This is a genomic window from Bacillus sp. TH50 (genome assembly GCF_016650565.1).
GTDB classification, from domain to species: domain Bacteria; phylum Bacillota; class Bacilli; order Bacillales; family Bacillaceae_G; genus Bacillus_A; species Bacillus_A mycoides.
In genome coordinates this window covers 3,027,501-3,085,171 of record NZ_JAEKFM010000003.1, presented here as the reverse complement: position 1 = coordinate 3,085,171, position 57,671 = coordinate 3,027,501, and the positions used below count along the sequence as shown (strand labels likewise).

Annotated in this window: 50 protein-coding genes, 11 tRNA genes and 7 rRNA genes (2 of these 68 cut by a window edge); 1 reads left to right on the top strand and 67 read right to left on the bottom strand. The window is 38.6% G+C overall.

From position 1 onward, the window contains the following. The 56 genes from JFU23_RS16055 to metG form a co-directional block, all read right to left on the bottom strand. Positions 1–292, bottom strand: a 23S ribosomal RNA gene (locus tag JFU23_RS16055) (it extends 2,630 nt beyond the left edge of the window). Between the two features lie 146 nt (positions 293–438). Next, positions 439–1,990 (bottom strand): 16S ribosomal RNA (locus tag JFU23_RS16050). Between the two features lie 77 nt (positions 1,991–2,067). Further along, positions 2,068–2,143: transfer RNA gene (locus JFU23_RS16045), tRNA-Ala, on the bottom strand. Between the two features lie 9 nt (positions 2,144–2,152). Continuing rightward, positions 2,153–2,226 (bottom strand) — tRNA-Pro (locus tag JFU23_RS16040). Between the two features lie 8 nt (positions 2,227–2,234). Continuing rightward, positions 2,235–2,308, bottom strand: a tRNA-Arg gene (locus tag JFU23_RS16035). A gap of 3 nt (positions 2,309–2,311) precedes the next feature. Continuing rightward, positions 2,312–2,400, bottom strand: a tRNA-Leu gene (locus tag JFU23_RS16030). Between the two features lie 16 nt (positions 2,401–2,416). Next, positions 2,417–2,491 (bottom strand) — tRNA-Gly (locus JFU23_RS16025). 29 nt (positions 2,492–2,520) lie between these two features. Then, positions 2,521–2,601, bottom strand: a tRNA-Leu gene (locus JFU23_RS16020). Positions 2,602–2,615: 14 nt separating this feature from the next. Then, positions 2,616–2,691, bottom strand: a tRNA-Lys gene (locus JFU23_RS16015). 13 nt (positions 2,692–2,704) lie between these two features. Beyond that, a tRNA-Thr gene (locus JFU23_RS16010) sits at positions 2,705–2,780 on the bottom strand. Positions 2,781–2,784: 4 nt separating this feature from the next. Beyond that, a tRNA-Val gene (locus tag JFU23_RS16005) sits at positions 2,785–2,860 on the bottom strand. A gap of 5 nt (positions 2,861–2,865) precedes the next feature. Further along, positions 2,866–2,981: ribosomal RNA gene (gene rrf / locus JFU23_RS16000) — 5S ribosomal RNA — on the bottom strand. 101 nt (positions 2,982–3,082) lie between these two features. After that, positions 3,083–6,004 (bottom strand): 23S ribosomal RNA (locus tag JFU23_RS15995). 146 nt (positions 6,005–6,150) lie between these two features. Continuing rightward, positions 6,151–7,702, bottom strand: a 16S ribosomal RNA gene (locus tag JFU23_RS15990). The 16S, 23S and 5S rRNA genes sit together here with 9 tRNA genes alongside, the layout of an rRNA operon. A 401-nt stretch (positions 7,703–8,103) precedes the next feature. Further along, entirely contained in the window at positions 8,104–9,603 is a 1,500-nt protein-coding gene (gene lysS, locus JFU23_RS15985) for a lysine--tRNA ligase (protein WP_002009709.1), read from the bottom strand. A 160-nt stretch (positions 9,604–9,763) separates the two neighbouring features. Continuing rightward, on the bottom strand, positions 9,764–10,762 hold the full coding sequence (gene dusB / locus JFU23_RS15980; RefSeq protein WP_002009708.1) for a tRNA dihydrouridine synthase DusB: 999 nt from the start codon (positions 10,760–10,762) through the stop codon (positions 9,764–9,766). A gap of 23 nt (positions 10,763–10,785) precedes the next feature. Next, positions 10,786–10,989: a helix-turn-helix domain-containing protein gene (locus tag JFU23_RS15975; protein ID WP_002009706.1), complete on the bottom strand. Its 204-nt coding sequence runs from the start codon at positions 10,987–10,989 to the stop codon at positions 10,786–10,788. Continuing rightward, on the bottom strand, positions 10,941–11,456 hold the full coding sequence (gene folK, locus JFU23_RS15970; RefSeq protein ID WP_002138868.1) for a 2-amino-4-hydroxy-6-hydroxymethyldihydropteridine diphosphokinase: 516 nt from the start codon (positions 11,454–11,456) through the stop codon (positions 10,941–10,943). The genes JFU23_RS15975 and folK overlap by 49 nt, the downstream gene beginning before the upstream one ends. Beyond that, on the bottom strand, positions 11,453–11,815 hold the full coding sequence (folB, locus tag JFU23_RS15965; protein ID WP_000358063.1) for a dihydroneopterin aldolase: 363 nt from the start codon (positions 11,813–11,815) through the stop codon (positions 11,453–11,455). Before folB ends, folK begins: the two co-directional genes overlap by 4 nt. Further along, a complete protein-coding gene (folP, locus tag JFU23_RS15960) occupies positions 11,816–12,676 on the bottom strand; it encodes a dihydropteroate synthase (protein WP_201032246.1) in 861 nt (286 codons plus the stop codon). Further along, on the bottom strand, positions 12,651–13,523 hold the full coding sequence (pabC, locus tag JFU23_RS15955) for an aminodeoxychorismate lyase (protein ID WP_002091560.1): 873 nt from the start codon (positions 13,521–13,523) through the stop codon (positions 12,651–12,653). Before pabC ends, folP begins: the two co-directional genes overlap by 26 nt. Further along, positions 13,517–14,104 carry an aminodeoxychorismate/anthranilate synthase component II gene (gene pabA / locus JFU23_RS15950; protein WP_002029312.1) on the bottom strand — a complete coding sequence of 196 codons (588 nt, stop codon included), beginning with the start codon at positions 14,102–14,104 and terminating at the stop codon, positions 13,517–13,519. The genes pabC and pabA overlap by 7 nt, the downstream gene beginning before the upstream one ends. 5 nt (positions 14,105–14,109) lie before the next feature. Further along, positions 14,110–15,507 carry an aminodeoxychorismate synthase, component I gene (gene pabB, locus JFU23_RS15945; RefSeq protein WP_201032245.1) on the bottom strand — a complete coding sequence of 466 codons (1,398 nt, stop codon included), beginning with the start codon at positions 15,505–15,507 and terminating at the stop codon, positions 14,110–14,112. Between the two features lie 223 nt (positions 15,508–15,730). Continuing rightward, entirely contained in the window at positions 15,731–16,654 is a 924-nt protein-coding gene (gene cysK, locus JFU23_RS15940) for a cysteine synthase A (protein ID WP_002130221.1), read from the bottom strand. A 117-nt stretch (positions 16,655–16,771) separates the two neighbouring features. Next, positions 16,772–17,647, bottom strand: coding sequence for a redox-regulated molecular chaperone HslO (gene hslO, locus JFU23_RS15935; RefSeq protein WP_085308575.1), 876 nt, complete (start codon positions 17,645–17,647; stop codon positions 16,772–16,774). 6 nt (positions 17,648–17,653) lie between these two features. Then, entirely contained in the window at positions 17,654–18,442 is a 789-nt protein-coding gene (locus JFU23_RS15930; RefSeq protein WP_002009692.1) for a type III pantothenate kinase, read from the bottom strand. Positions 18,443–18,662: 220 nt separating this feature from the next. Continuing rightward, positions 18,663–20,564 (bottom strand): ATP-dependent zinc metalloprotease FtsH, encoded by a 1,902-nt coding sequence (ftsH, locus tag JFU23_RS15925; RefSeq protein WP_002091565.1) that lies wholly within the window; start codon positions 20,562–20,564, stop codon positions 18,663–18,665. A gap of 85 nt (positions 20,565–20,649) precedes the next feature. Next, positions 20,650–21,192, bottom strand: a complete 543-nt coding sequence (gene hpt, locus JFU23_RS15920; protein ID WP_002124550.1) for a hypoxanthine phosphoribosyltransferase — start codon at positions 21,190–21,192, stop codon at positions 20,650–20,652. Continuing rightward, on the bottom strand, positions 21,189–22,619 hold the full coding sequence (gene tilS, locus JFU23_RS15915; protein WP_085308571.1) for a tRNA lysidine(34) synthetase TilS: 1,431 nt from the start codon (positions 22,617–22,619) through the stop codon (positions 21,189–21,191). The genes hpt and tilS overlap by 4 nt, the downstream gene beginning before the upstream one ends. A 203-nt stretch (positions 22,620–22,822) precedes the next feature. Beyond that, positions 22,823–25,294 (bottom strand): stage II sporulation protein E, encoded by a 2,472-nt coding sequence (gene spoIIE / locus JFU23_RS15910; protein WP_016093699.1) that lies wholly within the window; start codon positions 25,292–25,294, stop codon positions 22,823–22,825. A gap of 261 nt (positions 25,295–25,555) precedes the next feature. Next, positions 25,556–25,627, bottom strand: a tRNA-Glu gene (locus JFU23_RS15905). A 13-nt stretch (positions 25,628–25,640) separates the two neighbouring features. Next, a tRNA-Met gene (locus JFU23_RS15900) sits at positions 25,641–25,714 on the bottom strand. 158 nt (positions 25,715–25,872) lie between these two features. Then, positions 25,873–26,361, bottom strand: coding sequence for a S1 domain-containing RNA-binding protein (locus tag JFU23_RS15895; RefSeq protein ID WP_002063394.1), 489 nt, complete (start codon positions 26,359–26,361; stop codon positions 25,873–25,875). A gap of 87 nt (positions 26,362–26,448) precedes the next feature. Beyond that, complete coding sequence (gene divIC, locus JFU23_RS15890; RefSeq protein ID WP_002124547.1) at positions 26,449–26,808, bottom strand: cell division protein DivIC; 360 nt, start codon at positions 26,806–26,808, stop codon at positions 26,449–26,451. Continuing rightward, positions 26,805–27,458 (bottom strand): spore cortex biosynthesis protein YabQ, encoded by a 654-nt coding sequence (yabQ, locus tag JFU23_RS15885; RefSeq protein WP_201032243.1) that lies wholly within the window; start codon positions 27,456–27,458, stop codon positions 26,805–26,807. Before yabQ ends, divIC begins: the two co-directional genes overlap by 4 nt. Beyond that, on the bottom strand, positions 27,455–27,763 hold the full coding sequence (gene yabP / locus JFU23_RS15880; protein ID WP_001059101.1) for a sporulation protein YabP: 309 nt from the start codon (positions 27,761–27,763) through the stop codon (positions 27,455–27,457). The genes yabQ and yabP overlap by 4 nt, the downstream gene beginning before the upstream one ends. A 58-nt stretch (positions 27,764–27,821) precedes the next feature. Further along, entirely contained in the window at positions 27,822–28,097 is a 276-nt protein-coding gene (locus JFU23_RS15875; RefSeq protein WP_002009677.1) for an RNA-binding S4 domain-containing protein, read from the bottom strand. 14 nt (positions 28,098–28,111) lie between these two features. Beyond that, complete coding sequence (gene yabN, locus JFU23_RS15870; protein WP_201032242.1) at positions 28,112–29,572, bottom strand: bifunctional methyltransferase/pyrophosphohydrolase YabN; 1,461 nt, start codon at positions 29,570–29,572, stop codon at positions 28,112–28,114. 12 nt (positions 29,573–29,584) lie between these two features. Continuing rightward, positions 29,585–31,186 (bottom strand): putative polysaccharide biosynthesis protein, encoded by a 1,602-nt coding sequence (locus JFU23_RS15865; protein WP_085308565.1) that lies wholly within the window; start codon positions 31,184–31,186, stop codon positions 29,585–29,587. Positions 31,187–31,417: 231 nt separating this feature from the next. Then, entirely contained in the window at positions 31,418–31,954 is a 537-nt protein-coding gene (gene spoVT, locus JFU23_RS15860) for a stage V sporulation protein T (RefSeq protein ID WP_002009670.1), read from the bottom strand. Between the two features lie 135 nt (positions 31,955–32,089). After that, positions 32,090–35,620, bottom strand: coding sequence for a transcription-repair coupling factor (gene mfd / locus JFU23_RS15855; protein ID WP_085308559.1), 3,531 nt, complete (start codon positions 35,618–35,620; stop codon positions 32,090–32,092). Between the two features lie 105 nt (positions 35,621–35,725). Then, a complete protein-coding gene (locus JFU23_RS15850; RefSeq protein ID WP_085308557.1) occupies positions 35,726–35,950 on the bottom strand; it encodes an anti-sigma-F factor Fin family protein in 225 nt (74 codons plus the stop codon). Positions 35,951–36,020: 70 nt separating this feature from the next. Then, the gene (gene pth, locus JFU23_RS15845) at positions 36,021–36,581 is read right to left on the bottom strand and encodes an aminoacyl-tRNA hydrolase (protein WP_087943057.1); all 561 of its coding nucleotides are present in this window, start codon (positions 36,579–36,581) and stop codon (positions 36,021–36,023) included. Between the two features lie 72 nt (positions 36,582–36,653). Further along, a complete protein-coding gene (locus JFU23_RS15840; RefSeq protein WP_002091580.1) occupies positions 36,654–37,607 on the bottom strand; it encodes a ribose-phosphate diphosphokinase in 954 nt (317 codons plus the stop codon). Between the two features lie 18 nt (positions 37,608–37,625). Further along, positions 37,626–39,005, bottom strand: coding sequence for a bifunctional UDP-N-acetylglucosamine diphosphorylase/glucosamine-1-phosphate N-acetyltransferase GlmU (gene glmU / locus JFU23_RS15835; protein ID WP_201032241.1), 1,380 nt, complete (start codon positions 39,003–39,005; stop codon positions 37,626–37,628). Between the two features lie 324 nt (positions 39,006–39,329). Then, the gene (gene spoVG / locus JFU23_RS15830) at positions 39,330–39,623 is read right to left on the bottom strand and encodes a septation regulator SpoVG (RefSeq protein WP_000454042.1); all 294 of its coding nucleotides are present in this window, start codon (positions 39,621–39,623) and stop codon (positions 39,330–39,332) included. A gap of 152 nt (positions 39,624–39,775) precedes the next feature. Further along, entirely contained in the window at positions 39,776–40,150 is a 375-nt protein-coding gene (locus JFU23_RS15825) for a RidA family protein (protein WP_000869819.1), read from the bottom strand. Positions 40,151–40,273: 123 nt separating this feature from the next. Further along, a complete protein-coding gene (gene purR / locus JFU23_RS15820; protein ID WP_002091587.1) occupies positions 40,274–41,122 on the bottom strand; it encodes a pur operon repressor in 849 nt (282 codons plus the stop codon). Positions 41,123–41,176: 54 nt separating this feature from the next. Then, complete coding sequence (ispE, locus tag JFU23_RS15815) at positions 41,177–42,046, bottom strand: 4-(cytidine 5'-diphospho)-2-C-methyl-D-erythritol kinase (RefSeq protein ID WP_012260164.1); 870 nt, start codon at positions 42,044–42,046, stop codon at positions 41,177–41,179. A gap of 196 nt (positions 42,047–42,242) precedes the next feature. Then, entirely contained in the window at positions 42,243–42,422 is a 180-nt protein-coding gene (sspF, locus tag JFU23_RS15810; protein ID WP_002094215.1) for an acid-soluble spore protein SspF, read from the bottom strand. 91 nt (positions 42,423–42,513) lie between these two features. Continuing rightward, a complete protein-coding gene (veg, locus tag JFU23_RS15805; protein ID WP_002009653.1) occupies positions 42,514–42,777 on the bottom strand; it encodes a biofilm formation stimulator Veg in 264 nt (87 codons plus the stop codon). A gap of 238 nt (positions 42,778–43,015) precedes the next feature. Next, entirely contained in the window at positions 43,016–43,879 is an 864-nt protein-coding gene (gene yabG / locus JFU23_RS15800) for a sporulation peptidase YabG (RefSeq protein ID WP_002009651.1), read from the bottom strand. A gap of 117 nt (positions 43,880–43,996) precedes the next feature. Then, positions 43,997–44,875 carry a 16S rRNA (adenine(1518)-N(6)/adenine(1519)-N(6))-dimethyltransferase RsmA gene (gene rsmA / locus JFU23_RS15795; RefSeq protein ID WP_002091590.1) on the bottom strand — a complete coding sequence of 293 codons (879 nt, stop codon included), beginning with the start codon at positions 44,873–44,875 and terminating at the stop codon, positions 43,997–43,999. Then, on the bottom strand, positions 44,872–45,429 hold the full coding sequence (gene rnmV, locus JFU23_RS15790; RefSeq protein WP_002029323.1) for a ribonuclease M5: 558 nt from the start codon (positions 45,427–45,429) through the stop codon (positions 44,872–44,874). Before rnmV ends, rsmA begins: the two co-directional genes overlap by 4 nt. Before the next feature lie 260 nt (positions 45,430–45,689). Beyond that, complete coding sequence (locus tag JFU23_RS15785) at positions 45,690–46,457, bottom strand: TatD family hydrolase (protein WP_085308555.1); 768 nt, start codon at positions 46,455–46,457, stop codon at positions 45,690–45,692. 165 nt (positions 46,458–46,622) lie between these two features. Then, complete coding sequence (gene metG / locus JFU23_RS15780; protein ID WP_242483503.1) at positions 46,623–48,605, bottom strand: methionine--tRNA ligase; 1,983 nt, start codon at positions 48,603–48,605, stop codon at positions 46,623–46,625. Between the two features lie 519 nt (positions 48,606–49,124). On the opposite strand from metG, the gene JFU23_RS15775 reads away from it, so the two are divergent. Continuing rightward, entirely contained in the window at positions 49,125–49,409 is a 285-nt protein-coding gene (locus JFU23_RS15775; RefSeq protein ID WP_002063374.1) for a transition state genes transcriptional regulator AbrB, read from the top strand. Between the two features lie 20 nt (positions 49,410–49,429). Here the strand turns inward: JFU23_RS15775 and rsmI are convergent, their stop codons facing one another. The 11 genes from rsmI to JFU23_RS15720 all read right to left on the bottom strand — a co-directional run. Next, a complete protein-coding gene (gene rsmI, locus JFU23_RS15770; RefSeq protein ID WP_002138891.1) occupies positions 49,430–50,305 on the bottom strand; it encodes a 16S rRNA (cytidine(1402)-2'-O)-methyltransferase in 876 nt (291 codons plus the stop codon). Next, entirely contained in the window at positions 50,274–50,564 is a 291-nt protein-coding gene (locus JFU23_RS15765) for a GIY-YIG nuclease family protein (RefSeq protein ID WP_002130207.1), read from the bottom strand. The genes rsmI and JFU23_RS15765 overlap by 32 nt, the downstream gene beginning before the upstream one ends. Further along, a complete protein-coding gene (locus JFU23_RS15760) occupies positions 50,551–51,291 on the bottom strand; it encodes a tRNA1(Val) (adenine(37)-N6)-methyltransferase (protein ID WP_201032239.1) in 741 nt (246 codons plus the stop codon). Before JFU23_RS15760 ends, JFU23_RS15765 begins: the two co-directional genes overlap by 14 nt. A gap of 120 nt (positions 51,292–51,411) precedes the next feature. After that, positions 51,412–51,762, bottom strand: a complete 351-nt coding sequence (yabA, locus tag JFU23_RS15755; protein WP_002009639.1) for a DNA replication initiation control protein YabA — start codon at positions 51,760–51,762, stop codon at positions 51,412–51,414. Between the two features lie 14 nt (positions 51,763–51,776). After that, the gene (locus tag JFU23_RS15750) at positions 51,777–52,604 is read right to left on the bottom strand and encodes a PSP1 domain-containing protein (RefSeq protein ID WP_002009637.1); all 828 of its coding nucleotides are present in this window, start codon (positions 52,602–52,604) and stop codon (positions 51,777–51,779) included. A 5-nt stretch (positions 52,605–52,609) separates the two neighbouring features. Next, the gene (holB, locus tag JFU23_RS15745) at positions 52,610–53,593 is read right to left on the bottom strand and encodes a DNA polymerase III subunit delta' (RefSeq protein WP_002009636.1); all 984 of its coding nucleotides are present in this window, start codon (positions 53,591–53,593) and stop codon (positions 52,610–52,612) included. Between the two features lie 35 nt (positions 53,594–53,628). Further along, positions 53,629–54,255 (bottom strand): dTMP kinase, encoded by a 627-nt coding sequence (tmk, locus tag JFU23_RS15740; RefSeq protein WP_002009634.1) that lies wholly within the window; start codon positions 54,253–54,255, stop codon positions 53,629–53,631. A 1-nt stretch (position 54,256) separates the two neighbouring features. After that, on the bottom strand, positions 54,257–55,678 hold the full coding sequence (locus tag JFU23_RS15735; RefSeq protein WP_201032238.1) for an aminotransferase class I/II-fold pyridoxal phosphate-dependent enzyme: 1,422 nt from the start codon (positions 55,676–55,678) through the stop codon (positions 54,257–54,259). A gap of 79 nt (positions 55,679–55,757) precedes the next feature. Then, a complete protein-coding gene (locus JFU23_RS15730; protein ID WP_002091596.1) occupies positions 55,758–55,937 on the bottom strand; it encodes a sigma factor G inhibitor Gin in 180 nt (59 codons plus the stop codon). A 199-nt stretch (positions 55,938–56,136) separates the two neighbouring features. After that, a 5S ribosomal RNA gene (gene rrf, locus JFU23_RS15725) occupies positions 56,137–56,252 on the bottom strand. 49 nt (positions 56,253–56,301) lie between these two features. Then, a 23S ribosomal RNA gene (locus tag JFU23_RS15720) occupies positions 56,302–57,671 on the bottom strand (it continues 1,552 nt past the right edge of the window).

Here is a 57,671-nt window from a genome sequence, read left to right as displayed (position 1 = left end):
AGAGGCAAGCCTCTTGGTTTGGGCTAGATTCCGTTTCGCTCGCCGCTACTCAGGAAATCGCATTTGCTTTCTCTTCCTCCAGGTACTTAGATGTTTCAGTTCCCTGGGTCTGTCTTCCATACCCTATGTATTCAGGTAAGGATACCATACCATTACGTATAGTGGGTTTCCCCATTCGGAAATCTTCGGATCAAAGCTTACTTACAGCTCCCCGAAGCATATCGGCGTTAGTCCCGTCCTTCATCGACTCCTAGTGTCAAGGCATCCACCGTGCGCCCTTTCTAACTTAACCAAACTAAAATTAAAAAAATATGAGCTACACTGTTATCTAGTTTTCAAAGAACATACATTTAAACTTGAGAGATAGTTCTCTCAAAACTGAACGAAACAAAACAAGTCAACGTTTATTGATGAACTGCGTTCATCAATTCTCCATAGAAAGGAGGTGATCCAGCCGCACCTTCCGATACGGCTACCTTGTTACGACTTCACCCCAATCATCTGTCCCACCTTAGGCGGCTGGCTCCATAAAGGTTACCCCACCGACTTCGGGTGTTACAAACTCTCGTGGTGTGACGGGCGGTGTGTACAAGGCCCGGGAACGTATTCACCGCGGCATGCTGATCCGCGATTACTAGCGATTCCAGCTTCATGTAGGCGAGTTGCAGCCTACAATCCGAACTGAGAACGGTTTTATGAGATTAGCTCCACCTCGCGGTCTTGCAGCTCTTTGTACCGTCCATTGTAGCACGTGTGTAGCCCAGGTCATAAGGGGCATGATGATTTGACGTCATCCCCACCTTCCTCCGGTTTGTCACCGGCAGTCACCTTAGAGTGCCCAACTTAATGATGGCAACTAAGATCAAGGGTTGCGCTCGTTGCGGGACTTAACCCAACATCTCACGACACGAGCTGACGACAACCATGCACCACCTGTCACTCTGCTCCCGAAGGAGAAGCTCTATCTCTAGAGTTTTCAGAGGATGTCAAGACCTGGTAAGGTTCTTCGCGTTGCTTCGAATTAAACCACATGCTCCACCGCTTGTGCGGGCCCCCGTCAATTCCTTTGAGTTTCAGCCTTGCGGCCGTACTCCCCAGGCGGAGTGCTTAATGCGTTAACTTCAGCACTAAAGGGCGGAAACCCTCTAACACTTAGCACTCATCGTTTACGGCGTGGACTACCAGGGTATCTAATCCTGTTTGCTCCCCACGCTTTCGCGCCTCAGTGTCAGTTACAGACCAGAAAGTCGCCTTCGCCACTGGTGTTCCTCCATATCTCTACGCATTTCACCGCTACACATGGAATTCCACTTTCCTCTTCTGCACTCAAGTCTCCCAGTTTCCAATGACCCTCCACGGTTGAGCCGTGGGCTTTCACATCAGACTTAAGAAACCACCTGCGCGCGCTTTACGCCCAATAATTCCGGATAACGCTTGCCACCTACGTATTACCGCGGCTGCTGGCACGTAGTTAGCCGTGGCTTTCTGGTTAGGTACCGTCAAGGTGCCAGCTTATTCAACTAGCACTTGTTCTTCCCTAACAACAGAGTTTTACGACCCGAAAGCCTTCATCACTCACGCGGCGTTGCTCCGTCAGACTTTCGTCCATTGCGGAAGATTCCCTACTGCTGCCTCCCGTAGGAGTCTGGGCCGTGTCTCAGTCCCAGTGTGGCCGATCACCCTCTCAGGTCGGCTACGCATCGTCGCCTTGGTGAGCCGTTACCTCACCAACTAGCTAATGCGACGCGGGTCCATCCATAAGTGACAGCCGAAGCCGCCTTTCAATTTCGAACTATGCAGTTCAAAATATTATCCGGTATTAGCCCCGGTTTCCCGGAGTTATCCCAGTCTTATGGGTAGGTTACCCACGTGTTACTCACCCGTCCGCCGCTAACTTCATAAGAGCAAGCTCTTAATCCATTCGCTCGACTTGCATGTATTAGGCACGCCGCCAGCGTTCATCCTGAGCCAGGATCAAACTCTCCAATAAAGTTAGTTTGTCTAGCATCTAAAAATAAAAATTGACGTTTACGTTGTTTGTTTCGTTCAGTTTTCAAAGAACTTTTTTGGTGGAGCCTAGCGGGATCGAACCGCTGACCTCCTGCGTGCAAGGCAGGCGCTCTCCCAGCTGAGCTAAGGCCCCAAACAAGTATCGGGAAGACAGGATTTGAACCTGCGACCCCCTGGTCCCAAACCAGGTGCTCTACCAAGCTGAGCCACTTCCCGAAAGAAAACGCGCCCGAGAGGAGTCGAACCCCTAACCTCTTGATCCGTAGTCAAACGCTCTATCCAATTGAGCTACGGGCGCATATGGTGCCGAGGGCGGGGGTCGAACCCGCACGGTGGTCACCCACCGCAGGATTTTAAGTCCTGTGCGTCTGCCTGTTCCGCCACCCCGGCATGTCATACTGAAAATTGGAGCGGAAGACGGGATTCGAACCCGCGACCCCAACCTTGGCAAGGTTGTATTCTACCACTGAACTACTTCCGCAAGACATGTTTGAGTTATTTTATTAAAAGTGCGGGTGAAGGGAGTCGAACCCCCACGCCAAAGGCGCTAGATCCTAAGTCTAGTGCGTCTGCCAATTCCGCCACACCCGCATATTTCATTAAAATGGTGAGCCATGAAGGATTCGAACCTTCGACCCTCTGATTAAAAGTCAGATGCTCTACCAACTGAGCTAATGGCTCTTGCAATAAAAACTGGTGCCGACTAGAGGACTTGAACCCCCAACCTACTGATTACAAGTCAGTTGCTCTACCAATTGAGCTAAGTCGGCTAAATGGTGGAGGATGACGGGATCGAACCGCCGACCCCCTGCTTGTAAGGCAGGTGCTCTCCCAGCTGAGCTAATCCTCCGAATTGCCTGGCAACGTCCTACTCTCACAGGGACAAGGTCCCAACTACCATCGGCGCTAGAGAGCTTAACTTCCGTGTTCGGTATGGGAACGGGTGTGGCCTCTCTGCCATCATTACCAGACTGTATTCATTTAAGACAAGAATTATTATAACTTATTTACTTTTGAAAGTCAATAAGTTTTTTATATTCTTTCAAAACTAGATAACAGCGCTTCATATTATATGGTTAAGTCCTCGATCTATTAGTATTCGTCAGCTCCACATGTCACCATGCTTCCACCTCGAACCTATCAACCTGATCATCTTTCAGGGATCTTACTAGCTTACGCTATGGGAAATCTCATCTTGAGGGGGGCTTCATGCTTAGATGCTTTCAGCACTTATCCCTTCCGCACATAGCTACCCAGCTATGCCCTTGGCAGAACAACTGGTACACCAGCGGTGCGTCCATCCCGGTCCTCTCGTACTAAGGACAGCTCCTCTCAAATTTCCTGCGCCCACGACGGATAGGGACCGAACTGTCTCACGACGTTCTGAACCCAGCTCGCGTACCGCTTTAATGGGCGAACAGCCCAACCCTTGGGACCGACTACAGCCCCAGGATGCGATGAGCCGACATCGAGGTGCCAAACCTCCCCGTCGATGTGGACTCTTGGGGGAGATAAGCCTGTTATCCCCGGGGTAGCTTTTATCCGTTGAGCGATGGCCCTTCCATGCGGAACCACCGGATCACTAAGCCCGACTTTCGTCCCTGCTCGACTTGTAGGTCTCGCAGTCAAGCTCCCTTATGCCTTTGCACTCTACGAATGATTTCCAACCATTCTGAGGGAACCTTTGGGCGCCTCCGTTACACTTTAGGAGGCGACCGCCCCAGTCAAACTGCCCACCTGACACTGTCTCCCGGGTCGATAAGACCCGTAGGTTAGAATTTCAATACAGTCAGGGCGGTATCCCACCAGCGCCTCCACCGAAGCTAGCGCTCCGGTTTCAATGGCTCCCGCCTATCCTGTACAAACTGTACCAAAATTCAATATCAGGCTACAGTAAAGCTCCACGGGGTCTTTCCGTCCTGTCGCGGGTAACCTGCATCTTCACAGGTACTATAATTTCACCGAGTCTCTGGTTGAGACAGTGCCCAAATCGTTACACCTTTCGTGCGGGTCGGAACTTACCCGACAAGGAATTTCGCTACCTTAGGACCGTTATAGTTACGGCCGCCGTTTACTGGGGCTTCAGTTCAGAGCTTCGCTTACGCTAACCCCTCTCCTTAACCTTCCAGCACCGGGCAGGTGTCAGCCCCTATACTTCGCCTTACGGCTTCGCAGAGACCTGTGTTTTTGCTAAACAGTCGCTTGGGCCTATTCACTGCGGCTTTCCGTTAAGAAAGCACCCCTTCTCCCGAAGTTACGGGGTCATTTTGCCGAGTTCCTTAACCAGAGTTCTCTCGCACACCTTAGGATTCTCTCCTCGCCTACCTGTGTCGGTTTGCGGTACAGGCACCTTTTATCTCGCTAGAAGCTTTTCTTGGCAGCGGGGAATCAAAGACTTCGCTCCATAAGGAGCTTCCCCATCACAGCTCAGCCTTCACGATAAGCGGATTTGCCTACTTATCAGCCTAACTGCTTGGACGTGCACAACCAATCGCACGCTTCTTCTATCCTTCTGCGTCCCTCCATTGCTCAAACGATAAAGAGGTGGTACAGGAATATCAACCTGTTGTCCATCGCCTACGCCTGTCGGCCTCGGCTTAGGTCCTGACTAACCCTGAGCGGACGAGCCTTCCTCAGGAAACCTTAGGCATTCGGTGGACGGGATTCTCACCCGTCTTTCGCTACTCATACCGGCATTCTCACTTCTAAGCGCTCCACCAGTCCTTCCGGTCTGACTTCACTGCACTTAGAACGCTCCCCTACCACTGATACCATTGGTATCAATTCGCAGCTTCGGTGGTGTATTTAGCCCCGGTACATTTTCGGCGCAGAGTCACTCGACTAGTGAGCTATTACGCACTCTTTAAATGGTGGCTGCTTCTGAGCCAACATCCTAGTTGTCTAAGCAACTCCACATCCTTTTCCACTTAATACACACTTTGGGACCTTAGCTGGCGATCTGGGCTGTTTCCCTCTTGACTACGGATCTTATCACTCGCAGTCTGACTCCTAAGGATAAGTCATTGGCATTCGGAGTTTGACTGAATTCGGTAATCCGATGAGGACCCCTAGTTCAATCAGTGCTCTACCTCCAAGACTCTTACACTTAAGGCTAGCCCTAAAGCTATTTCGGGGAGAACCAGCTATCTCCAGGTTCGATTGGAATTTCTCCGCTACCCACACCTCATCCCCGCACTTTTCAACGTGCGTGGGTTCGGGCCTCCATTCAGTGTTACCTGAACTTCACCCTGGACATGGGTAGATCACCTGGTTTCGGGTCTACGACCACGTACTAAACGCCCTATTCAGACTCGCTTTCGCTGCGGCTCCGCCTCTTCAGCTTAACCTCGCACGGGATCGTAACTCGCCGGTTCATTCTACAAAAGGCACGCCATCACCCATTAACGGGCTCTGACTATTTGTAGGCACACGGTTTCAGGATCTCTTTCACTCCCCTTCCGGGGTGCTTTTCACCTTTCCCTCACGGTACTGGTTCACTATCGATCACTAGGGAGTATTTAGCCTTGGGAGATGGTCCTCCCAGATTCCGACGGAATTTCACGTGTTCCGCCGTACTCAGGATACATTCAAGAGAGAACGAAGTTTCGACTACGGGGTTATTACCCTCTGTGACGGACCTTTCCAGGTCGCTTCGTCTACCTCGTTCCTTTGTAACTCCGTATAGAATGTCCTACAACCCCAAGAGGCAAGCCTCTTGGTTTGGGCTAGATTCCGTTTCGCTCGCCGCTACTCAGGAAATCGCATTTGCTTTCTCTTCCTCCAGGTACTTAGATGTTTCAGTTCCCTGGGTCTGTCTTCCATACCCTATGTATTCAGGTAAGGATACCATACCATTACGTATAGTGGGTTTCCCCATTCGGAAATCTTCGGATCAAAGCTTACTTACAGCTCCCCGAAGCATATCGGCGTTAGTCCCGTCCTTCATCGACTCCTAGTGTCAAGGCATCCACCGTGCGCCCTTTCTAACTTAACCAAACTAAAATTAAAAAAATATGAGCTACACTGTTATCTAGTTTTCAAAGAACATACATTTAAACTTGAGAGATAGTTCTCTCAAAACTGAACGAAACAAAACAAGTCAACGTTTATTGATGAACTGCGTTCATCAATTCTCCATAGAAAGGAGGTGATCCAGCCGCACCTTCCGATACGGCTACCTTGTTACGACTTCACCCCAATCATCTGTCCCACCTTAGGCGGCTGGCTCCATAAAGGTTACCCCACCGACTTCGGGTGTTACAAACTCTCGTGGTGTGACGGGCGGTGTGTACAAGGCCCGGGAACGTATTCACCGCGGCATGCTGATCCGCGATTACTAGCGATTCCAGCTTCATGTAGGCGAGTTGCAGCCTACAATCCGAACTGAGAACGGTTTTATGAGATTAGCTCCACCTCGCGGTCTTGCAGCTCTTTGTACCGTCCATTGTAGCACGTGTGTAGCCCAGGTCATAAGGGGCATGATGATTTGACGTCATCCCCACCTTCCTCCGGTTTGTCACCGGCAGTCACCTTAGAGTGCCCAACTTAATGATGGCAACTAAGATCAAGGGTTGCGCTCGTTGCGGGACTTAACCCAACATCTCACGACACGAGCTGACGACAACCATGCACCACCTGTCACTCTGCTCCCGAAGGAGAAGCTCTATCTCTAGAGTTTTCAGAGGATGTCAAGACCTGGTAAGGTTCTTCGCGTTGCTTCGAATTAAACCACATGCTCCACCGCTTGTGCGGGCCCCCGTCAATTCCTTTGAGTTTCAGCCTTGCGGCCGTACTCCCCAGGCGGAGTGCTTAATGCGTTAACTTCAGCACTAAAGGGCGGAAACCCTCTAACACTTAGCACTCATCGTTTACGGCGTGGACTACCAGGGTATCTAATCCTGTTTGCTCCCCACGCTTTCGCGCCTCAGTGTCAGTTACAGACCAGAAAGTCGCCTTCGCCACTGGTGTTCCTCCATATCTCTACGCATTTCACCGCTACACATGGAATTCCACTTTCCTCTTCTGCACTCAAGTCTCCCAGTTTCCAATGACCCTCCACGGTTGAGCCGTGGGCTTTCACATCAGACTTAAGAAACCACCTGCGCGCGCTTTACGCCCAATAATTCCGGATAACGCTTGCCACCTACGTATTACCGCGGCTGCTGGCACGTAGTTAGCCGTGGCTTTCTGGTTAGGTACCGTCAAGGTGCCAGCTTATTCAACTAGCACTTGTTCTTCCCTAACAACAGAGTTTTACGACCCGAAAGCCTTCATCACTCACGCGGCGTTGCTCCGTCAGACTTTCGTCCATTGCGGAAGATTCCCTACTGCTGCCTCCCGTAGGAGTCTGGGCCGTGTCTCAGTCCCAGTGTGGCCGATCACCCTCTCAGGTCGGCTACGCATCGTCGCCTTGGTGAGCCGTTACCTCACCAACTAGCTAATGCGACGCGGGTCCATCCATAAGTGACAGCCGAAGCCGCCTTTCAATTTCGAACTATGCAGTTCAAAATATTATCCGGTATTAGCCCCGGTTTCCCGGAGTTATCCCAGTCTTATGGGTAGGTTACCCACGTGTTACTCACCCGTCCGCCGCTAACTTCATAAGAGCAAGCTCTTAATCCATTCGCTCGACTTGCATGTATTAGGCACGCCGCCAGCGTTCATCCTGAGCCAGGATCAAACTCTCCAATAAAGTTAGTTTGTCTAGCATCTAAAAATAAAAATTGACGTTTACGTTGTTTGTTTCGTTCAGTTTTCAAAGAACTACTTAGTCGCTCATTTGCGACTTCCTTATGTTAACATCTTCATTTTTCGATGTCAACTAAGTTTTTCAATTTCTTTTTTGTCGTTTTCTGCGTTTCCGCATCAGCGACGGTTATTAATATATCATGTAGAAAAATGAAATGCAATAGTTTTTCTAATAAAATTTTTAACTTAGTAAAAAAGCATAAAAACAGCAACTTTCTTCTATATAAGTATAGTTTTTTAATCTGGCATCCACTTAACGAGCAATAATCTCGCTTTCCTTTTAATAGAAGGTTTCTCTCCCCTCAAATAAAGAAATAAAAAAAGCTTTGGAGAAATCTCCAAAGCTTAGTCTTGTTTATGGCGCATAGCTGGGAATAATAGTACGTCACGAATAGATGGTGCGTTTGTTAATAACATAACAAGACGATCAATACCGATTCCTAACCCACCCGTAGGAGGCATACCGTACTCAAGAGCTTCGATATAATCATCATCCATCATGTGAGCTTCGTCATTACCTTGCTCGCGCTCTTTTAGTTGAGCTTCAAAACGTTCTTTTTGATCGATTGGATCATTTAACTCAGTGAATGCATTTGCATGTTCACGCGCAACGATAAATAACTCGAAACGATCTGTGAATCGTGGATCTTCGTCATTCTTTTTCGCAAGTGGCGAAATTTCTACCGGATGACCGTAAATAAATGTTGGTTGGATTAATTTATCTTCTACTTTTTGTTCGAAGAACTCATTAATAATATGACCAACTTCCATTGTATTCTTAATTTCCACATTATGTTCTTTTGCAAGTTCACGCGCTTCTTCTACACTCATTGGATTCCAGAAATCTGCTCCAGAGTGTTGCTTAATTGCATCTACCATATGAAGACGTGTCCATTCTGGCTCTAGATTAATTTCATAATCACCATATTGGATTGTTGTTGTACCCAATACTTTTTTCGCGATATGAGCAACCATATTTTCTGTTAGTTTCATAATATCATTATAATCAGCGTACGCTTCATATAATTCAATCATCGTAAACTCAGGGTTATGACGAGTTGATACACCCTCATTACGGAATACACGGCCGATCTCATAAACCTTTTCTAATCCACCCACAATAAGACGTTTTAAATGAAGTTCAATTGCGATACGCATATATAATTCCATATCTAACGCATTATGGTGTGTAGTGAAAGGACGAGCAGACGCTCCACCTGCAATCGCGTGCATCATAGGCGTTTCCACTTCAAGATAACCGTTGTCATCTAAATATCTTCTCATTTCACGAATGATTTTACTACGGGTAACGAACGTTTCACGGCTTTCCATACTTGTAATTAAATCCAAGTAACGTTGACGATAGCGTTGTTCAACATCTTTTAATCCATGGTATTTATCCGGTAATGGACGAAGGGATTTCGTTAAAAGTGTAAATCCTATTGCTTTTACTGAAAGTTCTCCAACGTTTGTTTTGAACACTTTACCTTCAATACCTACTAAGTCACCTAAATCTGCTGTCGTAAATAACTCGTACTCTTCATCTCCAACAGTATCTTTACGAACATAAATTTGAACTTGCCCCTGTAAATCTTGAATATGCGCAAATCCCGCTTTTCCTTTACCGCGTTTTGTCATAATACGACCAGCGATAGAAACAGTGATTTCTTTCTCTTCTAATTCTTCTTTAGAGAATTCTCCATATAGACTTACTAAGTCAGTTGTTGAATTTGTGCGTTCAAATCGTTTACCGAACGGATCGATTCCTTGCTCACGTAAATTATGTAGCTTTTCACGACGAACAAGCAATTGGTCGTTTAATTCTTCGTGGTTCATGTTATCCATGATATTAATATCACTCCAGCTCTATTAATTTTTACAATATATACAGTATAGCATTTTCTACTCAACTAGAAAAACTGCCAGCAACTAACTGGCAGTTCTTCTTTCTTTCACGTAATTATAGGAAGTGTATAGAAGAATGTCAATCTCCTATGCCCCCTTATTAACCAACATAAATTGTTTGTTGTTTCGCTTCTACTTCTTCTACAAATGCACCTAATACATTCGCAAGGTCTTCACGTGTGTCGCAAGTATTGATACCATTACGCACACTCGCATTACCACGAACACCTTTTAAATACCAAGCTGCATGCTTTCTCATCTCTCTTACGGCAACATTTTCGTTCTTTAAATCGATAAGACGATCTAGATGCAACATACATACATCAATTTTCTCACGCACTGTTGGTTCCGGCATTAACTCACCTGTCTCTAAATACTTTACCGTACGATAAATCATCCACGGATCTCCAAGAGCAGCGCGACCAATCATAACACCATCTACACCAATTTCATCAAGCATACGCTTTGCATCTTGTGGTGTTTCGACATCACCATTTCCGATAACCGGAATATTTACAGCCTGCTTTACTTGTTTAATAATATTCCAATCCGCTTTACCTTCATACATTTGCACTCGTGTACGCCCATGAACAGCTATCGCTTGTCCACCAGCACGCTCAACAGCTCTAGCATTTTCTATTGCGAAAATATGTTCTTCATCCCAACCAATACGCATTTTAACTGTAACTGGCTTTTCAACAGCATCTACAACCGCCGCTACCATCTCATATATTTTATTTGGGTCTAAAAGCCACTTTGCTCCTGCATCACACTTAGTGATTTTTGGTACTGGGCACCCCATATTAATATCAATAATGTCTGCTGTCGTATATTTATCTACGTATTTCGCAGCATCTACAAGAGTTTCTTTCTCTCCACCAAAAATTTGTAAACTTAATGGCTTTTCTCTCTCATCGATATATAACATATCTAATGTTCTTTTGTTATTAAGTAATATTGCCTTATCACTTACCATTTCAGCACAAACTAAACCTGCACCAAATTCTTTTACCGTCAAACGGAATGCAGAGTTACACACTCCCGCCATCGGTGCTAGTACAACTGGATTTTTCATCTCAATATTTGCAATCTTTAACACCCGACTTACTCCTTCCTTTACGGTCACTTTGGCATCAATTCGTCTATTGAAACGTTTAATGTTTTAGCGACTTCTACTACAAAATCTTGGGAAGGTGATCTATTGCCCCTCTCAACTTCACCTAAAACCGATACAGATACCCCTAATTCTTTCGCAAAACCTTCTTGCGTATAGCCTTTTAGCTTTCGAAAAGCACGAATGCGTCTTCCCCATTTTTCTGCTTCCATACCGTTACTCCCTCTCGCCTTTTCATTTCTTCTACTTGTGAACGTGAAATGTCTTGTTTTATATCTTGATTGATTTCTAACAACGGAACGATAACAAAAGCTCTTTCGAACATCCGCGGATGCGGAACAATAAGATTCTCTGCTTCAATATTTTCTTGATTATATAGTAAAATGTCAAGGTCGATGGTCCTCGGGCCCCATCTAATTTCCCTTTTTCTTCCTAGGTCATTCTCTACCCTTTGTGTTACTTTCAATAATTCTTGCGGTGATAAATTGGTAGAAATTTTTATAACTAAATTTAAAAAGCAATTTTGGTCAGTATAGCCAACCGGATCAGTTTCATATACAGACGAAACATCATCAACTTGGATATGCTGGTTTTTATTTAAAAACTGAATTGCTTCAGTTAAATAAGTATAACGCTCCCCAATATTGGAACCTAATGCAATGTACGCTATATTATTCATGGACGCTCTCTCGTAATTTCTACCGCTACAGCACGATAATGTCCTGGTATCGGCGGATCCGGTTTAATTACCTTAATTGTACACCGTGAAATACTCTCATATTGTTTCAATATATCTGTAGCGATATTTTCAGCGATACTCTCTACAAGCTTATACGTTCTATCTTCAACAACTTTTCTACACAGCTCAAAAAGTTCCCCGTAATTGACAGAATGCTCTAAGTCGTCACTTTCTCCTGCGCGTTTTAAATCCAACTCCACCGTTAAATCTACTTTAAATCTCTGACCTAATTTATTCTCTTCTGGGAATACACCATGATAACCGTAAAACTCCATATCATGGATATAAATTTTATCCAATTACTTTACCCCCTTACCAATCATCGCGTCCATCATCTTAGCCATACGCGCCATTTCTTTCACATCATGAACACGGATAAACTCACAGCCCTTTTCAATACCAAGACAAACGGTAGCTCCCGTTCCTTCAAGACGTTCCTCCACTGGTAAATCTAACACATGGCCAATAAAGGACTTTCTTGAAGTACCTAAGAGAACTGGGTAACCCAGTACATTTAACTGTTCTAAATTGCGCATCGCTTCTAAATTTTGCTCAGGTGTTTTCGCAAAACCGATACCTGGGTCTAAAATAATATTCTCATCTCGCACACCAGCATCTTTAGCAATTTTAATACTTTCATACAAATCAGCAATCATATCGGCTATTAAATTGCGGTAATTCATATTATCTCGGTTATGCATTAAGATAATAGGCACATCATAATAGGCTGCAACTTCAGCAATCCTCGGTTCCGCCTTCGCTCCCCAAATATCATTAATAATATGAGCACCAGCTTCAATCGCTTGTTTCGCAACCTCAGCTTTATACGTATCAATAGAAATAGGTAGCTTTACTTCTTTTGACACTGCCTGAATCATTGGAACAACTCGCTTTATTTCCTCTTCTACTGAAACTTTAGCGAAACCCGGACGGGTAGATTCGCCGCCAATATCAATAATATGGACACCTTCACTTTTCATTTCTTTCGCATGTCGCACCGCAGCATCTACTTCGTTGTAACTCCCACCATCAGAAAATGAATCTGGCGTTACATTTAAAATCCCCATAATTAATGTCTTTTCATTTAAGTTCAATGTATATTCGCCGCAGCGCAAATCATAATCCCACTTCAAACTACACATCTCCTCTTCGCAATTCATTTCTGCTCCACAATTTCTCTCTCTGCACTCCATAAAGATCCATAAGTCTTTTTGTAACCACTCCCACTTTACCCGGGAAATCTTTCTCCTCTATACGATAAAGGGGGACAATCTCTTGAATAGAGTTCGTTACGAACACTTCATCCGCTGAAAGCAATTCATCTTTTGTAAAGAAACCTTCCTTTACTTCTATATCTAGCTCTTCAGCAGCCTTTATAATAAACGCACGAGTGATTCCGTTTAAAATCCCTGTTTCTAATGAAGGAGTATATAAAATATCTCCTTTAACAAAAAAGAGATTCGAAACAATACCCTCTGCAACATAACCTGTTTCAGTAAGAAAAATACCTTCCTTATTCACAACATTTCCAATTTCGCGTTTCCCTAAAATATTATTTAAATAATGATGGGACTTCAAGCGAAATGCACCCTCTGGTGTATTTCTCACTTGCTTTAAAATAACTCCTTCTTTTTCCACTACATTCCCTGGAGCTGCTAAAGGTTTTATAAAAACAATAACAGACGGTTCTTCATATACTTCCGTTTGTAATCCTATTTCATCTATACCCGCCGATACATTTAAGCGCACATATGCATGCTTTAACCCATTCTTAACAAGTAGATTCTTTAAAATAAGCATCACTTCATCTTTTGTCATTGTCCATTTGATTTGCAATATATCGAGCGCATCCATTAAGCGTTCATAATGATCATCCAATAAAAAGAGATGACCATTATAAATACGAAATGTCTCAAAAACCCCAAGTCCATATAGGTAACCGTGGTCATAAGGAGAAATTTTCGCTTCACTCGCTTCTACATACGCGCCATTTACGTAAATTAACACGATGTCACACTTGGGCTATATTTGCGAATGAAATTCTGTAGCAATTCTTTCCCGTGAGAAGTCATAATAGATTCCGGATGGAATTGTACCCCTTCAATCGGCAACGTTTTATGACGAAGCGCCATAATTTCACCTTCTTCAGTCCAAGATGTTATCTCTAAACAATTCGGTAACGTCTCTTTTTTAACGATAAGAGAGTGATAACGTGTCGCGGTAAATGGATTTGGGATATCAGAAAAAATCGTCTGCCCATCATGATGCATTAAAGATGTTTTTCCATGCATCAAACGCTCTGCCCTGACAACATCCCCTCCAAATACTTGTGCAATTGATTGATGTCCAAGACAGACCCCAAAAATCGGAAGCTTACCTGCAAAATATTTAATAACATCCATACTGATTCCCGCCTCATTAGGACTACATGGACCTGGCGAAATCATTAAAAAATCCGGTTTCATATTCTCAATATCCGAAATAGTCACTTCATCATTACGCCTAACAACAAGCTCTTGTCCAAGTTCTCCAAGAAACTGCACTAAATTAAATGTAAAAGAATCATAATTATCAATCATTAATATCATTTCTCTCACCTAACCGTTTCTTCGCTACTTTCTTTTGCACGCCATAAAGCGATTGCTTTTTTTAACGACTCTTTATATTCATTTTTTGGATTTGAATCAATTACAATACCCGCTCCAGCTTGCACATGCGCTTGTCCATCTTTAGCAAGTAGTGTTCGAATTATAATATTCAATTCCGTATCTCCAGAATAACCAATCCAACCAATTGACCCTGTATAAATTCCTCGGCGAACAGGTTCTAATTCTTCAATAATTTCCATCGTACGTATTTTCGGGGCACCGGTAATTGTCCCACCAGGAAATACAGCCTTCACCAAATCGAAAGCATCTTTATCTGCTTCCACCTCACCACGCACATTAGAAACAATATGCATAACGTGTGAGTATTTTTCAATTATCATAAATTCATCTACTTCAACAGTGCCATATTTACAAACCCGGCCCAAGTCATTTCGTTCTAAATCCACAAGCATTACATGCTCTGCTCTTTCCTTTTCATTTTCAATTAATTCTTTCGCTAATTCTTCATCCTCTTGCTCACTTGCTCCTCGAGAGCGCGTACCAGCAATCGGTCTTGTACTCACTTCTTTTCCTTGCTTTTTAATTAGCAATTCAGGCGAAGCACTAACAATTTGAAAATCTCCAAACTCCAAGTAACCCATATATGGAGATGGATTAATTTCACGAAGACTTGTATATATTTCTAGTGGATGCGTTTGTAATGTTCTTTCTTGTCTTGTCGACAAGTTTACTTGAAACACATCACCCGCTCCAATATATTCTTGAATACGTTCAACGGCCTTCATAAAGCCCTCTTCCGTAAAAGCGACTGCTTCATTTTTCTTTTCAGGAGATTCAAACGGCATAGTCACTTCGGGGGCTTCTTTCATCCAAAGACCCTTCCATTCATTTAATCGTTCTTCTGCCTCTTCACACTCATCTACATAATGCGTAATAATCCATAATACTCTCTCCTGTTGATCATACACAAACACGTCATCAAATAACAAAAAGAATATGTCAGGTATATTAATATCATCCTTCGCAAGAGAAGAAAGTTTTTCAATATAACGGATACAATCATAACTAAAGTATCCAATTGCCCCACCCTGAAAAGGTGGGTACTCCGGATTATAATCCGTTGTCCATTTCTCCATATACGCTTGCATTAAATCTAATGGATTCCCTCGCTTTATTGTTTCCTTACCACTTTCACTTATATGTAACGTCTCATTCTTACCCTGAATTACCGCTACTGGATCCAGCCCAACAATATTATAACGACCACCACGTCCACTTTCTAACAAAATATGTTGCGGCTTATCCTGAGAAAGAAATTTATATTGCTTAAAGAAATCTAACTGATATGGAATAGAAAGCGCTAAAGATTTTCTTCGTTGCATATCAACACCCCGTCTTCTGTTATCCCACCCTCTTAAGCCAATCAACTCAAACCACATAAAATTATTTATATAGAGAATGATTATACTTGAGGGCTAGTGAAAATAAATTAATTATACTACTTCTTATTTTACATGAAGTTTTCTAGTCATTCACTCTTTTCCTTTTTCCAATCAAAAAAGAAAAAGCATCCTTTTTTAAGGATGCTTTTCAAATCACATTCACTTATGACTCAAATTGATAAAGTGGTGTACTTAAATAACGTTCACCGTTACTTGGGATAATAACAAGTACCTTTTTCCCTTTACCCAATTTCTTCGCAACTTCTGTCGCTGCATAAACGACTGCTCCCGAAGAGATACCAACTAAAATACCTTCTTCTTTAGCCACTCTTCTCGCATATTCGAACGCTTGCTCCGTTTTCACTTGAATAATTTCATCATATACCTCTACATCCAATGTCTCCGGAACAAACCCCGCTCCAATTCCTTGGATCTTATGTGGTCCTGGCTTTCCACCAGATAATACTGGTGAATCCGCAGGTTCTACCGCGTAAATTTTGATATCTTTATAAGCTTCTTTCAGCACTTCACCGGCACCTGTAATTGTTCCACCTGTACCAATACCTGCGATAAACGCATCTAATTGATCCCCCATCTGTTCAACAATTTCTGGACCTGTTGTTATACGATGGATTTCTGGATTCGCTTGATTTTGGAACTGTTGCGGTATAAAGTACCCATGTTCTTCTGCTAATTCAGTTGCCTTTCGAATTGCTCCACCCATTCCTTCAGGTCCTGGAGTCAATACTAATTCAGCACCGTAAGCGCGTAATAAATTACGACGCTCAATACTCATTGTTTCTGGCATTACTAAAATTGCCTTATATCCTTTAGCAGCTGCTACCATCGCTAAGCCAATACCTGTGTTACCACTTGTCGGCTCAATGATTGTATCGCCCTCTTTTAATAATCCTTTATTTTCAGCATCTTCAATCATAGCTAACGCGATACGATCTTTAACACTGCTCCCCGGATTCATAAATTCTAATTTTAAGTATACATCTGCGCTGTCTGATTCTACGATGCGGTTCAACTTAACGATCGGCGTTTTCCCGATTAATTCTGAAACTGATTGTGCCACTCGCATTCCTGTCACTCCTAACACCGAGTATTTTTATTGGTTTTATCTATATTTAGATTTTGTCAGAAAATTCCCTGTTTGTCAATCCATTTGGGCGGCTGATTCTCCACCTAAACTTCTTTATTACAGGTTCTCAATTAGACTTGTAATATCTTCTTTAGTGAATTTATGTCGTTCATTACAGAAGTGACAGTGAACTTCCGTCTCTTCTTCTTCTGCACGAATTTGTTCTAACTCCGCTTTACCTAAACTAATTAGCACACTTTCAATACGCTCGCGTGAACATGTACAATTAAATTGAACATCCATTGTTTCTAGCACTTTCACTTTATCTTCTCCAAGCACTTCATACAGTAATTCTTCTGGAGAAAGACCTTGTTCGATTAATTGTGATACTGGCGGGATTTGTTGAAGACGCTCTTCAATAAATGAAATTGTTTCTTCCTGCGCACCTGGCATAATTTGAAGAATGAATCCACCCGCCGCTAATACGCTATCATCTCCATTTACAAGAACACCAACACCTACAGAAGAAGGTGTCTGCTCAGAAACCGCGAAATAATATGTGAAATCTTCCCCTAGTTCTCCTGAAACAATGGGAGATTGACCAATAAACGGTTCACGCATACCGATATCTTTAATTACCGTTACAAATCCTTCTGTACCTACCGCTTGATATACACGTAATTTCCCTTGTTCCGTTCCTTCAAAATCAACATGCGGATTCGTTACATAACCACGTACATCCCCATTTGCATGAGCATCGACTAAGATAGGACCAATCGGGCCGTTACCCTCTACTTTAATCGTTAACTTCTGCTCGCCTTTTAACATAGCACCCATCATTGTACCCGCAGTTAAAGAACGACCAAGTGCCGCTGAAGCTGTTCTCCATGTATCATGACGCTTTTGCGCCTCACTCACTGTATTTGTTGTACGTACACTATAAGCACGAACCTCTCCATTAAACGCTAACGCTTTTACTAAATAATCTTTCATACTTATTTATTCACCCTTCTCATGTTGTAAATTTGCATTACGCTCATATAACATATACAAACCTTTTAACGTTAAAAACGGATCTACAATATCAATTACATTTGATTCTTCTGAAATTAATTTTGCTAATCCACCTGTTGCAATAACTTTCGGTTCTTGCTTAGCTTCTTCCTTCATACGCTTAACAATACCTTCCACTTGTCCAACGTATCCATAAAGAATACCTGATTGCATTGCACTTACTGTATTCTTCCCGATAACACTACCCGGTTTTGTAATTTCAATACGAGGAAGCTTTGCTGCCCTGCTATATAAAGCCTCTGCCGAAATCATAATTCCTGGCGTAATGACGCCACCCATATAATGCTTCTCTTCGTTAATATAACAATATGTAGTAGCCGTACCAAAATCAACAATAATAAGCGGACTTCCATATAAGTGGATTCCTGCTACTGCATTTACAATTCGGTCCGCGCCTACTTCACGTGGATTTTCATATTTAATATTCAAGCCAGTTTTTATCCCAGGCCCCACTACAAGCGGTTTAATTTTAAAATACTTTTCACACATACGCTCTAAAGCGAACATAATTGGCGGTACGACTGAAGACACAATAATACCTTTCACATCTTCAAAAGAAAGACCTTCATGCTCAAGTAACTGCTTTACAAGCATCCCATACTCATCTTCTGTTTTATGACGATCTGTTTCCATGCGCCAATGCTGACGAAGTTCCCCCTCTTCAAACACACCTAGTACCGCATTTGTGTTCCCTACATCCAATACAAAAATCATATTCTCACCACTTATCTTATTTAATCTATATTTGCGCAGTATGTATAAAACTTATAAAAACATCATATCACACATACTTATATAATCAGTTTTTCTATACTCATCATTGTACAAAAAGATTACTCTCTATTTCAATTTTTAATAATAGTTTCATTCAATTTTTTTGCCACTTAAATTCATTCCACAAAAAAAGGAGCGACTATTGTCACTCCTTTTTTTCTTACTTATCTTCTGTATCTTCATCATCTTTCTTCATATTGATGTTTACTTTCACATCATCTGAAGATGTTGGACGCTCAGGTAATCTGCCATAATCATATAAATGATTAATTTGCTCTGCATCTAATGTTTCTACTTCAAGTAACGTTTTCGCGATAATATCAAGCTTATCTCGTTTTTCAGTAAGAATTTGTTTCGCACGAGCATAACAGTCTTTAATAATTATTTGCATTTCCACATCAATTTCATGCGCGATTGCATCACTGTAGTTTTGTTCTGAATGGAAGTCTCTTCCTAAGAATACCTGACCACCTTGTGAGCTACCAAATTGCATCGGTCCAAGTTTATCACTCATCCCGAATTCTGTAACCATACGTCTTGCAATACCAGTCGCACGTTGGAAGTCGTTGTGAGCACCTGTACTTGCTTCACCAAATACAATCTCCTCAGCTACTCGACCACCAAGTAAACCAGTGATTTTATCAAGTAACTCTGGTTTTGTCATGAAGTAACGATCTTCCTTCGGAAGCATTACCGCATATCCACCAGCTTGACCACGAGGGACAATTGTTACTTTATGAACGATATCTGCTTCATCAAGGACAACACCAATTACAGTATGGCCAGCCTCATGGAATGCAACGATATTACGTTCTTTTTCAGAGATAACACGACTTTTCTTAGCTGGACCTGCAATAACACGATCCGTCGCTTCATCGATGTCACTCATATCAATTTTCTTCTTATCTTGACGCGCAGCTACTAAAGCAGCTTCGTTTAATAAGTTTTCAAGATCGGCACCAGAGAATCCTGGTGTACGAGTTGCAATTGCTCTTAAGTTGACATTCTCATCAAGCGGTTTATTACGAGCGTGTACCTTAAGTACAGCTTCACGACCATTTACATCTGGACGATCTACTGTAATTTGACGGTCAAAACGACCTGGACGTAATAACGCTGGATCAAGAATATCAGGACGGTTTGTCGCAGCGATGATAATAATACCTTCGTTTGCACCGAATCCATCCATTTCAACAAGCAATTGGTTCAACGTTTGTTCACGCTCATCATGACCACCGCCAAGACCCGCGCCACGTTGACGTCCTACTGCATCAATTTCATCAATGAAAATGATACAAGGAGCATTTTTCTTTGCATTTTCAAATAAATCACGTACACGGGATGCACCGACACCGACGAACATCTCTACGAAGTCAGAACCACTAATAGAGAAGAACGGAACGCCCGCTTCACCTGCAACAGCACGTGCTAGTAAAGTTTTACCTGTACCTGGAGGTCCCACTAATAGAACACCCTTTGGAATACGGGCACCAACTTCAGCGAACTTACGAGGGTCTTTCAAGAATTCAACTACCTCAACAAGTTCTTGTTTCTCTTCATCCGCTCCAGCAACATCTCTGAAACGAATTTTTTTCTTTTCATCATTGTATAGCTTCGCCTTACTTTTCCCGAAGTTCATAACACGGCTACCGCCGCCCTGAGCTTGGTTTAATAAGAAGAAGAATAAAATGAAGATAATGACAAACGGAATGATAGAAGTAAAGAACGTTACCCAAGCACTTGTTTCTTCTGCTGGTTGATACTTAACTTCAGCCCCTTGCGCTTTATCATTAATTTTCTTTTGTAATTCCTCAGTATTTGGTGCATAAGTAACAAATTGTTCTCCTTGGCTAGAAGTCTTGAATTGTCCCTTTACCTCAAACACACCATTTTTCGGTTGAAGCTGCACATTACGCACTTCACCTTTTTCAAGTTGAGTAATAAATTTATCGTAGCTAACTGATGTCGTTTTTTGCGTCGAACCATTAAAATAGCTCACGATTCCAATTACTACTAAGAATATCAGTAAATAAAAGATGGTATTACGGAAGATACGATTCATTCCTAACCTCCTCTCACGGCATAAACACTATAGTAAATCGTAACATAAAAAAAATTTCCTATACAATTGTAACGCCTATATTTAATTAATTTGAGTAAACACTTGGTTTTAATACTCCTACATAAGGAAGATTACGGTACTGCTCTTTATAATCTAATCCATATCCTACAACAAATTCATGAGGAACAGTAAATCCAACATAATCTGCTTTCAGATCAACCTTACGGCCTGTTGGCTTATCTAATAAAGTAACAATTTTTACAGATTTCGCTTTACGATATTTAAACAGGTCCACTAAATAGCTTAGTGTAAGACCGCTATCAATAATATCTTCAACGATTAAAATATCGCGACCTTCTACCGAAGTATCAAGATCTTTTAAGATTTTTACTTCGCCTGTCGAAACTGTAGAGTGACCGTAGCTAGATACAGCCATAAAATCCATTTCAAGATATGTATCTGTTCTCTTTAATAAATCTGCCATAAATGGCATTGCACCCTTTAGTACACCAATCGCAAGAGGTACTGTATTTTTGTAATCCTCTGCAATAACTGCACCTAGTTCGTGCACCTTTTCTTGTATTTGTTCTTCAGAAATTAATACTTTTTCGATATCTTGATTCATCATTTCATTATCCTCCCGGAAGACTCCTTGCTTTTGTAGTGAATAATCATGTATTTACCCTTCTTTGCTAGCTCTTTCGAAGTAGCAAACGCAGATCGTTTCAACAAGGGTACCCAAATAATATTTCCACTTGCGTCACAGACGATCGGCCATTCTTCTCTTTTTTCTTTTGGTACTTTCGCTTCGATAAAAACAGCTTTTATCTTTTTTGTACCATCCATACCTTGCATTGACATGCGATCTCCATTTTCCCTAGACCGAATACGAAGTGGATACGATATATCATTATACTTAGCAACAAATACTGTTTCATTCATGTTACTCGGTATATCTTCGCTCACCTCTGTTACAAGTTTATCCCCATTCGGCAATATAATTGTCCCAGGTACTGATAAATCTTGCGAAAAAGGAGAAACAATTTCTTGTTTAAATCCAAAACCACATTCTTCGTATGTGCGAACAATTTTCAAACCACCTGGAAAATCTAGTGAACCTGAAGGTTGTGCCCGCTTAAAAAATTCAATCACCTTGTCAATATGTATAGAAGAAAGCGAAGATGGAATCTTATATTCATAAAGATAGTTTAATATTAGTTGAATCCCTCTTCTTTGTAAAGGCATAGACATGGATTCAAAGGCAGGAATTGATAAGCTAATTTGTTTATCGCTTTTTTTTGTAATTACTTTATTCATTTTCTCAAAAGCTAATTCCTGCAAATAAGCCTCATCCTCTTGCATCTGCACGCTAAATTTTTGAAATTTCTCATGCATTTGTGGATTTTCTTCTTTCAAATAAGGAAGGACATATTTACGTAATCGATTCCTTGTATATACTTCTTTTTTATTACTCGGATCTATACGCGGAATAACTTTTAATTTATTACAGTAATCAACAATTTCTTCCTTAGTTACCCCAAGTAACGGCCTAATTAAATATCCATTATGAAAAGATCGCTTCACTGCAATTCCTGCGTATCCTTTCGGAGTACTCCCTCGTACAAGGCGCATTAAAATCGTCTCTACTTGATCATCTCCATGGTGACCAAGAGCTACATATCTCGCAGCATATTTCTTCATTATTCTTTCCAAAAATGCATATCTGCATTCTCTAGCTGCAACTTGTGCATTCATTCCATATTGCTGTTGATATTGCGACACATTAATCCTTAGCGTTTCACAAATAACTCCTAGCTCTTTGCAAAGACCCTGTACAAACTGTAAATCCTCATAAGATTCATTGCCTCTAAACATATGGTCCACATGTGCTACTACAATTTCTAGCTGTTTTTCTGCCCTTTTTTCTAACAAATAATATAAAAGAGCCAAAGAGTCAGGACCACCAGAAACCCCTACAACAATTGTTGAATGTTTCTTTAATACATCATGCTGCTTTACAAAGTCATCTACTTTTTCAACAAATGCATCTTTCAACTTCGCAATCACCTTTCATTAAACAAGAACAACAACATTAGTTACCTTGTATATAATGGTACAACTTTTACAAACATTGTGCAAAAAAAAGATGTACAAAATCCATATTTTTATCTTACATCCCTCCTGTATATTTAACAAAGTAATCACATTACCTTTTTAATCAAAAAAACCTAGGCATCTACCTAGGTTTTTTGATTATTTTATTGCGCCTGCATTCCTACTATTGGAATCGTAGCCCACTTCGGCATATTTTTCTTTACTTTCGCCACCACAATAGTCATATCATCATTTATATAACCATCACCAGAGCGAATTACTTCTTCCATAATAATATCAGCGATTTCCTGTGGGTCCTCTGTTTGTAGTTCTTTAATTTTACGTTTTATCCATAATTCGTGATTCTCCACATGTTGCGCTCCCTCAAAGATGCCGTCACTCATCATGATAAGAAGATCACCCGTTTTTAATTGCTCACCAACCACATCAACTTCAACATCTTCAATGATTCCCATCGGCAAATTACTTGCCTCAATTTTCAAAATATTATTTCCGCGTTTAACAAAACTCGGCGTCGATCCAATCTTTAAAAACTTCGCACTCGCATCCCGTAAATCTACCATAGCCAAGTCAAGCGTTGTATACATCTCCTCTGTCGTCCTTAAAGAAAGAATCGAATTGATGGACTTAATCGCTATTTCTTCATCAATACCTGATTGAAGTATCTTTTGTAATAATTTTACCGTTTCCCTACTCTCCATATGAGCCCTTTGTCCATTTCCCATACCATCACTAATCGCAAGTGCATATTTACCAACGCTCAAATCCATCATCGCGTAGGAATCACCTGAAACAAACCCACCACCTTTTGCAGCTGTGGCCAATCCTGTATCAAGAGAATACGTCTTCGCTGAACCAAATGATATTAAACTGTGCCCATTTGGATATGAGGATTTCTCTTCATGCTTAACGACGATATTCTCTTTTAAAATATCTGAAAGCATTGGAGCAACCAACTTCTCACATTCCCCATGTTCATTAGATGCAGCCGGAATCAACATTTCAATATCAATACTTCCTCTATCTAAACAATAAATATCAACATGCTCCACTTCGACACCAAAATCACGAAACGCTTGTAAAATTTGCTCCTCCTGCGCTTGATGGTTCTCTCTTTCTCGTTGTATCTCCTTAGCGAAATCCTCCATCACTTTTGATACACCTAGTAATTGCTCCGCTACAATTCTACGATTTTCCTTCATTTGTTTTCTTAATTTCTGCCCCTCATAGAAGTGATCTAATTCACCCGCTACTAAATCCGTTACTTTCTTCCCTCTCACACAATGCTTGTCCCATTCACGAACTAACTTCCGATTATGCTGCAGCGTTCCTTCTTCTGTTTCACTCATTATTTGTTTCATATAATCGTATGTTTTATCAAAATTAACTACCCAACATTGATCCTTCTTAAAGCATGTTTGACATGTTTTTGCAGTAATTGTACTTAAAAATAAATCAGCTTCTGTTTCTTTATCTTCCTCCTCCACATACCCGTATACAGAAAAGCTATTAGACAAAGCAGCAAATACATTAGCAAATTGATTGATTTTGTTTGCTGTAACATCGCGCACTCTTCTTAAATATTGTTGTTGATCCTGTGAATGCTCCTGTGTACCTGGCATAAATTTAGCAATACGATCCATAACAAGCTTCGGTGTTAATAAGAATAAAACAATTGCTACACCAGATTCAATTAAAGTTGTTACAATACTTGTTTGCTTGTCTACATATAATGTAATTAAGCTTGTACCAATTAATAAACCTAAACTAACTCCTATACGCTTCCCTTCTTTTAACAATCCCCCAAGCAATCCTGAAAAGGCAAGGAGACTAAGTTGAGACAAGCTCGCCACATTCGCTAAACTTAATATTAACCCAGTGACAACTCCTACCGTGGACCCTGTAGCTGCCCCTGCAATAAAGGCAAATACTAATACTAAATATCTAGTGAAAATATGTTGAATAGAAGCATCATAAACAAACCAATCCGTTGTGCCCGTTAAAACAGATGCTAGTAATATAATTAAACAAACAATTTCTTCTGTTTCTAACGCTTGTTGCTTCCCTTTCCTTTCCACTAAAAGCGGAACACTTTGTAAAAATATCATCGTTAATACGAAGCTAAGCCCCGCTTCGATCGTACTGACGAGCAGATCATACATGGTGACGGTTTGCTGTGCAAAATATACAACAACTAAATGTGCGGTTAATGCGGAGATAAATACTTGGAATGGTACAAGTCCAACAGTTTTACGTGTAAACCGACTAAAGAAGATATTATAAATAAAGAAGGTAAAAATAGATGCAAAAGTAAAAAATAAATTATCTATTGAAACTGAAAGTGCTCCCCCCATTAGAGCTAAGAACGCGAGCGGCATTTTATCTCGCTTCATAACATAAACAGCAGCAAAAAACGGCAATGCAAACGGTAAAATGTTTGTTAATATATATGCTCGTCCCAAAAGAAAACCAATAACAGCAATAATGAATCCCCATCTAAAGAAAACTTGTTCAAACTTCATTCGCAACTTACTCGTCCACTTTATTGTTCCAAGCTGACTTTCATTCATCGCCAATGCACTTGTATTCATAGTATTCCTTCCTGCTTTAGGCATATTTTTAACACCACCTGCATAGTTTAATTACTGTTATTATAAAAGATGATTATTGGTTTTTTTGTCAAAACAACAGTTTTGACTTTTATAATCGTTCGACTTTTTATTCGAAATAAATCTACATATATACATAGTATTTAATTTATTTAAAGCAAGTTAAAAGAATCTTCAGAAAATATAGGGTGATTTTGTAGAAGTATTGTACGTCTTAATTTATATTTAACAAAAAAAGATCATGCAAATTTGCATGATCTTTTTAGATGACCCGTACGGGATTCGAACCCGTGTTACCGCCGTGAAAGGGCGGTGTCTTAACCACTTGACCAACGGGCCGTTAAATTAAATATAGCGGCGGAGGGGATCGAACCCCCGACCTCACGGGTATGAACCGTACGCTCTAGCCAGCTGAGCTACACCGCCATGTCGTCATATTTAACGGACAATTAGTATCTTACATCAGATACGCTTTAAAGTCAACACATCTCAAAAACTTTTTTAAAATATATTCTCTCACATAAAAAAGTACCCGAGTAATTACTCTGGGTACCTCTCTATATGTTAAGAATTAAACGGACTTATTATCCGCGACGTGCGCCACGGCCACCACGTTTAGATTCTGTGTTACGCTTTAAAGAAGTTAAACGATCTTCACTATCTTTTAAAAAGCGTGCCATCTTTTGCTCAAATGTTTCTTTTGGAGCTCGTTCGTTACCGCCACCGCGGTTATCTCTGTTGGAAGAACGATTATTATTACGTTGTGGACGTCCAGAACGTTGTTGATCACCACCACGTTGGTATTCACCACGTGGACGATCTCCTTCTGTTTTTTCACGTTCTTTCGCTTTCTTAATAGATAGGCCAATTTTGCCATCTTTTTCAACATTGATAACTTTTACTTCTACTTGGTCGCCTACTTTTAAGTGATCGTTAATATCTTTCACATAATTATCAGCAACTTCACTAATATGAACAAGACCTGTTAAGCCTTCTGGCAGCTCCACAAAAGCCCCAAAATTTGTAATACCTGTTACTTTACCCTGTAACTTGCTGCCTACCTCGATTGACATAAAAAAAATGCTCCTCCTTAGTGGTTAAAAAGTCAAATTTTACTTTATTATATATAATCCTAAAATGTAGTGTCAATAAGACATACTCTACTTAGAAACAGGAAAAATTATCTCCCCTTTTCCGGAGAAGAAATAATCCCTTCTAGCAATCTTTAAAACGTACTCTTCATCATTCAACTTTTGAACTTCATCTTTTAGATTCTTTTCTTTTTTCGTTAATGAATCCAGTTCTTTTTTCATGTCCTTAACTTTTGCTTCTTTTGCTTTAATGGAACTGTTTTGTTGATAAAACGTCACACTAATACTAGCAATAATTGTAAAAGCAAAGACAAGAAAAACCGCTAAACGGCGATAAAGTCGCTTCCTGTTCTCATCCGTTTGTATTATATGTTCTTTAACAGGATTTGGACTCTGTTTTTCGATTGTTCTTTGTCTCAGTTCCCTCATTTCCGAGGTCCCCCTAACTTCTTTTTTATACGCACCCATGATTGGAAGATATGTCCCTTCAATTTTGCTACATATTGCAGGAACCCTACATGCTTCATTATAAAAAGTTTAACACGATTAGGGAGAAGTTTCCATATGAGCGAAGCAATAAACCGAACAGGCGAGAAAAAAACTTTCCATATGAAAAGTAATATCCAAATCACCATTTTCCATAACACATGTCCAATTGAAAGCAGTATACGAAATAAGAATAATATAAATGCAATAAATAGCTGTGCTATAATAATAACAGGTTTTATCATGAGTAGCTGTATAATTCGAACAAAAAATTGTGTTGTTTGTACAAAAATATAGATGAGAAAATTTAACATCTTCATGTATAGTGCTTTCAATAAGCTTTGATATGCTGCAAAACCACATAGTAACGCCAAAAATACATATATACGTAGTTCGGCTTCATTTACACGCAGTAATACATAAAAAACGAATAATGCTTGGACAATCCAAAATAGTATATCATGTATAAATACAAGCCAACGTTTACGCTCTTGGCGTTTTAAAAACCGTTGGTATGTATCTAAAGAAGCACCAATCCAAGCACCCATTCCAATCATCGAAAGCATTGTATACAACTGAATTGTTAGGCTCATTTAAACAGCTTACTAAAGAAGCCTTTAGTTTTCTCCCCTTGGTTCTCATCAATATACAGCATTTCATGAACTTTCCCTTTAATTGATACAACACCCTTTTCTACATCTAAATTCTTCATTTGCAAATTTTGACCACGAATTGTTAAAAAACCCATTACAGTCTCGAGTAAAAACTCTTCGCTATCAAAACTCTCTACTTGCTTTACACCAGTAATATCGATTACACGCCTGCCACGCATGATAATATCATGCTCTACAGAAACATTTTGTTGATTAGAAGACATAGGTGAGTAACCATTATTCACGAAAATCCCCCCATAGCTTTATACTAGCTAATAGTAATGTATGAAGGGCTAACCTATTTTAGAACAAGCCTTCTTCCGCTTTCACTTTTTCCTCACGAACGAGACTATACATGTTTGCTGCATCTTCTTTTTTAGTTGTTTCTTTCAATTCATTTACTTTCACAGTTACTATTTTTTGCCCGAAACGAATTGTTAATTCATCCTCTACCTTCACATCTGAACTCGCTTTTGCCACTTGGCCATTAATCGAAATTCTTCCTTGGTCAGACACTTCTTTTGCTAATGTTCTTCTTTTAATTAAACGTGATACTTTCAAAAATTTATCTAGACGCATATCAAATCCCCCTATTAACGCTCTGTTTGTTTTGCCTCTTCCCATAAAATATCTAACTGTTCTAATGATAAATCTTGCATTTCCTTATTCATTTCAGCTACTTTTGCTTCCATGTATAAAAAGCGAGCCATAAATTTCTCATTAGTTGAACGTAACGCTTCTTCTGGATCTAATTTATAATGACGAGCTATATTAACAAATGCAAATAGTAAATCACCAAATTCACCTAGCATCTTTTTCTCATCCATGTTTACAACTTCTTGTTGGAATTCTTGCCATTCTTCTAAGGCCTTCTCTATCATCGGCTGCACATCAACCCAATCAAATCCAACCTTTCCAGCTTTCTTCTGAATTTCATAAGCACGCATTAGTTGTGGCAAGCTTTTTGGAATACCCGCTAAAACAGATTCTTTCACGAATCCCTTTTCTTTTTTTTTAATTTCTTCCCAATTTGCAATCACTTCATCAGCATTATTTACATCCGTATCCCCAAACACATGCGGATGACGACGAACCATTTTCTCAGCTAAAGTCCGAATAATGTCATCTATAGAGAACCAACCTTCATCCTCTCCAATTTGGGCATGAAGCATAACTTGTAATAATATATCACCTAGTTCTTCTACTAAATGATCATCATCCTCTTCATCAATTGCTTCTAGCACTTCATACGCTTCTTCAATTAAGTATTTCTTTAAAGATTGATGAGTTTGCTTTTTATCCCATGGGCAACCATTCGGTCCACGAAGATCAGCAATAATTGCTCTAAGTACATCAAACTGCTGATATAAGGACGCACGTTCCTTAACTGGCGGTACATACACACTCGTTAAATTATTTAATTCTGTTTCGTGATCTAACATGTATAACGATACCTTTTTCACTTGCTCGAATGAAGTCCCTGCAGCTGTTACGATATACACTTCGTAATCATCTGGCAAAATCTCCATTAACGTTAGCTTCACATCTGAAGCAACGAATGCATCATACACTTGGCAAAAGATTAAATGTTGACGTAATTCTAATTGCCCTCTTTCAAATGATGTAGCATCAATTAATTGGAACCCTTCAATCGGATCAATTTTTAGACTTGCAAACATCGGATCAAGGAAACTTTGTCCACCTTCAATTCGCACTTCAATATTTGCTGCTTCTCCTTTTTCCAAAAGTAGCTGAACTGTTCTTTCTGCTACAAGCGGATGACCTGGAACAGCATAAATAATTTCTGCGCCTTTAGCTTGTTCTAGCAATGTATTCGCAATTGTTTCATATACGATTTCAAATGTATCATGTGCCTCATATACATTATCAAAGGCCGTATATTTTATAGCCTCTTTCTCCAATTCTTCTATAACTGGGTGTTCCTTCGTTCTAACAAACATATGGTCTGCTTCTTTTATCTTTCGATATACACCCATCGTTAACTGATCTAACTCACCAGCACCTAATCCTAAAATAGTAATGATTCCACTCACAACCAGTCACCTCTATCCACTCTTCTTCAATGAACCTTCTTTTTTCTCTTGTTTCATAACGGTTCCTAATTCTTCTTTTGTAAATACACGTAATTTTAAAATTAAAAACATATATGCTAATCCACCGATAGCTACACCTAACAGCGCTTCAAGCGTCGCAATTCCTCTATGTCCTGTATCAATTACTAATCCGGACATTCGCAACATACGCATAAAGATTATTAATACAAACCCCATACCGATACCACTAATAGCTACACCTAACATATTCCGCCTATCAATAAGCGGCTCCGATACAGCTCGCATAAGTAACACACTATTTAGCAAGGCAATTACAATAAGCGCAACTAAAGTTGCAATTGCAGCTCCCTTTACACCAAAATACGGCATTAATATATAGTTTAAAACTAACTTCAAACAACCTCCAAATACAACGAATATTGCTGGTTTTAATGTTTGTCCCACTCCTTGCAAAATGGAAGCAGTTGTAATTGACAATGAACTAAATAAAATAGATAAAGATAAAATCGATAACACATCTGATCCATCACTATTTTCAAACAACATAATATTTGTAGGTTGAATAATACAAGTTAATCCAATAGCAGCTGCAAATCCAATAACAAATGTTATTTTCATTGCTAACTTTACCTTTTCTTGAATAAATGAAAGATCTCCTCTTTCTTTCGCCGCTGTAATAATAGGAATAAGTGACAATGAGAAAGAAGTTGTCACAACAGTACCTAATTGCATAAGCGGGATACTTCTATCATAAACACCTTTTAGTACCTTTGCATTTTCAACTTTCTCTCCCGCACGAATAAGCAAAGTATACAAGGAAATAGAATCCGCCATTTGTATAAAAATAAGGACTAAATTACTAACACAAATCGCTAATCCCTGCCAAAAAAGGATTCGAACAATCCCTTTTTTATTTCTAATTCCCTTCCATCTTTTGAAGAAAATAGCATGGAAATCATGACGCATATAAAGTAAAAGTACGATAATCCCAATAAGCCCGCCTGCAATTGAACCTAGCATAGCACCCGCACCAACTGTATATAAATCAAATCCCTGAGCAATAAGGAATAGTGATAAAAATACAATAATAGAAACACGAATCGTTTGTTCAATTACTTGCGAAACAGCCGTCGGCATCATATTATTGAATCCTTGAAAATATCCTCTCGCTACAGATAAAAATGGCATTAGTAGGAATGAAAACGAAATAACGCGTAATAATTTATCTAAATGTATATCGCCCATAGCCGATGCAATTGTTTTGGCCCCAAAGAATAATGTGAAAAATCCTATAAAGCCAATTCCTAATAAAAACCAAAAAGATACACAAATAATTTCTTCTGCTTCTTTTTGTTTTCCTCGTTCTAATCTTTCTGCGACCATTTTTGAAATAATAATAGGAAACCCATAAGTAGCTAAAATCAAACAAAATCCATAAAACGGATAAATTTGTTGGTAAATATAAAAACCAACATCACCCGCTATATTTTGATATGGAATACGGTAAAAAGCGCTTAATACCTTCGTAACAAAACTTGCGATTGTTAATATAATAGCCCCACGCCAAAAGGCTTGGTACTTCTTCGCTTCCATACAAGAAAACTCCTTTTTCTATTCTCACCCCTCGTATTATATCACAAAGAAAAACTGGCTCTCCTTCATATTCCTTACATTCACTGACTTCTTTCAACAGCAAAAATATTCAATGAAAAAAGGTAGCAAAGCGCTACCTTCGTTCAATATACTTATATCTCCAAATAGTTAATTTCTCAAATAGAAATATCATAATTAGGAAAGATTGCTACTTATAGAAATTACACTTCGCTACTGCTCCATTTGTTTCGCTAAAAAGCTTGCAGCTGTATTTACTGATTTATGCTCTACTTCACTTATAATAGCCTCTTTAGAGAAGATAACGACAGCTCCGATTGGATCTCCATTTGCAATAATCGAGCCAATTGTATAAGAGCTCACTTTTTCTGTTACTCCATCAATAATTGAAATTTCGCTTTCATCTGTCATAATTACAGACTTACGCTCTTCCATTGTCTTCTCAATTAAATCGCCAACACTTTTATTTAAGTATTCTTTTTTAGATGCGCCCGCTACTGCGATAATAGAATCACGATCGCATACAAGCACATTATGTCCTAAGCTATCGTATAAAGCTTCCGTATATTCCTTTGCAAAATTACCTAGTTCACTAATTGGAGAATATTTTTTCAAAATCACTTCTCCATCGCGATCAACAAATATTTCTAGTGGATCTCCCTCACGAATACGTAAAGTTCTACGAATTTCCTTCGGAATTACTACCCTGCCTAAATCATCAATTCGACGTACGATTCCAGTTGCTTTCATTCTAATGCTGCCTCACTTTCTACTGATGATCAAAGTGGTGAATTTACCTGTTCATGTAAAAATCACCAACTATTAAACATAGTATTTTACACATTAGTTCTTCTATGCACGTCGAATTGTATTTTTTATCTTATATTAGGCATTTATTACTTCTTTTTTTACATTTGGCAAGCCTTTTAATAAATTTTCAGCAATTGTTAACCATTTCGACGTCTCTAATCCATTCGTTTTCATCACAATTTTCAATTGTGACCCCTCCATACCAAGACCGATCATACGGCCAAAACTACTTCCTAGCATGAATAATTTTCCACCATCTATATTTTGGCTCGCTTGTTCAGAAAACAGGAATGTTACTTCAAATTTATTTTGCTTAATTAACTCAATTTGTTCTTTCATTGCCAACACTTTAATGTTTGCAATTTGTAATAAATAACCAACTTCTTGTGGATAATCACCAAATCTGTCGATCATCTCTTCCTGCAACTCTTCAATATCTTCAATTGCAGAAATACCTCTAAATTGTTTATACATCATAATTTTTTGTTTACTATCTGAAATGTACGCATCCGGTAAATATGCATCTACTTCTAAATCAATTTCAACATTAACGGTATTTTCAACTCCGTCTGTTCCTCTACGTTGCTCAATTGCATCTTTTAACATTTGAGAATATAGATCAAATCCGACAGAATCAATAAATCCATGTTGTTCTGCCCCTAACAAATTACCCGCACCACGAATTGATAAGTCTCTCATCGCAATTTTGAAACCAGATCCAAGCTCTGTAAACTCTTTAATTGCTTGCAGACGCCTCTCTGCAACTTCCGATAACACTTTATCACGTTTGTATGCAAAGTATGCATACGCGACGCGATTAGAACGCCCAACACGACCACGAAGCTGATACAACTGCGATAATCCCATACGATCTGCATCAAATACAATTAATGTATTTACATTCGGAATATCTACACCCGTCTCAATAATTGTTGTACTTACAAGAACATCATGCTGCCCTTCTAAAAACGATAGCATAACAGACTCTAATTCACCTTCATTCATTTTCCCATGTGCGTATGTTACACGAGCATCTGGAACTAACATCGAAATTTCATCTGCTTTTCTTTCAATATCCTCCACACGGTTATATAGGAAGTAAATTTGACCGCCTCTTGCTAACTCTCGCTCTATCGCTTCTCGCATTAACGCTGGATTATACTCTACTACATATGTTTGTACTGGGAAACGATTCTCTGGTGGTGTCTCAATAACAGATAAATCGCGCACACCAAGCATAGACATATGAAGTGTACGTGGAATCGGAGTTGCCGTTAATGTTAACACGTCAACATTTGCTTTCAATTGTTTAATTTTTTCTTTATGTGTAACGCCGAATCTTTGTTCTTCATCAATAATAAGAAGTCCTAAATCTTTATAAGTAACATCTTTAGATAAAATACGATGCGTTCCGATTACAATATCCACCGTTCCATCTTTTAAACCTTTAATCGTTTCATTTTGTTGTTTTCGTGTGCGAAATCTACTTAGTAATCCTATATTAATCGGGTAATCTTGAAAACGCTCTCGAATTGTTTCATAGTGTTGTTGTGCAAGGATTGTTGTTGGTACTAAAATCGCAACTTGTTTTTCATCCATAATTGCTTTAAATGCCGCACGAATAGCTACTTCGGTCTTTCCATATCCTACGTCACCACAAAGAAGCCTATCCATCGGACGTCCGCGTTCCATATCTTTCTTAATCTCTTCAATAGAACGTAATTGATCCTCTGTCTCTTGATATGGGAATAAAGATTCAAACTCTTGTTGCTCTGCCGTATCTGGTGTATATGCATAACCTTTCGAAGCTTCACGCTCGGCATATAATTTAATTAGGTCATCTGCAATGTCTTGTACAGATTTTTCAACTTTCGTTTTGACCTTCTTCCAATCATTTCCGCCTAATTTATAAACTTTTGGTTCCTTACCTTCAGACCCTACGTATTTTTGCACTTGATCAATTTGTTCAATTGGAACGTATAACTTATCATTACCTTGATATTTAATATTTAAATAATCTTTATGAACACCATTAATCTCTAATGTCTCAATACCTAAAAATTTACCTATACCATGATTTACATGAACTACATGGTCTCCAACTTTTAATTCCGAATAACTTTTAATACGTTCAGCGTTAGATAACTTTTGCTTACGTTGTGATTTTTTAACCTTCTTATGAAAAAGCTCCTTTTCAGTAATGACAACAAACTTTTGCATCGGCATTTCAAAGCCTGCATGTAAATCACCTACAGCAATTTGTAACCTTCCAGGCAATAAGATATCTGTGGCCTCTACAATGTCTGCATCAATATCATAATCACTTAAAATATGTTGTAGTTTTTTTACACGTTCATCATCTGTTCCAAGCACAACGGTCGTAAAATTACCTTCATTCCATCTATCAATTTCAGTTTTTAACAAATGCATCTGTCCGTGGAAATCTTGCATCGTTTTACATGTCACATTCACAATGTTTTGAGGATGTGTGTGTGCTATATGGCGTAAGAATAACGTTAAATATACAAAACTTCTTTTTTTATTATGAAGAAACTCCTCAAACGAGTGGGAGAAAGATAAATCCTGAATAATTGTTCCTTCGCCAAGAAGTGAGATATACCATTCCGCTTCTTCTGTTTCAAGATGTGATGCGGTTTCTTGAATACGGGAAATCTCATCTAAAATTACAACACCGTTCTCTGGTAAATAATCTATCAGACTAGCAGGTTCTTTATAGAAAATAGATAAATATTTAAACATTTGTTCTATACTTTGCCCGTTTTTCAACATTTCAATTTCATGACTAACCGTCTCAAGCACAGTAGTCTTTAATTTATCATCGGAAAGCTTTTGCATCGTCTTAGTCAAACCTTCTTCAAGATGCTTAATTCCCGATTTCAATTCTTCCTGTGAAAATAAAAACTCTGTTGCCGGACCAAACCGAACACTTTCCCTTTTATCTTGAGAGCGCTGTTCTTCCACATCAAATAATCGAATAGAATCAACCTGTGTATCAAAGAATTCAATACGAAATGGTAATTCTTCAGTTAATGGGTAAATATCTAATATTCCCCCGCGCAAACTAAACTCTCCTGGAGCTTCTACCATCGACTTACGCTCATAACCAATATGATGTAAGGTATGCAAGAGTGCATCTAAATCAATCTCTTGCCCTAGATTGATTTCAATTTGCCTTTGCTTCCATAATTCTTTTATTGGTAAAAACCTACGCAGCCCTGCAACTGGCGCTACAATAATCCCATTCTCTCCCGCAGCTAAGCGATTTAACACTTCAATACGCTGCGCCTTCAATTCTGGACTTGCAACACCAACTTCCGATGCTATCAATTCATTTACCGGATATAGCCAAACATCTTTTTCACCAAGTAACGCCACTAAATCTTCATGTACTTTTTGTGCTTGGTATAAATTGTGCGTCACGATAAGTTGTGATTGCTTTGTCTTTTTATATAAAGCTGCCATTAATAATGAACGAGAGGATGTGGCCATACCCGATACAAGTTGCTCTTTCAACCCATCTTCTAGCCCATTAATAACCGATTGTATTTCTTCATTTTTATAAAATTGCTCTAATAAACCTATCATTTTCAAAACTCCTCTCAACATAAAGAGCAAGTTACTATATTTTATGCAAATATTTTGGAAAAAGAAAACAGAAAAATGCTTTGGACATGCCAAAGCGACAACATTTTATTGCAGAAATTTTTCATATTCATAATACTCAGGATAAGATGTGAGCGTTTCTTGACACGATTCACAAATCGTTTTTATATATATATTTCCATTCTCATGAAAATGAATCATATCCACTACTTCTTGCTCTGTTAGTTGAAACAAAACGTCGCTATATACTTTTTCTGCGATAATGGAGCCCACATTACTTCCACAATGTCTACAGTAATAATAACCTTCCATACTAGCCTCCTAAATATCCAATTGCTACTAGTATGGGATAAAACAAAATAAAATATTCCAGATTGTGCGCTTAACTATTAAAAGTATTCATGATTTGGAGAAAAGGTTTATTTAACCATTCCTCACATGCATCTGCTGCATTTTCAATGGATTGATTAACGCCAGATATTTCTTCAGATGTAAAACGTCCTAATACGTAATCCACTACTTTTATCCCATTTTTCGGACGATCGATTCCCATGCGGATACGTTGAAATTCTTGTGTTCCTAAATGTGAAATTGTTGATTTCACACCATTATGTCCACCCGCACTACCTTTCATGCGAAGGCGTAATTTACCTACAGGAATATCTAAATCATCGTACATAACAATGAAGTCCTCGACATCAATTTTATAATAATCCATGAGTGGACGGATACTTTCCCCAGATAAATTCATATATGTAAGTGGCTTTAGTAAGATTACTTTTTCCCCATTAACAAAGCCTGCGCCAAATACCCCTTTAAACTTTTGTTCATTCAAAGAAATACTCCAACGTTTTGCAAGTTCATCGATTGCCATAAATCCAATATTATGCCTTGTTAATTCATATTCTCTACCTGGGTTCCCAAGTCCTACTATTAATTTCATTCTTGTACCACTACTTTCTTTTTTCGATACGAAAAGACGTAACCAAGCTTGGTTACGTCTCATTCTATCCAATTAATTGAATAATACACTTACAGATTCTTCTTCGTATACACGAATGATTGCTTCTCCGATTAATGGAGCAACTGAAAGTTCATGTACTTTATCAATTTTTTTCTCTTCTGGTAATACGATAGAGTTCGTTACAACTAACTCTTTAATATTCGAATTTTGAATACGCTCAATTGCTGGACCAGATAATACTGGGTGTGTACAGCAAGCATATACTTCAGAAGCACCATTCTCAACAAGAGCGTTTGCCGCTAATGTAATTGTACCAGCTGTATCAATGATGTCATCAATTAAAATTGCTGTTTTGCCTTCGATGTTACCGATAATGTTCATTACCTCAGATACATTCGGACGAGGACGACGCTTATCAATAATAGCGATTGGCGCTTTTAGGCGATCCGCCATTTTTCTAGCACGCGTTACACCACCGTGATCAGGAGATACGATTACGATATCTTTAAGGCCTTTTGCTTCAAAGTAGTCTGAAAGAATCGGTACACCCATTAAGTGGTCGATCGGGATATCAAAGAATCCTTGAATTTGCGGAGCATGTAAATCTAGAGTGATTACACGAGTTGCACCTGCTGTTTCAAGCAAGTTTGCTACAAGTTTCGATGTAATTGGTTCACGAGAACGCGCTTTACGGTCTTGACGCGCATAACCATAGTAAGGAATAACAATATTAATTGTTTTTGCAGATGCACGTTTTAATGCATCAATCATAATAAGTAATTCCATGATATGTTCGTTTACTGGGAAGCTTGTAGATTGAATAATGAATACATCGCAACCACGGATACTTTCTTCAATGTTAATTTGAACTTCTCCATCACTAAAACGATCAACAGAACATTTTCCTAGTCCTACTCCAATATGCTTTGCGATTTGCTCAGCAAGTTCCTTATTAGAGTTTAAAGAGAATACTTTCAAATTAGAATTTAGATATTGAGTCGACATCTAGATTAACCCTCCACATTATGATTTTTTCTTATTCAGCAATTGATCAACATAGTCTTCTTTGTTAACTTGACGTGCACGTGCTACTGATAATGCTTTTGACGGAACATTCTCTGTTATTGTAGAGCCTGCTGCCACATAAGCACCATCTTCAACTGTTACAGGAGCAACAAGGTTTGAATTACATCCAATAAATACCCCGTTACCAATTACAGTTTTAAATTTATTCTTGCCGTCGTAGTTCACCGTAATTGAACCACAACCAAGATTCACGTCTTCTCCAACTTGTGCATCCCCGATATAACTTAAGTGTGAAGCTTTACTTCTATTACCAAAAACAGTTTTTTTGATTTCTACAAAGTTTCCAACGCGCACTTCATCTCCAATAACTGAATCTGGGCGAATATGTGCAAATGGACCAACCGATACTTCTGTACCAAGTTTGCTGTCATGTACAGTAGATTGACGAATTACCGTACGGTCTCCAATTTCACTATCGCGAATTACTGTATGCGGTCCAATTTCACAATCAGAACCAATTACAGTGTTCCCCTCAATAACCGTTCCTGGGTGAAGAACTGTATCACTACCAATAATTGCATCCGCAGAAATGTATGTGTTACTTGGATCAATAATTGTAACACCATTTACCATGTTCTTTCGGTTGATACGATTTTTCATAATAATTTCCGCTTGCGATAGAGCGACTCTGTCGTTAACACCTAACGTTTCATCGAAGTGCTCTGTTTGATAAGCTGATACAATATGACCTTCATTTTTTAAAATTTCAATAACGTCCGGAAGGTAATATTCGCCCTGTACATTATCATTTGAAACTTTAGAAAGTGAAGCAAATAAAGCTTTATTATCAAAACAATACGTACCTGTATTGATTTCTTTAATAGCTAATTCTTTTTCATTTGCATCCTTATGCTCAACAATCTTTTCAACATGACCATTCTCATTACGAACGATACGGCCATATCCAGCAGGCTCTTCTATGTACGCTGTTAGTACCGTCGCCATTGCTCCCGCTTCTTCGTGTTGCTGAAGCAATGCTTCCATCGTTTCAGCAGTTATTAGAGGTGTATCACCACAAATAACTAAAGTTGTTCCCTCTTCATTTGCAAGTACACTTGCAGCTTGATCGACAGCATGAGCTGTACCAAGTTGTTCTGCTTGTAATGCAAACTCACTTACGTTTCCTAGCTGTTCTTGTACCTTTTCAGCACCATATCCAACGACTGTTACAAGTTTCTGCAATCCTAATTGAGATACTTCATTGACTACATGTTGTACCATTGGTTTTCCACATACAGGATGCAGCACTTTGTATAGCTTGGACTTCATACGTGTGCCTTTACCTGCAGCTAGAATCACTGCAAATCTGTTTGACATATAGACCCTCCATCGCAACCTATTTATCCATTAACGATATTATCCTAAATCATCATATATTTCAAGAAACACATTATAACTATTAAATTTTACCATAATTCTTATAAGATGTTTTACTCTTTAGTATCTTTTTTAAGGAATAAGCTATACTATTTTAAATGATCTTGAAAAAATTAGAAGTTTTTCATCTTTATTTTTTCAAAATATGAATTTTTATAATTAGAAACGTTTATTATTCAAAAAAAAACAAACTCCTGTAAATGCTTACAGGAGTTTGCTACAAAATTATAAGACTTTCTTTCAAAAGCCCTTTTCATTCGAATTTTACGAAGCGCCTGCTTCTTCAAACTCAACCTCTTCTAACTCGCCTAAACGATGATACTCTGTTAAAACCGCATCTTGAATTTTAGAGCGTGTATTAGAATTAATTGGATGTGCAATGTCACGGAATTCTCCATCTGGAGTACGTTTACTTGGCATTGCTACAAATAATCCATTATTACCATCAATTACACGAATATCATGAACAACAAATTCATGGTCTAGAGTAATAGAGGCAATTGCTCTCATGCGGCCTTCTGTGTTTACGCGGCGTAATCTTACGTCAGTCACTTCCATCTTGTGTTCACCACCCTTTTCTAAATAAGCGATATATTTGTATAAATTCCACAAATTTTCTATTTTCCCTTTAATTTTTTAAAAATTTTTAAGATAAAAATTTTTATTGTAGTTGAATATAAGGATTAGTAGAGGTTATCGCTTACAAAGAGTTACTTAACTAGGGCAATTACTTCGATTTCAACAGAAACATCTTTCGGTAATTTTGCTACTTGTACACAAGAACGCGCTGGTTTATGAGTAGAGAAATAAGAACCGTATACTTCATTAACAGCATTAAAATCATCCATATCCTTCAAGAATACTGTTGTTTTTACCACTGTATCAAATGAAGCACCTGCTTCTGCTAATACCGCTTGTAAATTTTCAAATACTTGCTCTGTTTGTACTGTTACATCTCCTGTTACAAGTTCTCCACTTGCCGTTAACGGAATTTGTCCTGAACTATAGAACATATTATTTACAATAATCCCTTGTGAATATGGTCCGATTGCCTGTGGTGCTTTGCTTGTTTGAACAACTTTCATACTTTTCACCCTTTTATTATTTATTTTTACTCTTTAAAAATAGTGTACCAAAGGCAGTTTGTCCATCTATTTTGTAATTTATAAATAGGAATAAAAAAAGGTAAAGCTATCTGCTTTACCTTTTTACTCAGCCTCTACAAGCCCTTTATCAAATGGTGCAAGTGCATAATTCCCCTTTTCCACTTGAATCGCTTTTTCTTTCACATCAACTTCTGACAGACGAATTAATGATACAAAGTTATTAATAAGTCTTTCTTCAATATCCGTAGACTCTACTAATACGCCAATCCCAACAACATTAGCTTTAAACTCTTCTAGCATGCTCATCATACCTTGAATGGTTCCGCCAGCTTTCATAAAGTCATCAATAATTAAAACATTGGACCCTTCTGGAAGGCTACGCTTTGCTAAAGTCATCGTTTGGATTCGCTTAGAGGAACCTGATACATAGTTAATACTAACAGTGGGTCCTTCTGTTACCTTATTATCTTTTCTCGCAATTACTACCGGTACATCTAAGTAGTTCGCTACTGCATAAGCAAGCGGAATTCCTTTTGTCGCTACCGTCATAACCGCATCAATTGGTTGCCTAGCAAAAACAGAAGCAAATAAACGACCTGCGCCATTAATCTGGCGAGGATTACTTAAAAGATCCGTCATATATAAGTAACCGCCAGGCAAAATACGGTCTGGGTTTTCAAATAAGCTACAAAGCTCGTTAATAATCAGATTTGCCTCTTCTTCACTTATATAAGGAATATATTTCACTCCTCCTGCTGCTCCTGGTACCGTTTGCAATGTGCCGACACCTTGTTGTTCAAACGTTTGCTTAATAATAACTAAATCTTCACTAATGGAAGATTTAGCCGATTGATACCTTTCAGCAAAAAAAGTGAGAGAAACTAGCTGACGAGGATTTTGTAACAAGTAATACGTCAGATCGACCAATCTTGTACTTCGTCTAATTTTCATACTCTCACCTCAAATCACGAATATTCTAAACAAATCATAACGTATTATACGTCTTTATTCAAGCGTTTCTCGCTCTCCTAATAAACGCACTGCATATACTTGCTCGCAAAATCCTTTTAACCCGTTATATATGCGGTGCATTCGCGAATCATGGTGTACAAGACCAAATACAGTTGGGCCACTTCCACTCATTAATACGGCATCTGCCCCAAAGCGTTTCATCTGTGATTTAATACGTGCAACCTCGGGATGCATCGCAAACGTCACATCTTCTAAAACGTTACCAACAGTATCACAAATTCCTTTATAATCGCCATGGTTAATGACTTCAACCATTTTATCTACATTTGGATGAGTAACACGATTTAATTTTAAATTTCCGTACACGTCAGCAGTAGATACACCAATGTGGGGCTTTGCTAAAACAACCCAACAAGAAGGCGGAGTCTTTATATGTTCAATTTCTTCTCCTCTTCCAGTGGCAATAGCAGTTCCACCATATACACAGAACGATACATCTGATCCAATTTCTGCGCCAAGCTTTGCTAATTCATCGATTGTTAGCCCTAAATTCCATAACTTATTAAGGCCACGTAATGTCGCTGCTGCATCACTACTTCCACCTGCTAATCCAGCGGCTACTGGAATCGTTTTTTCAATAGTAATAGACACACCTTTTTTTACATTAAACTTCACTTTTAATAATTTCGCTGCTTGATAAGCTAAATTGCGTTGGTCGTCTGGGACATACCGATTATGGGACAAAATTTCAATACGGTCTTCTGCTAATTCCGTTAGCTCTAAACGATCTGCCAAGTCGATTGTTGTCATAATCATTTTCACTTCATGATATCCATCTTGTCTTTTTCCCAGTACATCTAACGACAGATTAATCTTTGCTGGTGCTTTCACTAGTAGCTTCAATCTATTCACCCACTCTATGTACTCAATCTTTTATCGTTTATTTTACCATAAATTTATAGTAAGACGATGACACTTCCCTAATTATATCGAAAAGCATTCAGAATGAAACTACTTATGTCAAATGATGCCACCTTTTAGCGTGCAAAAAGCCGAGGAATCTCTCCTCGGCTACCGTAGCATAGAAAGTATCTTACAACTACTGGTTTCGTTTCATTAATTGCTGTTCTGCAATTTCTATAGCACGTTTCACCATATTACCAGCATCTTTCGCACGAATTCCGCCCCATCCTTCTTTCTGAACAACATCATAAAAGCCAAGCTCTTTTGCAAGCTCTTCTTTAAATTGATTTGACATGACTCCTCTTCGTCTACTCAATGCAGAGTCCCTCCTTATTTTGCTACGGTATAATTAGTATGCAAAATAATATAGCTTTTCATTTATGGGAATATATGTAACAAAAAATACATTAATTATAAAATACTTCATTTTGAGATTCATCGTAAAATGTTAGCTCTACTGTCTCTGTTAAAACATCTGCATAACTATAAGATACACGTTGCAATGCATCTTCTTGCTGGTCTAATTGTACAACAAACACAGAACGATACGTTTCTGCAAGTACACCTGATTGCTCCACAGTTTTTCTTCTCCCACTATTTGCCTTTAACATAAGTCGCTGTCCAAGATGGTGATCTAATTCGCTTTTAATTTCATCTAAACGTTTTGACATATACTTTGCTACACCTCGCTGTAATTTAGATTGAACACTTAAAACACGATATATCTATCCCAATTATTAACCGCAATTCACAGACAATATCATTATAAAAGCATCATGCGTTCAAATAGATAGAAGAAATACTATATTCTAAAAGTATCATTGTATAGTCTGCACGTTCTTGCCGCTTTTTATCCAGACTCATTTAAATCATTTCCACATAAAAAAGCAAGATACGTATGTACCTTGCTCATTCGTCATAATGTTGAAAGGGCAATCCTGTTCGTAAAATCCCTCTTGTTTCAATTCCGCCTAGTCCCTTTTCGCCAGTAATTGTATTACGCACAACGTCCCATACATTTACTCTTTCCATAAATGAAGTGAAACTAATTTTGCCAACTACATATACAGGATCTAGAGCATGAATATTAATTCTAGACGGTGAACTAGCAAAATTAGCACCTGCCCGAATCAACGCCTCAAAGTGTGATTGACAAGCCCCAGCAAAAATAACGAGTTGATCTAACGATGGATACTTTTTCCGCACTTCTCGAACGGCCTGTACAAAATGTCTAGAATGTCTATATGCTGCTAAATCTCCCATAACTCCTTTTGACTTTGTATATGCATCATGTCCTGTAATAACTAAAATGTCTGGGCGAAAATGATCTATTAAGTCTACTACCTTTTCATGCATCTCCGTTTCCTTACAATGAATACCTTGAACAGGAACGCCTATTTTATTATATAAATCTAAGCACTTGCGCAAATATAAAGGATCTCCATCTATATGCAATACACGTCCTGGCATTTGAAAATAATTCACTTCACTTGTATATCCACCAGTTGAATTATGTTCATGTCTTTGTTTCATCAACACGTAATCTTGCTGAAACAACCGGTAAGTACGCTCCATCGTTTCTTTTTCACGCTTCACTCTATTTTTATGTTCTCGTTGATCTATACTAACTAAATCTGCAAGTGGTGCATCCGCCACAAGTCTAATTTCCTCTCCAAATAATATTGCCATATCGCCTTTTATTTCTATAATACGAAAAAGAATATCCCTATTATGAGAATATCGTTCAACTAATTCTCCAACATGTAAATCCATTCTCCTACCTCCAAACTCCAAACTCGTTAGGCCATCTTACCTGTTTTTAAAGTATGAATTTAGGAAAGGAAAGGTGACAAAAGGGACAGCTCAAGTTGAACTGTCCCTTTCATATTCTTATGACAATTTATGAAGAATTAATGCATTACTTAATGTTGCAAACTCTTCGATAGATAGCGTTTCGCCTCTTCGCTTCGGATCAATTCCTACTTCTGTCAAAATTCGATCCAACAGCTCTTTATCTTTCGGGAAACCATTTAAATTATTTGATAAATTATTCATTAAAGTTTTACGACGCTGTGCGAAACTTGCTCGTACTACTTCAAAGAAGAAAGTTTCATCTGTCACTTCTACAACTGGTTTAGGACGCTTTAGAAGACGGATAATCGCAGAATCAACATTTGGTTGTGGCACAAACACTGTACGCGGTACAGTCATAACTGTTTCTACCTCTGTATAATACTGAATGGCAATTGATAAAGAACCATACTCTTTCGTTCCTGGTTTAGCAGCTAAACGATCCCCAACTTCTTTTTGCATCATAACAACAAATCCACGAACCGGTAATTTTTCTTCAAGCAATTTAAATAAAATTGGCGTTGTAATATAGTATGGTAAGTTAGCTACTACCATTACATCTTGTCCTTCTTCAAATTGCTCACTAAACACTTCATGTACATCTGCTTTTAGTACATCTTTATTTATAACTGTAACGTTGCTATATGGAGCTAACGTCTCGTCTAAAATTGGTAATAACCTCTGATCAATTTCAAAAGCCACTACTTTTTTAGCACGCTTCGCCAATTGCTCGGTTAACGCACCGATACCTGGTCCAATTTCAATTGCGCCACTTTCTGAACCGATTTCTGCGTGATCAACGATACGATTTAATACATTCGTATCAATTAAAAAATTTTGTCCTAAACTTTTTTTGAATGAAAATCCATACTTTTCAACAATGTCTTTCGTACGATTTGGTGTTGCGATATCCTTCATTTTTTTTCCTCCTGTATTACTTGCTTATAAGCTTCTGCAAATGATTCCTTTGAAACCTGAAACATTTGTAAACGTTTATGTAACTGTTTTGCGTTTGTATAACCAATCTTTAATAGCTTACCCACTCTTTCTCTGCGACTCTTTGCCATTTCTCCGCCCACTAAGCCCGCATCGACTAGATCACTCCAACTAATTTCACTTGTGTAAGCTTCCATTTCTTCATGTATATTCTCTAAAGCACGGCGAATCGACTCATTAGAAGCATGTTCGATTCCAACACCTTTTTTCCTTTTAGCAAGTGCTTCTTCCTTCGTTAAAAAAGCATGCTTACATCCAGGAACCTTGTCAGAAATAATTTTTCGAATACGCTCTCCAGGATAATCCGGATCTGTGAAAATAATAACGCCTCGTTTTTGCTGCGCTAATTTAACTTGCTCAATAACGTGATCACCGATTGCTGAACCGTTCGTTTCGATTGTATCCGCATCAACAGCACGTTTAATCGCAACTGTATCATCTTTACCTTCTACAACGATAATCTCTTTAATTTTCATGCTTGCCTCCACACTCTTTTCATCTCTACTTAGTAAAACAAAAAAATGACGACTTTTCCATTATTATTTTCCCAATCGTACATTTTAAAAAGTAGAAGAGAAAAATCTTTGTTCACTATCCTTATTGTAACACTTCTATCTCCATCTTAATTTATCCGCAATATTTCTACACTTATGTTATGAGTAAATAGTTGGTTCTTATCACTTCTACTATCTCTCTTCTCAAAAAATAAAAAAAGAATGGGACTCCCCATTCTTTTTTATTCAACACCAAATAAGGATTTGGCATTCTTTGTTGTTACTTGTGCTACTTCGTCATAAGAAATTCCTTTTAAATTCGCAATTTCTTCTGCTACCAGTTTTACATAACTAGGTTCATTTCGTTTCCCTCGAAATGGGTGGGGTGTTAAATACGGGCAATCTGTCTCTATCAATAATTTTTCTAACGGAATCTCCATAGCAACTTCTTTCGGTTTCTTGGCATTTTTAAATGTTACTGGACCACCTAATGAAATTAAAAAGTTCATATCGACACATCGCTGCGCTACTTCTACACTACCGCTAAAGCAATGCATAATGCCCCCTACTTCAGCTGCATTCTCTTCCTCTAGGATATCAACAATATCTTGAGTTGCATCGCGGTTATGTATAATAATCGGTAATTTCACCTTTTTCGCTAATGCAATTTGTTTACGGAATACTTCCTTCTGTACTTCTTTTGGAGACTTATCCCAGTGATAATCTAATCCCATTTCTCCAATTGCAACTACTTTAGGATGAGCCGCTAATTCTTCTAACCAAGCTAAATGTTCTTCTTTCATATCGATTGCATCAACAGGATGCCATCCAACTGCAGCGTAAATAAAATCATAAGCCTCTGCCAATTCAATTGCTTTCTTTATCGTTACTTCATCAAATCCAACAACAACTGTATATGTAACTCCCGCTTCTTTCATTCTAGCGATAACTTCTTGTAAATCTTCTTCAAATTGCTCTGCATTTAAATGTGAATGTGTATCAAACAACATAATAAATAACTCCTTTTATATTGAAATCAATTCTCTCATAGAAAAACTACACTCTTTCTAACTTAACGATAACAATACTTCAATTTTAATGCAAAAAACGGAATGTAAAAAGAAAAAAGACGCTTCACCAATGTTACACGTGAAACATCTCTTTTCTTGTCTCAATTACTTGATTTTTGTACCATTTGGTAAATTATGGTCAATTGATGCTAATGACAATACGCCATTCTCTTCACCTGCTAAAATCATACCTTGTGATAATTCACCACGTAATTTTACAGGTTTTAAATTCGTTACACAAATAACCTTTTTACCTTTTAGTTCTTCTGGGGAATAGAATTTAGCAATCCCAGAAACCACTTGGCGCTTCTCTGTACCTAAATCAAGCTGAATTTTTAACAACTTATCTGCTTTTTTCACAGGTTCAGCGGATATTACTTCAGCTACTCGCAATTCTACTTTAAAGAAATCATCAATTGTAATTTCTTCTGCCTTTGGTTCTTCTGTTTTTTTCTCTTCTACTTTAGGAGCAGAACCTTGCATTTGTTCTTTAATATACCCCACTTCTACTTCCATTTCCAAACGAGGGAAGATTGGGTTTCCTTTTTCTACTTTTGTTCCAGCTGGAATACATCCAATTGTAGATAGGCTTTCCCAAGATTTATGCGCCTCTTCAGTAAGTCCAAGTTGAGCAAACATCTTACTTGGTGCTACTGTTAGGAATGGCATAAGCATAATACCTGTTTGACGAAGTACCTCAGCTAAGTGGGCCATTACAGACGCAAGTTTTTCGCGATCATTCTCATCCTTCGCTAATACCCACGGCTGCGTTTCATCAATATATTTGTTCGTACGGCTAACTAATTGCCAAATGGAACTTAGCGCTACAGAGAATTCCATATTCTCCATTGCCTCTTCTACTTTTTTCAATGTATCTTTGGCAAATGTCACTAACGTTTCATCGAACTCAGTTACATTTGCTTTAAATGCAGGGATTTCCCCGTTAAAGTATTTATCAATCATAGCTACTGTACGATTTAATAAGTTACCTAAATCATTCGCTAAATCAAAGTTGATTCGTTCAACAAATCCTTCTGGTGTGAATACTCCATCCGATCCAAATGGAACTTCGCGAAGTAAGTAGTAACGCAATGCATCTAATCCGTAACGATCAATTAATGTAACTGGATCTACTACGTTTCCTTTTGACTTACTCATTTTTCCATCCTTCATTAAAATCCAGCCATGAGCAAAGACTTTCTTCGGAAGTGGTAAATCTAAAGCCATTAAAATAATTGGCCAATAAATTGTGTGGAAACGAACGATTTCTTTCCCAACTAAATGGACATCTGCTGGCCAGAATTTTTTATACTTCTCTTCATTTTCTGTTCCATATCCTAATGCAGTAATGTAATTAGACAACGCATCTACCCATACGTAAATAACGTGTTTTGGGTTACCTGGAACACGAACTCCCCAGTCAAATGAAGTACGAGAAACAGCTAAATCTTCTAATCCTGGTTTAATGAAGTTATTAATCATTTCATTTTTACGGGACTCCGGCTGAATGAAATGTGGGTTATCTTCATAGAACTTTAATAGTCGGTCTACATATTTACCCATTCTAAAGAAATAAGACTCTTCGCGAACAAGTTCTACAGCGTGACCACTATCTGGGCTTTTTCCACCAACTACTTTGTCACCTTCCATAATTGGATCTACTAATTGATGCGCTGTATAGAATGTTTCATCTTGTACAGAATACCAACCTTCATATTCATCAAGATAAATATCGCCTTGATCTACTAGCTGCTTGAAGATTTTCTCAACAACATCTTTATGACGATCTTCAGTTGTACGAATAAAATCATCATAAGAGATATCCATCTTCTCCCAAAGTTCTTTAATCCCTGATACAATGTTATCCACATATGCCTGTGGTGTAACATTTAGTTCTTCTGCTTTCTTTTGGATCTTCTGTCCATGCTCATCAGTTCCTGTTAAATAATGAACATTGTATCCTTGCATACGCTTATATCGTGCCATCGCATCTCCTGCTACCGTCGTATAAGCATGTCCAATGTGTAACTTTCCACTTGGATAATAAATTGGGGTAGTAATATAAAAGGACTTATTTTCCTCTTTCATCGTTTTGGACCTCCCGAATAACCTCATATGTATTTATAAACAGTATATCAAAAACTCATATATAAAGTGAAACTTTAATCCGTGGGGAGGGTTCATCTCCCATGGATTATTAGCCCACACCAATCGGGCTTTTACGAGCAGCCCGACTCCCACTTAACTTCTTTGCTCCGGCTAAATTTTGAAGTGGGAGTCTTACTGCTCGCAAATAGCGGGATAAAAACGAGTTAATGCTCGATATCTTTATCATCTATTACTCATATTCAAAAAAATATACAATATATTTCCCGAAAAGTATAAACATTACAAAAAAATAATACAAACAATTGTAGAAATGACTTACATTCTATCATATATAAGAAGTATAAAAATCTATAAATCTTTTTTAAAAATATAGAATTTAAGAATTGACGGAAATGTAAATGATTGGTATCATATGTCCATAGGGTATTTTGTCGAAAAATGACGAATCAAAAAATAGACTCGAAACTTATAAACTATTTATTTAGGAGGAAAAGAATTATGAAATCTACTGGTATCGTTCGTAAAGTTGATGAATTAGGTCGTGTAGTAATTCCAATCGAATTACGCCGCACTTTAGGTATTGCAGAAAAGGACGCTCTTGAAATCTACGTTGATGAAGAAAAAATCATCTTAAAGAAATATAAACCAAACATGACTTGCCAAGTAACTGGTGAAGTATCTGATGGTAACCTATCTTTAGCTGAAGGTAAAATTATCTTAAGCAAAGAAGGCGCTGAACAAGTCTTAAACGAACTTCAAGATTATATCGAAACAGCAAAGTAAGCTTCTCAATTATGAGAAGCTTATTTTTTATCAACATGATAGATTTGATATACATCACGTTTCGACAAATCTCGGTCTTTAGCGACTGTTTTAATCGCTTCTTTTGAATTCATACCTTTTTCATTTATATAATGTTCAATATGATTATATACTGAAATAACTTCCCACCATTGTTCTTCTTGAGTAGGTTCTTCTGTTGAACCTGCTACTAAAATACAAAACTCACCACGAACTTCATTTTGCTTCGTCCACTCAATCGCCTCTTCAATTGTTCCACGAATAAACTCTTCAAATTTTTTCGTTAGCTCACGACATAATACGATTTCCCTATTTCCTAATACTTCTTGCATAGAGATTAAAGTGTCATCTAAACGATGTGGCGCCTCATAAAACATCATTGTAGTTGGAATATAGCGTAGTTTTTCTAATTCAAGCTTACGTCCCTTTTTATTTCTTTGCAGGAAACCATAGAAATAAAAATGTTTTGTCTCAAGTCCTGATGCAATCAATGCTGTAAGGGCTGCATTTGCTCCAGGAAGCGGGATAACATGATATTGTTCTGCTACAGCCTCTACAACGATATCATAACCAGGATCTGAAATACATGGCATACCAGCATCGCTCACAATGGCTACAGTCTTACCTTCTTCTAACTTATCTAAAATTTTCCGTCCACTTACTCCTTTATTATGCTCATGATAGCTCATAACTGGTGTTTCAATTTCAAAGTAATTACAAAGTTTCTTCGTTTGCCTTGTATCTTCCGCTGCAATAATGTCTGCCTCTTTTAAAATTCGGATTGCACGAAATGTCATATCCTCTAAATTTCCGATTGGAGTCGGTACTAAATATAAAACTCCCTTTTCATTTTGCTGAAAGCTTTTTTGCTGCCACATAGCGTTCTCCTTTTTGCATATATTCTTCTTTTTTTTTCCTCGTTAACTGCTTAAAGTGATACTCAGCTTGCATAGCCGTTCGTTTATCCTCGTGATCCTCTACATATTTTAAAACAACTGGAAGTCTAGCGCGTGTATATCTAGCACCTTTTCCACTATTATGGGTCTGAATCCGTTTTTCTATATGATTCGTGTATCCAGCATAATAACTTCCATCAGAACACTCCACCACATAAAAACAATGCTTATTCTTCTCCATATAAAATTGAACGAAGCTCCTTTGTATATTCATTGTTTTCTTCATATACAAAAAGAGGTGGTAAGATTTTTAAATCTGCATTCCCATCCTTAATTCCTTCAATTAACAATGTATTCGCTTCTTTACCAGCCTTAGGATAAACAAATCGCACACGTTTCGGTTCAATTTTGTATTTACGCATTAATGTGACGATGTCGAGTAAACGACCTGGACGATGTACAAATGCTACTTTCCCACCCTGTTTCACTAGCTGGCTACTTGCGTATACAACATCTTCTAGTGTGCACATAATTTCATGACGAGCTATCGCTAAATGTTCATTCATATTCTTCTCAGAAGTTTGTGGTGTTTGAAAATAAGGAGGATTACATGTTATAACATCATATTGATGACGTCCAAGTTTCTCCGGCATATCTTTCAAATCTCCATGGATTAAATGAATTCTTTCTTCTAAATTATTGTATTGAACGCTTCTTATTCCCATATCATATAAGCGCTCTTGAATTTCTACACCTGTAATTTTCCCTTTTGTCCTTGTACTTAATAAAAGAGGGATAACTGCGTTACCTGTACACAAATCAAGTAAATTACCTTTTTGAATTGGCACCCAAGCAAAATCTGCAAGTAAAACAGCATCCAAAGAAAAATTAAATACTGATGGACTTTGTACAATCTTCATATCTTGCGCTAATAAGTAATCTAAACGCTCATCTTCATATAAATTCATATATTGCTCCCTTTCTTACACTTAACCTACCCTATTTCATCTTCTATTAATGTAAAAATAAATTTCATTCTACTCTCATGTATAAAAAATTACCTTTCCAATTATATTGGAAAGGTAATCTCACTTTTTATTTAAAAATGACAGACAGAATAAACAATCTCCCTCTTTACGTACACTTCCATAATGTAGATTGCAAATATGAAAACCTTCTTGATATAGTCTCGCTAGATTATCGTAGCCTTCACCAATATCTGTCTTCGCCTTCATTTCTTTGCGTTTTTGAGTTTTTTGTTTTTCCTTGTTCTGCACTTCTTCAAAACGATGTCGCAAATTTTCATTTTCCATTTTTATATGTTGGTTTTCTTCCAATAATTCTGCAAGATGTTGTTTTAATTCTCCCAACTGTTTGTATAAATGTCCAATTTGCTCTTCCATACTAGAAACCGATGCAAAAATATCTTTTTTCTCCACAAGCACCCACCTCATTAATCTGTGGTTTGACTCGAAACGACCCCTTTATTCATTAATTCATCTAACGTATATTCTACTATCCGTTCCTTGTCTACTAGTTCCACTTGAATTAATCTTTCTAAAATATTTAATCCGATAACACGGCCAGTACCGTGCGGTGTTTGTATACGTTGATCTAAATCAGGAAGTTGTTCCTTTGCTGCCTCATATTCATCATTCTCATATTTTAAGCAACACATTAAGCGACCACATAAACCAGAGATTTTTGCAGGATTTAATGATAAATTTTGATCCTTTGCCATTTTAATGGATACAGGTTCAAAATCTCCTAAAAAAGTAGAACAACAAAGCATACGACCACATGGACCAATACCACCAAGCATTTTTGCTTCGTCACGAACGCCGATCTGTCTCAGCTCAATTCTTGTCCTAAAAATTGCCGCTAAGTCTTTCACTAGTTCCCGGAAATCAATCCGACCATCCGCAGTAAAGTAAAAAATAATCTTATTACGATCGAACGTATACTCTACATCTACAAGCTTCATATCAAGATTATGTTCTCCTACCTTTTGTTGACAAACTTGATATGCTTCTTTCGCAGCATGCCTATTCTCTTCAACAATGGTACGATCATTTTCATTTGCAATACGAATAACTTTTTTTAGCGGTAATACAACGTCATTTTCATCAACTTGCTTTTTGGTAATAACTACTTTTCCGTACTCAATACCTCTTACCGTTTCTACAATTACAAACTCATTTTCTGAGATATCGAACTGATTTGGATCAAAGTAATATACCTTTCCGGCCTTCTTAAAGCGAACACCTACTACATCATACAAAACGGTCATCCCTCCTGCAACCGCAACACTAACTGTTCGAACACAAGCTGCGCATTTACATTAGCGTTGATTCTATTTTTTGCCTCTAATATATTAAAGAGAGCTGATACAATGCGCTTCTGAGCATAAGAAAAGGATTCAAACATCTCTTTCTGCTCATGAAAAACAAGACGATCTTCTTCTCCAAGTTGAACATATAATAAATCCTTATAAATAAGGAGTAACATATCTAAGCCTTGCTGTAATTGTTCTTTCTCTCCAAAGTGCTTCCCCCATTTTTCTTGTACAAAAAAAATAGAGGCCTTATCTTTTTCGAGCGCTTCACATAATTTTATCACTAAAGCTCTCGCTTGTGCAAACCATTCATCATTACACATTAATAAAGCTTCTTCAAAACTATTTGTAAGCTGCGCAGCAAGTGTAGATAAAGAAACTGTAATACCTTCTTCCTCTAACCTCTTAATTAAAGATTCTGTAGGCAACGGCCTAAACGTAACAACTTGACAACGAGATAAGATTGTATTTAAAATCTGATGACTTTGTTCAGTAAGTAAAATAGCTGTTGTATCACTACTTGGTTCTTCTAAAAACTTTAAAAGCGTATTCGCTGCATTTGCTGTCATACGATCTGCATGCTCAATAATATATACTTTTTTATTTGCTTCTAATCCTGTTTTTGAAAACTCTTCTTGTAAATCATGAATTTGCTGTTTTTTAATAGATAATCCATCTGGTTTTACAATATGTAAGTTTGGGTAGTTACCTGAATCAATTCGGCGACAATTCGTACATACATGACAAGGCTCTACACCATTTCTTTGTGAACAGAGAAAACTTTTTGCCATTTGAATTGCTGTGGCGAACTTCCCAGTCCCTTTCCCTCCCTCTAACAAGTAAGCGTGGGATATACGCTCTTTTGCAATGCTATTCATCAACATTTTGACACCGATGGGCTGTATAGCAGAAAGCTGCTCCCACGTATTTATCATACTGCATACCTCACTTATTTCATTCTTTCCTTCTATTATAACAATTTATCTTCTATAATCTGAACAACTTCTTCTATAAGTTTTTTCATTGGTTGATCAGCATTTACTAATACAATGCGATTAGAGAAACGCTCTACAACTTGTAAATACCCTTCACGCACACGTTTATGGAAAGAGATATCTTCCATATCTAGTCGATTTACTTCACGTCCTGCATCTTTTCCAATTCGTGCTAAACCTACCTCTGGCTCAATATCTAAATAGATTGTTAAACTAGGCATACAATCTTCCGTTGCGAAACGATTAATTTCAAATACTTTATCCATACCTAAGCCTCTTGCATATCCTTGATATGCTAAAGAGCTATCTATAAAACGATCACATAGTACAAGATAGTTTTCCTCAAGTGCTGGCATAACTTTTTCCACTAAATGTTGTCTACGTGCAGCAGCATATAAGAGCGCCTCTGTACGTGCTTCCATCATCGTATACTCTTGTTTATGTAAAATTGTTCTAATATCTTCAGAAATTGCAATACCACCCGGTTCTCTGGTCGCCATTACCTTTTGTTCCTTTTGCTCAAAATATGGTAATAAACTTTTAATTAATGTTGTTTTACCCGAACCTTCTGGCCCTTCAATTGTTACAAATAATCCCTTCATCCTAAAACCTACTTTCTATATCATACACGTTCATATATTTCGTACTACCTTGAAAACGAGCCCCTGTTTTCTCTAAATGAGTAATTTGCTTTGTATGTTCTTGAGTAATTCTCTCTCCATACATGATCAATGGAATTCCAGGTGGATACGGAATCACCATTTCTGCAGCTATCATACCAACGGCTTCTTCTATAGACACTAACTTCGTTTCGTATCTCTCTAATTGTTTATACGTATACGGTAAAGGGGAAATCTCCCCTTTATAAGTATAACGAATTGATGCTGGCTTGTCTTTTACCTTATATTGCTGCATAGCTAATCGAATGATCTCTATAGCTTTCATATACCCCTCATTTACTTGTAACGGTAATATAAATAGGACGTTATATGGATCTGCCATTTCCGTATATATACCGACTTTTTCAAATACAGACTGTAATTCATACCCCGATAACTGACAGCGAGTTTCCACCGTAACTTTTAATTCATCTTGCGATGGATATTGCAAAATGGCTATTTGTGGGATAGATCGCAATCCTTCTTTAAATCGGCGTAAAAACTCAACGATTTCATCATGACCCTCTTCCTTTATAACTGCTATTGCAAAACGTGCTATATCAAGAGAAGCCATAATTGGATACGATGGGCTACTAGATTGTAGCATACTTAAATAGGAGGAAACTTTTTCTTCGCTCACCAAACGGCTATTTATATGTAAATAAGATCCCATTGTCATCGCAGGTAATGTTTTATGTGCGGAATGAACCACAATATCCGCACCATAAACTAATGCTGACTTCGGGAAGGGGTCCCCTATACAAAAATGTGCCCCATGGGCTTCATCTACTAGAACAGGAATTTTATGTGCATGTGCGTAAGCGATACTTGCCTCTAAATCAATTCCCATACCATAGTAATTAGGATGTGTTAAAATAAGTGCTTTTGCATTTGGATACTTTGTAATTGCCTCCTTAATAATTTCATCATGAACACCTACTGGTACGTTATGTACTTCATCAATCCATGGATTTAAAAAGACCGGATTAGCCCCTGCTAATTTCAAACCATTAATGATCGATTTATGACAATTTCTTTGTACGAGGACAATATCATGTTCGCCGCAGCAAGACAAAATCATTGCTAAATTTCCAACTGTTGAACCATTAATTAAAAAATAACTTTTGTGCACGCCATATACTTCAGCTAATAATTGCTGTGCTTCATCTATACATTGAAACGGGCTATGTAAATCATCTAATCCTGTTAACTCTGTTACATCAATTGATAATATGTCCTTAAACCCCCCTGAAGCTTTCTGAGGGAAGTTTAAACCATTCTTATGACCCGGAACATGAAAAGATAGTAGTCGCCTTTCTTTAAATTCCATTAGCGCCTCATATAAAGGCATACGATTTTGATTCATATATATCTCTTCCTTATTATTCATTCTGTATCTATTATACAGATATTAGGGCAAAAAAAATAATAGGCATAATGCCTATTTAAAAATATGATACTTCCAATTTTCGCAGTTGTTTTAAATAATGTATATACTTCGGGTCATTTGTCTCAGTATTCACCAGATTTCTTTCGCACTCGTAACATATTAAATTATTATATACATATATTCCTTCCCCTCTTTTTGTCTCACAAACGATGCAAATTTCACTTGGTAATTTCATAATCTTTCCTCCCTTTTTAAATAAACATATTATATACCTCTATTCCTTAACAAATTTCTGAAAAATATACATCAACTTCTTATATAATATGATTTATTCTTGGGCAACGTGTTTGTATTACTTATGTATTCCCTTTACTTCTTTCATGTACTGTTTAAAAACAAAAAAACACAAGTCAAAAGACTTGTGTTTTTATCTTGCTTGGCGACGTCCTACTCTCACAGGGACAAGGTCCCAACTACCATCGGCGCTAGAGAGCTTAACTTCCGTGTTCGGTATGGGAACGGGTGTGACCTCTCTGCCATCATCACCAAACTATGAAGGTATATTCCTTCAAAACTAGATAACATTCGCTTCATATTATATGGTTAAGTCCTCGATCTATTAGTATTCGTCAGCTCCACATGTCACCATGCTTCCACCTCGAACCTATCAACCTGATCATCTTTCAGGGATCTTACTAGCTTACGCTATGGGAAATCTCATCTTGAGGGGGGCTTCATGCTTAGATGCTTTCAGCACTTATCCCTTCCGCACATAGCTACCCAGCTATGCCCTTGGCAGAACAACTGGTACACCAGCGGTGCGTCCATCCCGGTCCTCTCGTACTAAGGACAGCTCCTCTCAAATTTCCTGCGCCCACGACGGATAGGGACCGAACTGTCTCACGACGTTCTGAACCCAGCTCGCGTACCGCTTTAATGGGCGAACAGCCCAACCCTTGGGACCGACTACAGCCCCAGGATGCGATGAGCCGACATCGAGGTGCCAAACCTCCCCGTCGATGTGGACTCTTGGGGGAGATAAGCCTGTTATCCCCGGGGTAGCTTTTATCCGTTGAGCGATGGCCCTTCCATGCGGAACCACCGGATCACTAAGCCCGACTTTCGTCCCTGCTCGACTTGTAGGTCTCGCAGTCAAGCTCCCTTATGCCTTTGCACTCTACGAATGATTTCCAACCATTCTGAGGGAACCTTTGGGCGCCTCCGTTACACTTTAGGAGGCGACCGCCCCAGTCAAACTGCCCACCTGACACTGTCTCCCGGGTCGATAAGACCCGTAGGTTAGAATTTCAATACAGTCAGGGCGGTATCCCACCAGCGCCTCCACCGAAGCTAGCGCTCCGGTTTCAATGGCTCCCGCCTATCCTGTACAAACTGTACCAAAATTCAATATCAGGCTACAGTAAAGCTCCACGGGGTCTTTCCGTCCTGTCGCGGGTAACCTGCATCTTCACAGGTACTATAATTTCACCGAGTCTCTGGTTGAGACAGTGCCCAAATCGTTACACCTTTCGTGCGGGTCGGAACTTACCCGACAAGGAATTTCGCTACCTTAGGACCGTTATAGTTACGGCCGCCGTTTACTGGGGCTTCAGTTCAGAGCTTCGCTTACGCTAACCCCTCTCCTTAACCTTCCAGCACCGGGCAGGTGTCAGCCCCTATACTTCGCCTTACGGCTTCGCAGAGACCTGTGTTTTTGCTAAACAGTCGCTTGGGCCTATTCACTGCGGCTTTCCGTTAAGAAAGCACCCCTTCTCCCGAAGTTACGGGGTCATTTTGCCGAGTTCCTTAACCAGAGTTCTCTCGCACACCTTAGGATTCTCTCCTCGCCTACCTGTGTCGGTTTGCGGTACAGGCACCTTTTATCTCGCTAGAAGCTTTTCTTGGCAGCGGGGAATCAAAGACTTCGCTCCATAAGGAGCTTCCCCATCACAGCTCAGCCTTCACGATA

What these genes read in the sequence shown, in the direction of transcription:
- lysS (WP_002009709.1), bottom strand. Translation starts at nt 9,603, where the DNA reads ATGGATAACATGAACCACGAAGAATTAAACGACCAATTGCTTGTTCGT.
- JFU23_RS15975 (WP_002009706.1), bottom strand. Translation starts at nt 10,989, where the DNA reads ATGGAAGCAGAAAAATGGGGAAGACGCATTCGTGCTTTTCGAAAGCTA.
- folK (WP_002138868.1), bottom strand. Translation starts at nt 11,456, where the DNA reads ATGAATAATATAGCGTACATTGCATTAGGTTCCAATATTGGGGAGCGT.
- folP (WP_201032246.1), bottom strand. Translation starts at nt 12,676, where the DNA reads ATGAATTGCGAAGAGGAGATGTGTAGTTTGAAGTGGGATTATGATTTG.
- pabA (WP_002029312.1), bottom strand. Translation starts at nt 14,104, where the DNA reads ATGATATTAATGATTGATAATTATGATTCTTTTACATTTAATTTAGTG.
- pabB (WP_201032245.1), bottom strand. Translation starts at nt 15,507, where the DNA reads ATGCAACGAAGAAAATCTTTAGCGCTTTCTATTCCATATCAGTTAGAT.
- cysK (WP_002130221.1), bottom strand. Translation starts at nt 16,654, where the DNA reads ATGCGAGTGGCACAATCAGTTTCAGAATTAATCGGGAAAACGCCGATC.
- hslO (WP_085308575.1), bottom strand. Translation starts at nt 17,647, where the DNA reads ATGAAAGATTATTTAGTAAAAGCGTTAGCGTTTAATGGAGAGGTTCGT.
- JFU23_RS15930 (WP_002009692.1), bottom strand. Translation starts at nt 18,442, where the DNA reads ATGATTTTTGTATTGGATGTAGGGAACACAAATGCGGTACTAGGTGTG.
- ftsH (WP_002091565.1), bottom strand. Translation starts at nt 20,564, where the DNA reads ATGAATCGTATCTTCCGTAATACCATCTTTTATTTACTGATATTCTTA.
- hpt (WP_002124550.1), bottom strand. Translation starts at nt 21,192, where the DNA reads ATGATGAATCAAGATATCGAAAAAGTATTAATTTCTGAAGAACAAATA.
- spoIIE (WP_016093699.1), bottom strand. Translation starts at nt 25,294, where the DNA reads ATGCCTAAAGCAGGAAGGAATACTATGAATACAAGTGCATTGGCGATG.
- JFU23_RS15895 (WP_002063394.1), bottom strand. Translation starts at nt 26,361, where the DNA reads ATGTCAATCGAGGTAGGCAGCAAGTTACAGGGTAAAGTAACAGGTATT.
- divIC (WP_002124547.1), bottom strand. Translation starts at nt 26,808, where the DNA reads ATGAGGGAACTGAGACAAAGAACAATCGAAAAACAGAGTCCAAATCCT.
- yabQ (WP_201032243.1), bottom strand. Translation starts at nt 27,458, where the DNA reads ATGAGCCTAACAATTCAGTTGTATACAATGCTTTCGATGATTGGAATG.
- JFU23_RS15875 (WP_002009677.1), bottom strand. Translation starts at nt 28,097, where the DNA reads ATGCGTCTAGATAAATTTTTGAAAGTATCACGTTTAATTAAAAGAAGA.
- JFU23_RS15865 (WP_085308565.1), bottom strand. Translation starts at nt 31,186, where the DNA reads ATGGAAGCGAAGAAGTACCAAGCCTTTTGGCGTGGGGCTATTATATTA.
- spoVT (WP_002009670.1), bottom strand. Translation starts at nt 31,954, where the DNA reads ATGAAAGCAACTGGAATCGTACGTCGAATTGATGATTTAGGCAGGGTA.
- mfd (WP_085308559.1), bottom strand. Translation starts at nt 35,620, where the DNA reads ATGATAGGTTTATTAGAGCAATTTTATAAAAATGAAGAAATACAATCG.
- JFU23_RS15850 (WP_085308557.1), bottom strand. Translation starts at nt 35,950, where the DNA reads ATGGAAGGTTATTATTACTGTAGACATTGTGGAAGTAATGTGGGCTCC.
- pth (WP_087943057.1), bottom strand. Translation starts at nt 36,581, where the DNA reads ATGAAATTAATAGTAGGACTTGGGAACCCAGGTAGAGAATATGAATTA.
- JFU23_RS15840 (WP_002091580.1), bottom strand. Translation starts at nt 37,607, where the DNA reads ATGTCGACTCAATATCTAAATTCTAATTTGAAAGTATTCTCTTTAAAC.
- glmU (WP_201032241.1), bottom strand. Translation starts at nt 39,005, where the DNA reads ATGTCAAACAGATTTGCAGTGATTCTAGCTGCAGGTAAAGGCACACGT.
- spoVG (WP_000454042.1), bottom strand. Translation starts at nt 39,623, where the DNA reads ATGGAAGTGACTGACGTAAGATTACGCCGCGTAAACACAGAAGGCCGC.
- JFU23_RS15825 (WP_000869819.1), bottom strand. Translation starts at nt 40,150, where the DNA reads ATGAAAGTTGTTCAAACAAGCAAAGCACCACAGGCAATCGGACCATAT.
- purR (WP_002091587.1), bottom strand. Translation starts at nt 41,122, where the DNA reads ATGAAAATTAGACGAAGTACAAGATTGGTCGATCTGACGTATTACTTG.
- veg (WP_002009653.1), bottom strand. Translation starts at nt 42,777, where the DNA reads ATGTCAAAACGTTTAGATGAAATTAAAAGCGAATTAGATCACCATCTT.
- yabG (WP_002009651.1), bottom strand. Translation starts at nt 43,879, where the DNA reads ATGGATTTACATGTTGGAGAATTAGTTGAACGATATTCTCATAATAGG.
- rsmA (WP_002091590.1), bottom strand. Translation starts at nt 44,875, where the DNA reads ATGAAGGATATCGCAACACCAAATCGTACGAAAGACATTGTTGAAAAG.
- rnmV (WP_002029323.1), bottom strand. Translation starts at nt 45,429, where the DNA reads ATGAAAATTAAAGAGATTATCGTTGTAGAAGGTAAAGATGATACAGTT.
- JFU23_RS15785 (WP_085308555.1), bottom strand. Translation starts at nt 46,457, where the DNA reads ATGTTGTTTGATACACATTCACATTTAAATGCAGAGCAATTTGAAGAA.
- metG (WP_242483503.1), bottom strand. Translation starts at nt 48,605, where the DNA reads ATGAAAGAGGAAAATAAGTCCTTTTATATTACTACCCCAATTTATTAT.
- JFU23_RS15775 (WP_002063374.1), top strand. Translation starts at nt 49,125, where the DNA reads ATGAAATCTACTGGTATCGTTCGTAAAGTTGATGAATTAGGTCGTGTA.
- rsmI (WP_002138891.1), bottom strand. Translation starts at nt 50,305, where the DNA reads ATGTGGCAGCAAAAAAGCTTTCAGCAAAATGAAAAGGGAGTTTTATAT.
- JFU23_RS15765 (WP_002130207.1), bottom strand. Translation starts at nt 50,564, where the DNA reads ATGGAGAAGAATAAGCATTGTTTTTATGTGGTGGAGTGTTCTGATGGA.
- JFU23_RS15760 (WP_201032239.1), bottom strand. Translation starts at nt 51,291, where the DNA reads ATGAATTTATATGAAGATGAGCGTTTAGATTACTTATTAGCGCAAGAT.
- holB (WP_002009636.1), bottom strand. Translation starts at nt 53,593, where the DNA reads ATGATAAATACGTGGGAGCAGCTTTCTGCTATACAGCCCATCGGTGTC.
- tmk (WP_002009634.1), bottom strand. Translation starts at nt 54,255, where the DNA reads ATGAAGGGATTATTTGTAACAATTGAAGGGCCAGAAGGTTCGGGTAAA.
- JFU23_RS15735 (WP_201032238.1), bottom strand. Translation starts at nt 55,678, where the DNA reads ATGAATCAAAATCGTATGCCTTTATATGAGGCGCTAATGGAATTTAAA.
- JFU23_RS15730 (WP_002091596.1), bottom strand. Translation starts at nt 55,937, where the DNA reads ATGAAATTACCAAGTGAAATTTGCATCGTTTGTGAGACAAAAAGAGGG.